The sequence below is a fragment of the Exiguobacterium algae genome (assembly GCF_018617875.1).
GTDB classification, from domain to species: domain Bacteria; phylum Bacillota; class Bacilli; order Exiguobacteriales; family Exiguobacteriaceae; genus Exiguobacterium; species Exiguobacterium algae.
Genome location: NZ_JACSKZ010000003.1, coordinates 227,421 through 282,874, shown reverse-complemented (window position 1 = coordinate 282,874; position 55,454 = coordinate 227,421). Strand labels below are relative to the sequence as shown.

Annotated in this window: 52 protein-coding genes (1 of these 52 only partly in view); 41 read left to right on the top strand and 11 right to left on the bottom strand. The window is 46.6% G+C overall.

Annotation, left to right across the window (positions count from 1 at the left end):
• Positions 1 to 220 precede the first annotated feature (220 nt).
• From KNP03_RS10110 to dnaA, 7 genes are all read right to left on the bottom strand, one after another.
• Positions 221 to 1,210 (bottom strand): HD-GYP domain-containing protein, encoded by a 990-nt coding sequence (locus KNP03_RS10110; RefSeq protein WP_214828954.1) that lies wholly within the window; start codon positions 1,208 to 1,210, stop codon positions 221 to 223.
• Positions 1,211 to 1,268: 58 nt separating this feature from the next.
• Positions 1,269 to 3,839, bottom strand: coding sequence for a DNA gyrase subunit A (gene gyrA / locus KNP03_RS10105; RefSeq protein WP_214828952.1), 2,571 nt, complete (start codon positions 3,837 to 3,839; stop codon positions 1,269 to 1,271).
• 23 nt (positions 3,840 to 3,862) lie between these two features.
• Positions 3,863 to 5,791 carry a DNA topoisomerase (ATP-hydrolyzing) subunit B gene (gene gyrB / locus KNP03_RS10100; RefSeq protein ID WP_214828950.1) on the bottom strand — a complete coding sequence of 643 codons (1,929 nt, stop codon included), beginning with the start codon at positions 5,789 to 5,791 and terminating at the stop codon, positions 3,863 to 3,865.
• Positions 5,792 to 5,840: 49 nt separating this feature from the next.
• On the bottom strand, positions 5,841 to 6,959 hold the full coding sequence (recF, locus tag KNP03_RS10095; RefSeq protein WP_214828948.1) for a DNA replication/repair protein RecF: 1,119 nt from the start codon (positions 6,957 to 6,959) through the stop codon (positions 5,841 to 5,843).
• A 1-nt stretch (position 6,960) separates the two neighbouring features.
• Complete coding sequence (yaaA, locus tag KNP03_RS10090; protein ID WP_214828946.1) at positions 6,961 to 7,176, bottom strand: S4 domain-containing protein YaaA; 216 nt, start codon at positions 7,174 to 7,176, stop codon at positions 6,961 to 6,963.
• Between the two features lie 130 nt (positions 7,177 to 7,306).
• Positions 7,307 to 8,446, bottom strand: a complete 1,140-nt coding sequence (dnaN, locus tag KNP03_RS10085; RefSeq protein ID WP_214828944.1) for a DNA polymerase III subunit beta — start codon at positions 8,444 to 8,446, stop codon at positions 7,307 to 7,309.
• Positions 8,447 to 8,642: 196 nt separating this feature from the next.
• Positions 8,643 to 10,025, bottom strand: coding sequence for a chromosomal replication initiator protein DnaA (gene dnaA / locus KNP03_RS10080; protein ID WP_214828942.1), 1,383 nt, complete (start codon positions 10,023 to 10,025; stop codon positions 8,643 to 8,645).
• Positions 10,026 to 10,798: 773 nt separating this feature from the next.
• Here dnaA and rpmH point away from each other — a divergent pair.
• From rpmH to KNP03_RS10060, 4 genes are all read left to right on the top strand, one after another.
• Entirely contained in the window at positions 10,799 to 10,933 is a 135-nt protein-coding gene (gene rpmH / locus KNP03_RS10075) for a 50S ribosomal protein L34 (RefSeq protein ID WP_015880216.1), read from the top strand.
• Positions 10,934 to 11,087: 154 nt separating this feature from the next.
• The gene (rnpA, locus tag KNP03_RS10070; RefSeq protein ID WP_214828940.1) at positions 11,088 to 11,432 is read left to right on the top strand and encodes a ribonuclease P protein component; all 345 of its coding nucleotides are present in this window, start codon (positions 11,088 to 11,090) and stop codon (positions 11,430 to 11,432) included.
• A 106-nt stretch (positions 11,433 to 11,538) separates the two neighbouring features.
• Positions 11,539 to 12,399, top strand: a complete 861-nt coding sequence (yidC, locus tag KNP03_RS10065; protein WP_214828938.1) for a membrane protein insertase YidC — start codon at positions 11,539 to 11,541, stop codon at positions 12,397 to 12,399.
• Between the two features lie 100 nt (positions 12,400 to 12,499).
• Positions 12,500 to 13,042, top strand: a complete 543-nt coding sequence (locus KNP03_RS10060; RefSeq protein ID WP_214828935.1) for an HdeD family acid-resistance protein — start codon at positions 12,500 to 12,502, stop codon at positions 13,040 to 13,042.
• Positions 13,043 to 13,057: 15 nt separating this feature from the next.
• Here KNP03_RS10060 and KNP03_RS10055 read toward each other — a convergent pair whose 3' ends face one another.
• A complete protein-coding gene (locus KNP03_RS10055; RefSeq protein ID WP_214828933.1) occupies positions 13,058 to 13,816 on the bottom strand; it encodes a nucleotidyltransferase domain-containing protein in 759 nt (252 codons plus the stop codon).
• A 169-nt stretch (positions 13,817 to 13,985) separates the two neighbouring features.
• Here KNP03_RS10055 and mnmE point away from each other — a divergent pair, with 169 nt between their 5' ends.
• The 5 genes from mnmE (at position 13,986) to KNP03_RS10030 (ending at position 19,775) form a co-directional block, all read left to right on the top strand.
• Positions 13,986 to 15,365 carry a tRNA uridine-5-carboxymethylaminomethyl(34) synthesis GTPase MnmE gene (mnmE, locus tag KNP03_RS10050; protein ID WP_214828931.1) on the top strand — a complete coding sequence of 460 codons (1,380 nt, stop codon included), beginning with the start codon at positions 13,986 to 13,988 and terminating at the stop codon, positions 15,363 to 15,365.
• Positions 15,366 to 15,380: 15 nt separating this feature from the next.
• Positions 15,381 to 17,267, top strand: coding sequence for a tRNA uridine-5-carboxymethylaminomethyl(34) synthesis enzyme MnmG (gene mnmG, locus KNP03_RS10045; protein ID WP_214828929.1), 1,887 nt, complete (start codon positions 15,381 to 15,383; stop codon positions 17,265 to 17,267).
• Positions 17,268 to 17,271: 4 nt separating this feature from the next.
• Positions 17,272 to 17,988, top strand: a complete 717-nt coding sequence (gene rsmG, locus KNP03_RS10040; RefSeq protein WP_214828927.1) for a 16S rRNA (guanine(527)-N(7))-methyltransferase RsmG — start codon at positions 17,272 to 17,274, stop codon at positions 17,986 to 17,988.
• 79 nt (positions 17,989 to 18,067) lie between these two features.
• A complete protein-coding gene (noc, locus tag KNP03_RS10035; protein ID WP_214828925.1) occupies positions 18,068 to 18,952 on the top strand; it encodes a nucleoid occlusion protein in 885 nt (294 codons plus the stop codon).
• Between the two features lie 40 nt (positions 18,953 to 18,992).
• A complete protein-coding gene (locus tag KNP03_RS10030; protein ID WP_214828923.1) occupies positions 18,993 to 19,775 on the top strand; it encodes a ParB/RepB/Spo0J family partition protein in 783 nt (260 codons plus the stop codon).
• Here KNP03_RS10030 and yyaC read toward each other — a convergent pair.
• On the bottom strand, positions 19,748 to 20,374 hold the full coding sequence (gene yyaC, locus KNP03_RS10025) for a spore protease YyaC (RefSeq protein WP_214828921.1): 627 nt from the start codon (positions 20,372 to 20,374) through the stop codon (positions 19,748 to 19,750). The genes KNP03_RS10030 and yyaC overlap by 28 nt on opposite strands.
• A gap of 166 nt (positions 20,375 to 20,540) precedes the next feature.
• Between yyaC and KNP03_RS10020 the strand changes: the two genes are divergently transcribed.
• The 20 genes from KNP03_RS10020 (at position 20,541) to KNP03_RS09925 (ending at position 39,905) form a co-directional block, all read left to right on the top strand.
• Positions 20,541 to 21,482 (top strand): mechanosensitive ion channel family protein, encoded by a 942-nt coding sequence (locus KNP03_RS10020; protein ID WP_214828920.1) that lies wholly within the window; start codon positions 20,541 to 20,543, stop codon positions 21,480 to 21,482.
• Positions 21,472 to 21,675, top strand: a complete 204-nt coding sequence (locus KNP03_RS10015; protein ID WP_214828919.1) for a DUF951 domain-containing protein — start codon at positions 21,472 to 21,474, stop codon at positions 21,673 to 21,675. Before KNP03_RS10020 ends, KNP03_RS10015 begins: the two co-directional genes overlap by 11 nt.
• Positions 21,676 to 21,828: 153 nt before the next feature.
• On the top strand, positions 21,829 to 22,929 hold the full coding sequence (ychF, locus tag KNP03_RS10010; protein WP_214828918.1) for a redox-regulated ATPase YchF: 1,101 nt from the start codon (positions 21,829 to 21,831) through the stop codon (positions 22,927 to 22,929).
• Between the two features lie 130 nt (positions 22,930 to 23,059).
• Positions 23,060 to 23,347 (top strand): 30S ribosomal protein S6, encoded by a 288-nt coding sequence (gene rpsF / locus KNP03_RS10005; protein ID WP_214828917.1) that lies wholly within the window; start codon positions 23,060 to 23,062, stop codon positions 23,345 to 23,347.
• Positions 23,348 to 23,384: 37 nt separating this feature from the next.
• Complete coding sequence (gene ssb / locus KNP03_RS10000; protein WP_214828916.1) at positions 23,385 to 23,888, top strand: single-stranded DNA-binding protein; 504 nt, start codon at positions 23,385 to 23,387, stop codon at positions 23,886 to 23,888.
• 41 nt (positions 23,889 to 23,929) lie between these two features.
• Positions 23,930 to 24,160 carry a 30S ribosomal protein S18 gene (gene rpsR, locus KNP03_RS09995; protein WP_015880232.1) on the top strand — a complete coding sequence of 77 codons (231 nt, stop codon included), beginning with the start codon at positions 23,930 to 23,932 and terminating at the stop codon, positions 24,158 to 24,160.
• A 141-nt stretch (positions 24,161 to 24,301) separates the two neighbouring features.
• Positions 24,302 to 26,293, top strand: a complete 1,992-nt coding sequence (locus tag KNP03_RS09990) for a DHH family phosphoesterase (RefSeq protein WP_214828915.1) — start codon at positions 24,302 to 24,304, stop codon at positions 26,291 to 26,293.
• Positions 26,290 to 26,733, top strand: a complete 444-nt coding sequence (rplI, locus tag KNP03_RS09985; protein ID WP_214828914.1) for a 50S ribosomal protein L9 — start codon at positions 26,290 to 26,292, stop codon at positions 26,731 to 26,733. The genes KNP03_RS09990 and rplI overlap by 4 nt, the downstream gene beginning before the upstream one ends.
• Positions 26,734 to 26,750: 17 nt before the next feature.
• Complete coding sequence (dnaB, locus tag KNP03_RS09980; protein WP_214828912.1) at positions 26,751 to 28,103, top strand: replicative DNA helicase; 1,353 nt, start codon at positions 26,751 to 26,753, stop codon at positions 28,101 to 28,103.
• A gap of 151 nt (positions 28,104 to 28,254) precedes the next feature.
• Complete coding sequence (locus tag KNP03_RS09975; RefSeq protein ID WP_214828910.1) at positions 28,255 to 29,544, top strand: adenylosuccinate synthase; 1,290 nt, start codon at positions 28,255 to 28,257, stop codon at positions 29,542 to 29,544.
• Between the two features lie 125 nt (positions 29,545 to 29,669).
• Positions 29,670 to 30,380, top strand: a complete 711-nt coding sequence (yycF, locus tag KNP03_RS09970) for a response regulator YycF (protein ID WP_214828908.1) — start codon at positions 29,670 to 29,672, stop codon at positions 30,378 to 30,380.
• 3 nt (positions 30,381 to 30,383) lie between these two features.
• The gene (gene walK, locus KNP03_RS09965; RefSeq protein ID WP_214828906.1) at positions 30,384 to 32,225 is read left to right on the top strand and encodes a cell wall metabolism sensor histidine kinase WalK; all 1,842 of its coding nucleotides are present in this window, start codon (positions 30,384 to 30,386) and stop codon (positions 32,223 to 32,225) included.
• Positions 32,225 to 33,607, top strand: a complete 1,383-nt coding sequence (gene yycH / locus KNP03_RS09960; protein ID WP_214828904.1) for a two-component system activity regulator YycH — start codon at positions 32,225 to 32,227, stop codon at positions 33,605 to 33,607. Before walK ends, yycH begins: the two co-directional genes overlap by 1 nt.
• Entirely contained in the window at positions 33,594 to 34,418 is an 825-nt protein-coding gene (locus KNP03_RS09955) for a two-component system regulatory protein YycI (protein WP_214828902.1), read from the top strand. Before yycH ends, KNP03_RS09955 begins: the two co-directional genes overlap by 14 nt.
• 13 nt (positions 34,419 to 34,431) lie before the next feature.
• Positions 34,432 to 35,223, top strand: a complete 792-nt coding sequence (locus KNP03_RS09950; protein WP_214828900.1) for an MBL fold metallo-hydrolase — start codon at positions 34,432 to 34,434, stop codon at positions 35,221 to 35,223.
• Between the two features lie 51 nt (positions 35,224 to 35,274).
• Positions 35,275 to 36,543, top strand: coding sequence for a S1C family serine protease (locus KNP03_RS09945; protein ID WP_214828898.1), 1,269 nt, complete (start codon positions 35,275 to 35,277; stop codon positions 36,541 to 36,543).
• 37 nt (positions 36,544 to 36,580) lie between these two features.
• The gene (locus KNP03_RS09940; RefSeq protein ID WP_214828896.1) at positions 36,581 to 36,742 is read left to right on the top strand and encodes a CxxH/CxxC protein; all 162 of its coding nucleotides are present in this window, start codon (positions 36,581 to 36,583) and stop codon (positions 36,740 to 36,742) included.
• A gap of 83 nt (positions 36,743 to 36,825) precedes the next feature.
• Positions 36,826 to 37,305: a 23S rRNA (pseudouridine(1915)-N(3))-methyltransferase RlmH gene (gene rlmH / locus KNP03_RS09935; protein WP_214828894.1), complete on the top strand. Its 480-nt coding sequence runs from the start codon at positions 36,826 to 36,828 to the stop codon at positions 37,303 to 37,305.
• 147 nt (positions 37,306 to 37,452) lie between these two features.
• Positions 37,453 to 37,647 (top strand): hypothetical protein, encoded by a 195-nt coding sequence (locus tag KNP03_RS09930; RefSeq protein ID WP_214828892.1) that lies wholly within the window; start codon positions 37,453 to 37,455, stop codon positions 37,645 to 37,647.
• A gap of 485 nt (positions 37,648 to 38,132) precedes the next feature.
• Complete coding sequence (locus KNP03_RS09925; RefSeq protein ID WP_214828890.1) at positions 38,133 to 39,905, top strand: SIR2 family protein; 1,773 nt, start codon at positions 38,133 to 38,135, stop codon at positions 39,903 to 39,905.
• Between the two features lie 152 nt (positions 39,906 to 40,057).
• On the opposite strand, the gene KNP03_RS09920 is transcribed toward KNP03_RS09925, so the two are convergent.
• The gene (locus tag KNP03_RS09920) at positions 40,058 to 40,864 is read right to left on the bottom strand and encodes a hypothetical protein (RefSeq protein WP_214828888.1); all 807 of its coding nucleotides are present in this window, start codon (positions 40,862 to 40,864) and stop codon (positions 40,058 to 40,060) included.
• A 430-nt stretch (positions 40,865 to 41,294) separates the two neighbouring features.
• On the opposite strand from KNP03_RS09920, the gene KNP03_RS09915 reads away from it, so the two are divergent.
• From KNP03_RS09915 to KNP03_RS09870, 10 genes are all read left to right on the top strand, one after another.
• Positions 41,295 to 41,987 carry a hypothetical protein gene (locus KNP03_RS09915; RefSeq protein ID WP_214828886.1) on the top strand — a complete coding sequence of 231 codons (693 nt, stop codon included), beginning with the start codon at positions 41,295 to 41,297 and terminating at the stop codon, positions 41,985 to 41,987.
• 336 nt (positions 41,988 to 42,323) lie between these two features.
• Positions 42,324 to 42,881, top strand: coding sequence for a GNAT family N-acetyltransferase (locus KNP03_RS09910; protein WP_214828884.1), 558 nt, complete (start codon positions 42,324 to 42,326; stop codon positions 42,879 to 42,881).
• Complete coding sequence (locus KNP03_RS09905; RefSeq protein WP_214828882.1) at positions 42,878 to 43,810, top strand: aldo/keto reductase; 933 nt, start codon at positions 42,878 to 42,880, stop codon at positions 43,808 to 43,810. The genes KNP03_RS09910 and KNP03_RS09905 overlap by 4 nt, the downstream gene beginning before the upstream one ends.
• Before the next feature lie 212 nt (positions 43,811 to 44,022).
• The gene (locus KNP03_RS09900; RefSeq protein ID WP_214828880.1) at positions 44,023 to 44,268 is read left to right on the top strand and encodes an acyl carrier protein; all 246 of its coding nucleotides are present in this window, start codon (positions 44,023 to 44,025) and stop codon (positions 44,266 to 44,268) included.
• Positions 44,265 to 45,671, top strand: coding sequence for an AMP-binding protein (locus KNP03_RS09895; protein ID WP_214828878.1), 1,407 nt, complete (start codon positions 44,265 to 44,267; stop codon positions 45,669 to 45,671). Before KNP03_RS09900 ends, KNP03_RS09895 begins: the two co-directional genes overlap by 4 nt.
• 65 nt (positions 45,672 to 45,736) lie before the next feature.
• Positions 45,737 to 47,188 carry an MBOAT family O-acyltransferase gene (locus tag KNP03_RS09890; protein WP_214828876.1) on the top strand — a complete coding sequence of 484 codons (1,452 nt, stop codon included), beginning with the start codon at positions 45,737 to 45,739 and terminating at the stop codon, positions 47,186 to 47,188.
• Between the two features lie 21 nt (positions 47,189 to 47,209).
• Positions 47,210 to 48,145 (top strand): hypothetical protein, encoded by a 936-nt coding sequence (locus KNP03_RS09885; protein WP_214828875.1) that lies wholly within the window; start codon positions 47,210 to 47,212, stop codon positions 48,143 to 48,145.
• Between the two features lie 5 nt (positions 48,146 to 48,150).
• Entirely contained in the window at positions 48,151 to 48,636 is a 486-nt protein-coding gene (locus KNP03_RS09880; protein WP_214828968.1) for a peptide-methionine (S)-S-oxide reductase, read from the top strand.
• 77 nt (positions 48,637 to 48,713) lie between these two features.
• Positions 48,714 to 49,907 (top strand): DUF4317 domain-containing protein, encoded by a 1,194-nt coding sequence (locus tag KNP03_RS09875; RefSeq protein ID WP_214828874.1) that lies wholly within the window; start codon positions 48,714 to 48,716, stop codon positions 49,905 to 49,907.
• A gap of 321 nt (positions 49,908 to 50,228) precedes the next feature.
• A complete protein-coding gene (locus KNP03_RS09870) occupies positions 50,229 to 51,311 on the top strand; it encodes a prenyltransferase/squalene oxidase repeat-containing protein (protein WP_214828873.1) in 1,083 nt (360 codons plus the stop codon).
• A gap of 58 nt (positions 51,312 to 51,369) precedes the next feature.
• On the opposite strand, the gene KNP03_RS09865 is transcribed toward KNP03_RS09870, so the two are convergent.
• Positions 51,370 to 52,815: a DEAD/DEAH box helicase gene (locus KNP03_RS09865; protein ID WP_214828872.1), complete on the bottom strand. Its 1,446-nt coding sequence runs from the start codon at positions 52,813 to 52,815 to the stop codon at positions 51,370 to 51,372.
• A gap of 145 nt (positions 52,816 to 52,960) precedes the next feature.
• Here KNP03_RS09865 and KNP03_RS09860 point away from each other — a divergent pair, with 145 nt between their 5' ends.
• Positions 52,961 to 54,043: an alpha/beta hydrolase gene (locus KNP03_RS09860; protein WP_214828871.1), complete on the top strand. Its 1,083-nt coding sequence runs from the start codon at positions 52,961 to 52,963 to the stop codon at positions 54,041 to 54,043.
• Positions 54,040 to 55,454 carry the 5' portion of a glycoside hydrolase family 3 protein gene (locus KNP03_RS09855; protein WP_214828869.1) on the top strand. Its footprint extends 1,360 nt past the window's final position, so 1,415 of the gene's 2,775 nt are visible here — the first part of the coding sequence; its start codon is at positions 54,040 to 54,042; the stop codon falls past the right edge of the window. Before KNP03_RS09860 ends, KNP03_RS09855 begins: the two co-directional genes overlap by 4 nt.

Below are 55,454 nucleotides of genomic sequence, written 5' to 3'. Positions count from 1 at the left end.
TGATATAGCTCTTAAATTGACGAAGCTTGCGCTTCATTCAAAAATTGTAAAACTTTTTTTGCCTCATCGTTCAGTTTTCAAAGTTCGTCTGCCGCTCTTAGCGACTCATTAATAATAGCACCTGACTTTATATTCGTCAACTATAAAAATAAAGTTTTTTAAAAGAATATAAAAAAGCGATCCTAACGGAAAAAGAACCGAAAGACTCGCTAAGGGTTACTTATTGAAAAGCCACAATTTTTACTTCTTCTAAACGCATCAGATCATAGCTTTGTTGATTCGCTTCTGCAATGACAATAGGTTGCTCTACCTTCGGAGTATACGCTTGAATTTTACCCTTCACTCCACTGCTAAGTAATACGTTTCTCCCTACTTCATAAAAACCTAACAATGTTGCGAGTAGCGTGAGTGCTTCTTCATCATATGCTTTGTTTTGCCACATATAGAAGTAAGCTTCCTCTGGTGTTAAGGCTTTCCGAAACGTTCGTGGTGCAGTCAATTGACAAAAACGATCTGCAACGATGAATAAAGGCGTCGCCGGATTTAAGTCTCGTTCTAGCAACCGGTTTGGAAAACCTGATCCATCTAAACGTTCATGATGTTCTAGCACTAATTTGGAGACGCGACCGCGCAAAGTTCGGTTGCTCGGTAACATAGAGGCCGATACGATCGGGTGTTGATATAAAAGTTCCCGTTCCATCTTTGTAAAATAGCGCATATGTGACCATTTTCTTATTTTCGCATAGCTTGCGTCTGCAAAATATGATGCTATTCCATAGTCAAATTGGAGTTGATGTTCATCTCCCCGGTATTTCGATAATGTTCTAGCGACCAGCGCACGATAAATCGCATGATAGATGACATGGTTTTTTCGCAATGGTTGATTAGTAAAGAATTGAACAATGGCCGCTAGCGGAAAGTCATATCGAAACAGTTGATGAATAAATTCCAGTGCTTCATATGGATTCGGCGAAATTCGTTCTTCCCATTGATTGTAATGTTTTTCGTATTGAAACACCTTCTCACATAACGCATGCTCTTCTTTTAAAGTGAGTGTTCGTCGATCAACCGGTGCTACATCTACTTCTTTTACTTTCAAAAAGCGGAGTAAGCGTAAATGCTCATTCGTTAAGCGTATCCCTGCCTCTAATGAAGAAACTGGCGATAATAGTGTCATCCCTACATGCACAGTCGACAAATCCAAGCGCATACGAATCCCTCCTAAATATGAAAAGGTCGAACGGGAGCCCCCATTCGACCTTTTCGCCTTATTCGGTCACATCAGACGATTGATCGGATTCAGGTGCTTCACCTTCAAACCCATTCTCCACATCAATTACTGATTCCTCTTCAATTTCATCTTTTTTCAATTTAGCAATCGTCGCTAAACGATCGCCCTCTTCGATATTCATCACTTTGACACCACGAGTACTTCGGCCCATTTGGGAAATCGTCTGTGAATCAATTCGAATCGCGACGCCGAGCTCAGTCATCAACATGATGTCATCATCTTCATCGACAATTCGCATGCCCACAACCGCACCACGGTCGGTCTTGATTCCGATAATTCCGGAACCGCCACGACCTTGTAAACGGAACTGATCCATCGCTGTACGCTTTCCGTATCCTTTTTCAGTGATAATCAAGACATCTTGTGTCGGACGAACAATTTCCATAGAAACTACTCGGTCATCATCTTTCTTAAGTCGAATGGCACGAACACCGCGAGCCGTCCGTCCCATAGATCGGACTTCTCCTTCTAATGGGAAGCGGATTGACATTCCCTGTCGTGTCACAATCAACATCTCGTCATCACTCTTCGCCAGACGAACCGTTACCAATTCATCCGTTTCATTCAAGCTAATTGCACGAAGTCCATTTTTGTTAATTCGGGCATAAGCGGAGAGTGGAGAGCGCTTAACCAATCCTTCTTTCGTGATAAAGACGAGTGAGAGTTGTTCATCTGCTACTTCCTCTTCTGACTCACCCTGTGACTCTTCATTCACGTTTTTGTCTGCTAAATAACTATTGAAATCGACTGGAATCATCGTTTCAACTTTTTCACCTTTGTCAATTTGCAACAAGTTGATGATTGGCATTCCTTTGGCAGTACGACTCATCTCCGGAATTTCATATCCTTTTAAGCGGAATACGCGTCCGAAGTTAGTGAAGAACAGGATTGTGTCGTGAGTTGACGCCGACAATAGCCGAAGAACGAAGTCTTCGTCATTTGTCCCCATTCCTTGTTTACCTCGACCGCCTCGACGTTGCGCGCGGTATGAGTCTGTCGGAATCGATTTGATGTATCCTTCGCTCGTCAACGTGATCATCATATCGCGAACCGGAATTAAATCTTCGTCTTCAAGTTCGACAATATCGGTACGAATCACTGTGCGACGTGCATCACCATAACGTTCTTTAATTTCAATCAATTCGTTGCGGATGATTTGAAGAAGAAGTTCCTCGTCACCGAGAATTGCACGAAGCTCATCGATCAACGCTTTCACTTCGCGATATTCGCCTTCAATCTTCTCGCGTTCCAAACCAGTCAATCGTTGGAGACGCATATCTAAAATCGCTTGCGTTTGTTCAGTAGAAAGTCCGAAGCGGGCAATCAACTTTTCACGTGCCTCGTCACCTGTGCGCGTGCTTCGGATGATGGCGATGACTTCGTCCAAGTGATCAAGGGCAACACGAAGCCCCTCTAAAATGTGGGCCCGTGCTTCCGCTTTATCTAAGTCGAACTGCGTACGACGACGCACGACTTCTTTTTGGTGTTCGATGTAGTAATAAATCGCTTGTTTGATGTTCAACGTTTTCGGGCGTCCGCCAACAAGTGCAAGCATGTTGACCCCGAACGTCGTTTGCATCGGTGTCTGCTTATACAAGTTGTTTAAGATGACACTCGCATTCGCGTCCCGACGAACCTCGATGACAACCCGCATCCCGTTACGGTCCGATTCATCTCGCAAGTCTGTGATTCCCTCGATTTTTTTATCGCGGACCAAGTCGGCAATCTTCTCGACGAGGCGCGCTTTGTTGACCTGATATGGAATCTCATGAACGAGAATGCGCTCACGACCGTTTTTCAATGTCTCGATTTCGGCTTTCGCGCGCATCGTGATTGATCCACGTCCAGTCTCATAGGCACGGCGAATTCCGCTGCGACCTAAGATTTCTCCGGCTGTCGGGAAGTCAGGACCCGGGATGTGTTGCATCAATTCAGCAATCGTAATGTCCGGGTTATGAGAAAGTGCCAACACCCCATCGATTACTTCGTTCAAGTTATGCGGAGGAACGTTGGTTGCCATCCCAACCGCAATCCCGCTCGTTCCGTTCACGAGGAAGTTCGGGAAGCGAGCTGGAAGAACGACCGGTTCTTTTTCTTCACCATCGAAGTTCGGCTGGTAATCGATTGTATTTTTTCCGATGTCTCGTACGAGTTCCATCGCAATTTTAGACATACGCGCCTCGGTGTAACGCATCGCAGCGGCCGAGTCGCCATCGACTGAACCGAAGTTCCCGTGACCGTCGACTAATTCGTAGCGATAACTGAAGTCTTGAGCCATACGAACCATTGTCTCGTAAACGGCTGAGTCACCGTGTGGGTGGTACTTACCGATGACGTCCCCGACAACACGCGCGGACTTCTTATGCGGTTTATCCGCACGAATCCCAAGCTCGTTCATCGCGTACAGAATACGGCGGTGAACCGGCTTCAATCCATCTCGCACGTCCGGAAGGGCACGTGATACGATGACGCTCATCGCATAGTCCATGAACGACGTTCGCATCTCCTGGCTAATATTTATATCCCTGATATTTTCTTGTTCTGCCATTCGTTATTGCCTACCCTTCTTTATTAAATATCGAGGTTCTTCACGTAATGTGCGTGAGATTGAATAAAGTCACGGCGCGGCTCAACGTTATCGCCCATCAATGTTTCGAAAATCTCGTCCGCTTCAATTGCATCTTGAAGGTCAACACGTAGCATCGAACGGGTTTCCGGGTTCATTGTTGTGTTCCATAACTGTTCAGGATCCATCTCTCCTAAACCTTTGTAACGCTGTACACTGTAGCGCGCGTTTTCAGGAAGTTGTTTGATTGCCTCCTGCAGCTCCCGTTCGTTTTGAACGTAAACTGTTTCCTTACCGTGTTTGACACCATAGAGTGGCGGTTGAGCGATATAAACATATCCACTTTCGACAAGTGGGCGCATATAACGATAGAAGAACGTCAAGAGCAGCGTACGAATGTGCGCACCATCGACGTCGGCATCGGTCATGATGATGAGTTTATGGTAACGCGCTTTCGATAAATCAAACTCGTCTGCGATCCCTGTTCCGAGCGCCGTGATGATGGTCCGAACTTCTTGGTTGGCCAAAATCTTATCAAGACGTGCTTTCTCGACGTTGATGATTTTCCCTCGAATCGGCAAGATTGCCTGGAAGTGACGATCACGGCCAGATTTCGCCGAACCACCCGCTGAGTCACCCTCAACGATGTAGAGTTCAGATTGCGAAGCGTCTTTCGACGAACAGTCGGCCAATTTCCCTGGTAATGAGCTGACTTCGAGAACACCTTTACGACGTGTCATCTCACGGGCACGTTTCGCAGCAAGGCGTGCGCGTGCTGCCATCAAGCCTTTGTCGACAATGAGACGGCCGACTGATGGGTTTTCTAGAAGGAATTGTTCGAATGTGTCACTGAATAACGTATCTGTCGCTGTCCGCGCATCTGCGTTCCCGAGTTTCGTCTTCGTTTGTCCTTCGAATTGCGGTGCCGGGTGTTTCACCGAGACAATCGCGGTTAGTCCTTCACGGACGTCATCACCTGACAAACTGCCATCCGCTTCTTTCATCAAACCAAAACGCTTCGCATAGTCATTGATCGAACGTGTGAGCGCTGTCTTAAATCCAGTCTCGTGTGTCCCACCTTCATGCGTCGGGATGTTGTTCGTGAATGAGTAGATGTTGCTTGCGAAACCTTCGTTGTACTGAAGGGCAATCTCTACCTCAATTCCGTCTTTCGTTCCGTGCACATACACAGGTTCTTCATGAATCGACGCCTTCGAACGGTTCAAATGCTCCACATAAGACTTGATTCCGCCCTCGTAGTGATAATTGCGTTCAATTGTCTCATCACTACGATCATCTTTCGCAATGATCCGTAGACCTTTGTTCAGGAATGCGAGCTCACGAAGACGAGTCGCGAGCAAATCGAAGTCATACTCAAGCGTTTCCTGGAAGATCTCACCGTCCGGGAAGAAACGGACAGTTGTTCCTGTCGTATCTGTCGTTCCGACGATTTCGAGCTCTCCTTGAGGAACGCCACGTTTAAACGATTGGTAATAAACGTTGCCATCGCGACGTACAAACACTTCAAGTTTTGTCGATAAGGCGTTAACAACTGACGCCCCGACTCCATGAAGACCACCTGATACTTTGTATCCGCCTCCGCCGAATTTACCGCCGGCGTGTAACACCGTAAAGATAACTTCAACGGCAGGACGACCTGTTTTCTTTTGAACATCTACCGGAATCCCACGTCCGTTATCTTCAACGACGATTGAGTTCCCTGGTTCAACGGTTACCGTGATGGTGTCACAATACCCAGCAAGCGCTTCGTCGATCGAGTTATCGACGATTTCCCACACTAGATGGTGGAGACCGCGCGAACTTGTAGAACCGATATACATTCCGGGACGCTTACGAACCGCTTCTAATCCTTCAAGGACTTGAATCTGGTCGGCGCCGTACGCTTGCAATTCTTTTTCATTTTCATTACTCATCGGTTTTCTTCACCTACTATGCATAATTTGGTGTTCATGATCGACTTCATTACACAGATTCCGTTTCGACCTCTCCGTGTTTCACGTGAAACACTTTTGCTTGTTGAATCGTTTCATGTGCAATCCCATCAATATTTGTCGTCGTCAAAATCGTTTGTACTTTCTTCCCCATCGTATCCAGAAGATGGGTTTGGCGATGATCATCAAGCTCCGATAAGACGTCGTCTAGCAATAAAAGAGGATATTCGCCGACTTCTTCATGAATCAATTCGATTTCAGCCAATTTCAATGACAAGGCCGCCGTACGTTGCTGACCTTGTGAACCGAACGTTTGAACATTTCGATCATTTACATACAATTCGAAATCATCGCGATGTGGACCAAACAGGGTTACACCTCTTCGTCGTTCGTTCTCTCTTATTTTATCAAACTTTTGACGATACGTTTCAAACATCTGTTCTTTTGGGTAACGTTCTTTTTGGAACGTGTCAGAAACATATTGAATATTCAACGTCTCAAGCTCGCGTGTGATGCCTGCATGGATTGGGTTGGCCCACTTTTCAAGCTGGTCGATAAAGTGATAGCGTCTCGTCACAATCTTCACTGCAAGATCAATCAGTTGGTCAGTCAACACCTCAAGTAGGGTTTCGTCCCCACCTTTTGTGGATAACTGCTTTAACAGCGCATTTCTCTGTTTTAATGTTTTCAAATACTGATTCAGTTCGTGTAAGTACACGGGGCTGACTTGTCCGATTTCCATATCTAAAAATCGGCGTCGTCCCTGAGGACTCCCCTTCACAATCGCTAAGTCTTCCGGGGCGAATAAGACAACGTTAAAAGCACCGACATAGTCGCTCAGACGACGTTGTTCCAAGTGATTCAATTTCGCTTTTTTGCCTTTTGACGAAAACGAAAGCGATTGTACTGACTCCCCGGTTCTTTTTTGGATGCGTCCTTCAATGCTCGCATTTTCTGCTTCCCACCCAATCAACTCTCGGTCTTGTGTCGTCCGATGTGATTTTGCGAGCGCAAGTACATAAATCGATTCGAGTAGATTCGTTTTCCCTTGTGCATTCTCTCCAATAAGAACATTCGTCTGTTCTGAGAAATCTAACTCGAGAGATTCGTAATTGCGATAATTTTTTAATCGGATCGACTTTAAATGCACGTCAGTTTCCCTCGATTTGGTATTCGCCGAAGCCTTCGACTTCGATCGTATCTCCGTCTCTCAATTTGCGGCCGCGGCGCTGATCTTGTTCGCCGTTCACTTTGATCGCAACGTCCTCTAAAAAGAACTTCGCCTGCCCACCGCTAGAAATGATATCAGCTAACTTTAAAAATTGTCCGAGTGTCACATACTCGGTTGTAATCGACACTTTTTCCATGTCGTCACTCCTTTTCCTACATACTTATCTGAAAAAATCGCCATACTAACTAGTTTATCGAAAATCGTCGAATAAGGCAAAAAGAGGGATGACAAGGTAAGACACCTCATCATCCCTACCCGCTGCTTCCTCACGAAGTGCGGACTGGTAAAATCAGTTGAAGAACGCTATCTTGTTCGACCGGACGTAGAATGAACGGGCGCATCGAACCAGTAAATTGGATTTCAATCTCGGACGCATCAAGTGCACGAAGAGCATCCATCACAAATTTCGAGTTGAAAGAAATTTTCAATTCTTCCCCTTCTAACGACAAAATACTGACGCGTTCCGATACTTTTCCGACTTCTGGTGAGTGCGATGATACCTCTACAGCTGTCGTTTCTTCCGCTACAAATTTAATGACATTGTTGCGGTCGGCTCGCGCAAGAAGCGAAGCCCGGTCAATGGCTTGTAAAAATTCTTTTGCGTTCATCCGCACCGCTGTACGATATTCTTCCGGAATGAGACGAGACGTATCTGGATATGCCCCATCGAGTAAGCGTGAGAAGAACGAAAGGTTTTTCATACGGAACAAGATTTGTTGGTCCGTCAACACAATTTCGACCGGTAACTCTTCGCGGTCCAACAGCTTCGCCAATTCGTTAAGGGAACGTCCTGGTACGACAACATTTTGGAACGATAAATCATTATCCGTTTCAAAACGAGCACGGCGCAGCGCCAAACGGTGACTATCTGTGGCCACACACGTTAGGAATCCTTTCTCGGCTGAGAAGTTAACCCCTGTTAAAACCGGACGTGTTTCTTGAGCAGATACAGCGAAGCTTGTTTGACGAATGATTGTTTTAAGCAAATCAGCCGGCAAATAGAATCGGCGATCACTTGATAGTTCAGGAAGACGCGGATATTCGTCCGGGTCGAGACCGTTCAAATGGAATTCTGCCTGGCCAGACTCGATGCGTGTCATGAAGTTCGGTGAAACTTCAAGTGTCACTTCGTTTGTCGGTAACTTTTTAACGATTTCTCCAAGGAAACGGGCATTTAAGACGACGCTTCCGCCCCGTTGAATTTGAATGAGTTCAATCCCGCCTTCTTCAATCGGAATCAAGCGTTCGATTGAAATCTCTGTGTCGCTTCCTGTAAGTGTGAGTCCATCAGCATGGGCATCTAGTTTTAAGCCCGTTAGAATTGGAATCGTTGTGCGTGACGCCACAGCTTTTGATACGTCTTGTACAGCTTGCATGAATACATCTCGTTGAATCGTTAAATGCATGTGGATAGTTCCTCCTCAGGTAAAATGAGTCCATTTATAGTAAATATAATAGTATTAATTAAGTCATAATAGTAATAAGGCCTGTGGATACTGGGGATAACTCCCTTTAAGCACTCGTATAAAGCCATTCTGCCTGTGAATAACTTGTGGATAACTGGGCTTACTTATCCACAGGATATCCACAAAGGAAATTCATTCAGTTCGAAAGTGCCTTCTTCAATGTTTGAATGGTCTCTTGCATCTCCACGTCGTTCTTTAAAAGCGTACTAATCTTTTCATGAGCGTGGATGACCGTAGTATGATCGCGTCCCCCAAACTCTTCCCCGATTTTCGGCAGAGAGCTTTCTGTCATCTCCCGAGATAGATACATGGCGATTTGACGCGGGAAAGCCAATGTTTTCGTTCGTTTCTTTGAATTTAACTCTTCCACTTCGATGTTGAAGTGTTGACCGACGACTTCTTGAATGTCGCGAATCACGATTTTTTTCGCTTCTTGAACCGGCATGATATTGTGGAGCGCTTCTGCTGCTACGTCCGGGTCGATTGGTCTACCTACCAATTTCGCGTAAGCCACTACTCTCGTTAAGGCCCCTTCAAGTTCTCGAATGTTCGTATCGATTTGATTTGCGATGTAAAGCATAACGTCGTTCGAGATATCTAAGCCTTCCGCAGTCGCCTTTTTACGCAAAATCGCAATTCGGGTCTCAAGGTCAGGAGGTGTGATATCTGTAATGAGTCCCCACTCGAACCGTGAACGTAACCGATCCTCTAATGTAGGGATTTCTTTTGGTGGACGATCGCTGGAAATCACAATTTGTTTTTGGTCATTGTGTAACGCATTAAAAGTATGGAAAAACTCTTCTTGCGTCTGTTCTTTTCCTGCTAAAAATTGAATATCGTCAATCAACAGGACGTCGATGTTGCGATAGCGATTGCGGAACTCCCCTGTTTTGTTATCACGAATCGAGTTGATGAATTCGTTCGTGAATTTTTCAGAGGATACATACGCGATGCGAGCGCCAGGCTTTTGCCCTTTGACATAATGTCCGATCGCATGCATCAGGTGTGTCTTTCCTAATCCAACTCCCCCATAGATAAATAATGGGTTGTACGCTTTAGCCGGTGCTTCTGCGACAGCTAATGAGGCGGCGTGAGCAAAACGGTTTCCAGATCCGATGACAAATGTTTCGAAAATGTATTTGTCATTTAACTGGCCTAAGTCCCCTTCCTCTTTTGAAGGGAGCGGAAGCGGTTGTTCCTTCGTTTCTGTGACAGCAACCGAGTCTTCAGTCGATAACCCTTCGGCTGGTGCATACTTGTGTGCTTGAGATTCTTCAATAAAGTGAATTTCGAGCTTGTTGTTCGTTACTTCTTCAACAGTTTCTTGCAATAAGGACAAGTACTGACGTTCTAACCAGGTCACGATAAAACTAGCTGGAGCTGAGACAACGAGTGTTGTCCCCATCAATGAAACACCTTCTGTAGATTTTAACCACATATCAAAACTGGCTTTTGGTGTTCGTTCTTCCTCTTCGATCAAGGACAAGACATTTCTCCAAATTTCGCGAGCATTCTTCAATGAAAGACCTCCTTTACTCACATTTTCGGTAAAACTTATTCACACGATATACACATACACTATTCTATAGTAGAAACTAGGGTTATCCCCAGAGAACAAAAACTGTGGATAAAGTTATCCACACGTCACTTCATATGGGGATAACAGTTATCCACAGCCTGTGTATATCTCGGAATCACAAAAAGTTCATCCACAAGTTTGTGCACATTCAGTTTAGCAAAATAAAATAGACGTGGCAACGGTTTTTGATATTTATCCACAGATAGATAAAATAATCCACAGGCACTTATCCACATGCTGTGTTTTCTGTGGATAACCTGTGGATATGTTGTGTATAAAATCAAAGAGTCGTGAAAGAAATGAAAAAGTTATACACAAAAGAGGAAGAAGAGGAGTGGCCGAAATATTTTTTTAAAAGAGGAAAATGAAATGAGAAGGTGTCGAAACTCAAATGAAGCGAGTTATTCACAAAAGAATGTGGATAACTTTATATGAATGTGGATAAAATGGCTCAACAATGCTATTTGTAAAGACCGTTTAAAAAATCGCATAAGGTTTTGTTGATTTCCTCCCCTCCATCCTTCCGATACGACTTCCCTACCCGATCTTTTGTTTTATTTCTGTCGTTCACTCGCCGGATCGAACCTAGTGTAACGAAAACTGAAAGAAAAGACATTGACATTTCTCTGCCCCATTTATATAATCTTAAAGACTGCCTTAAATGAAACTATAACTTGCTAATAGAGCGTTAATCTTGAGGAGGTGCTGTAACCATGAAACCAACTTTCAACCCGAACAACCGTAAGCGTAAGAAAGTTCACGGATTCCGTGCTCGCATGGCGACTAAAAACGGTCGCAACATTCTTGCTGCTCGTCGTCGTAAAGGCCGTAAAGCCTTGACTGTATAATAAGAATGATCAATTGCCCGGGGATCCGTCCCCGGGCAATTTTTTTAGTTTGTCACACATTCGAAGCATTTCCGCGATTCTCTCTCGTTGAAATGTCAAGGATATGATATGATGTTAGTTGACGATTTTTGAAGCGAAGGATGGAGTGAGAATTTTGAAAAAAGAATACCGCCTGCAAAAGAATGAAGAGTTCCAAGCGGTGTTTCGTGAAGGACGCTCCGTGGCCAATCGTCAGTTTGTCGTCTACACGCTCAAAGCGGATCAAGCGCATTTCAGAGTTGGTCTTTCCGTCAGCAAAAAGCTTGGTAATGCTGTGGAACGGAACCGCATGAAACGATTGATGCGTGAGTCGCTTCGCTTGCTCGAACCGAACGTTGCACCGAATGATTACGTCATCATCGCTCGGAAGCCCGCAACTGCATTGACGCAGTCGGAAGTGACTGAGAGTCTGAAACATGTATTCAAACGTGCAAAAGTTTGGCAAAAGCAAGGCCGGTGACCATGACAATCTGAATTTGTTCTCTCATATAAGTTAGAGTCTTATAAGATTGCCCGATAGACGTGTGCGTTAATAATGAATTGATAAAGAAAGTGTAGGAGGAACTATGAGCAAAAAGCTAAAATTAGGATTACTCGCTGCCATGACCGCAGTCATCATGCTGATGGCAGGCTGTGTGGATCCATCTACCATCCAATCCGAACCAATCACAGCTGACACAGAAGGTTTCTGGGCGAAATACTTTGTCTGGCCGCTCGCATGGCTTTTGAAAGAAGTCGCATACTTAGTTGGCGGACAGTGGCAATACGGGATTTCAATCATCATCGCGACAATCATTGTCCGTTTGTTGATTCTCCCGCTTATGATCAAGCAGACGAAGAGCATGGGTGCGATGCAAGTCTTGCAACCGGAAATGTTGAAGCTTCGTGAGAAGTACAGCTCAAAAGACCAAGAAACACAACGTAAACTCCAAGAAGAGATGATGAAGCTTTACCAAGAGTACCAAATCAACCCGCTCGCAGGTTGTTTGCCAATCTTGATTCAAATGCCGATTCTCTTTGCTTTCTATGATGCGATTCGTCGTACGCCTGAAATCTTTGAAGCAGATTTCTTATGGTTCGACCTTGGCGCACCGGATCCGACATTCGTCTTGCCAATCCTTGCGGCCATTCTTACTTTTGCCCAGCAGAAGATTTCGATGGCAGGTCAAGACCAGAACCCACAATTGAAGATGATGCTTTATATCTTCCCGGTCATGATCTTTATCATGTCAATCAACCTCCCGGCAGCACTTTCTCTTTACTGGGTCGTCGGTTACATCATCTCAATCATCGTTACGATGGCCATCATGCTCCCGATGCGTGAGAAAATGAAGGCTGAAGCAGAAGCGAAGATTGCTGCGAAAGAAGCTGAACGTACAGCGCTCGCGGAAGAAGAGAAGAAAAACAAGAAGAAAAAACGTAAATAAGATCGGCAGCTGAGAGTACATGTGCTCTCGGCTTTTTTTATGGATTGCGAACAAGAGAGGGGGGAATAATAAATATGAACGGATCGAAGGGAGGCACGAAATGGAAGCGTTTATTGGACGATTGGAACGTTCTACATTGCTACAGGCTGGAGTGTATTTGCTGCTTGGTGTCTTGATTTTACTGTATCCACGTTTCTTCTTTGATGTCATGGTCTATTTGATTGCCGGTTATTTGGCTCTGATGGGGCTGTGGATGATTTTCCAAGGTTTACGACAACGTCAAAACGGCATGCCCCCGGGATTTTTTATGGGAATCATTTATGTGATTTTGGCGCTCGTTGTCTTTTTCTTTGCAGAGACCCTCGCGAGCTTGTTACCGATTTTGATTGGTGCACTGTTTTTGTTCGGTGGAGTCATTCGCTTAATCCAGGCGTTCGGATATCGAACCTCGATGTCGAGCCGGTGGATGTGGTTTTTAATCGGCAGTCTGCTTTGGATCGGGGTCGGACTTCTCATGTTGCTGAACCCTTTCGACAGTCTATTAATTCTATTCCAACTGTTCGGCGGCATTCTCATTGCAATCGGCATTCTCGAGCTCATACTCTATTTCACGATCCGTTCTGTAAAAGGACAAGCACGCTGACACGACCGGAACCGCTCAATCAGTTGAGCGGTTCCTTTCATGGTCCAGCAAGCTATTCAGAAAAATCCGGAAGTTTTCAGAACCGGGAATGGTCAATAAGAAAGGGCGTTCCCGACTCAAGTACCGACTGTAGACTCGAGCTGCTTCAGGGTGGCGAGAGGGAGTCAAATCTTCATAGAAAGCAGTGAGTCCCATTTCGTTTCGTCGAGAAAGATCTTTCAAGCCGAGCGAGGTTCTTTGTGGAAAGTAGTGTGCTGCCAGAACATAAGCAAAATGCACCATGCCTTGCCGGGGCATCTCGGTGGCCCAAATCGCATTTCCACGATCCCGTGCTTTTGTATATTTGAAAAAGAACCAAATGGCGTCGAAAGCATGATTGTACAACGCATCATCCTCTAAACGAAGGGTACTTTCATAGTTTCGTAATCGATGGTTCGGGTCGTAAAGTACGTGAATGCTGTCATAGTGGTTCAAAGTACTTTCTGTGACCGTAAACAAATCAACATGTAAAAAGTCGTCATACACCACAATCAGCTGCGGAGCGATGAGGTCGATTTCGTCTTTCACCAGGATGGGGCGATAGGCTCGAGCATGATGTTCACGCCTTGTCAGGAAACCCGGTAATTGTTCGGGTTCGACGATGACATATATGTCGATATCGGCATATGGATCTTCCTCACCACGACCGAAAGAGCCCTTCAAAAAGATGGATTGGACTGCTGGGTCTTTGCGTAAGCTGTTTGTCAGTAGTTGAATGGCCTTATTTTGTAGCATCTCTCACACTCCTCAATCACTGTAAATATCTTCCTCTATTGTACGAAAACAAAGAGCGGGCAAGCAACGGTTTGTTCCATGACCGAACGCTTTCGTTCAAGTCGAATATCGTGTATAGTAGGTTCGTTATGCATAGGATAGAAGAGGTTTCAGGTTTGGAGGGAGAAAGATGTTAGAGTTTGACACGATTACAGCGATTTCGACGCCGATGGGTGAAGGTGCCATCGGAATCGTCCGCTTGTCAGGAGATTTGGCAGTCGAGACGGTAGCCAACGTATTTTCTGGGAAAGATTTAATGACGGTTGATTCACATACGATTCATTATGGAACGTTGAAACGTCCGGATACAGAAGAAACAGTAGATGAGGTCATGGTTAGCATTATGCGTGCTCCGAAGACCTTCACGCGAGAAGATGTCGTTGAAATCAACTGCCATGGAGGCGTTGTCGCGGTCAATCGTGTGCTCGAGCTCATTCTTGAACAACCAAACGTTCGGTTGGCTGAGCCTGGGGAGTTCACAAAACGTGCTTTCTTAAATGGACGAATTGATCTATCGCAGGCCGAAGCGGTCATGGATTTGATTCGAGCGAAGACAGATCGCGCAATGAATGTGGCGATGTCTCAAATGGAGGGTCGTCTGTCGCGCCTCGTTCGTGATTTACGTCAAAAGTTACTTGAGACGATTGCGGCAGTCGAGGTCAATATCGACTATCCGGAATACGACGCGGAAGAGATGACGCAGGCCATCGTCGAAGAGAAGGCAGGCGAGGTGAAACAGATTCTCGAGCAATTGCTTGAAACGGCCCGCCAAGGAAAAATCTTGCGAGAGGGACTGGCAACCGCCATCATCGGTCGACCGAACGTAGGGAAGTCGTCTCTTATGAATACCCTTGTCCAGGAAACGAAAGCCATCGTCACAGAGATTGCCGGAACGACACGCGATACAATCGAAGAATACGTGAACGTCAAAGGTGTACCGCTTAAACTGATCGACACAGCCGGAATTCGTGAAACGGAAGACATCGTGGAACGAATCGGGGTCGAAAAGTCGCGGAAAGCACTTACAGCAGCAGATTTAGTACTCCTTGTCTTGAATGGACATGAGGGTCTGACGGCTGAAGACGAAGCGTTGTTTGAAGCGATTCAAGGGATGAACGCAATTATCATCATTAATAAGACGGACTTGCCACAAAACATGGATTCTTCTAAGCTAGAGAAACTAGCGGCAGGTCGTCCGATTGTTGCGACGTCGCTCTTGCTTGAAGAGGGAATCGATGCGCTTGAAGCGGCAATTGCGAACCTGTTCTTTGCAAAAGGTGTGGAGTCGCAGGATATGACCTATATCTCGAATGCGCGACACATTCAACTCATTAAACGAACGATTGAGCAAATTGATGAAGCACTCGGTAGTGCGGTCATGAATTTACCGATCGATATGGTCCAAATTGATTTACGACGGGCGTGGGATACGCTTGGAGAGATCAATGGAGACACGGTACAAGAGAGCTTAATCGATCAGCTCTTCTCACAGTTTTGTCTTGGTAAATAATAAGGAGGAACCAATATGGCTTATACGGCAGGCGAATTTGACGTAATCGTCATCGGTGCCGGTCACGCAGGCATTGAGGCAGCGCTCGCTTCAGCACGAATGGGTGCGAAGACGGCGATGCTTACAATGAATCCGGATATGGTTGGGTTTATGTACTGTAACCCCTCAATCGGTGGCCCGGCAAAAGGAATTGTAGTTCGTGAAATCGATGCGCTCGGTGGTGAAATGGGCCGTGCGATTGACGCGACATATATCCAAATGAAGATGCTCAACACATCAAAAGGTCCGGCGGTGCGGGCATTGCGTGCACAAGCGGACAAATTCCAATATCAAAATCATATGAAGAAAGTACTTGAAGATGAACCGAACCTGTTGCTTCGTCAAGCGCTCGTTGAACGGTTATTGATTGAAGAGGGAGAAGTACGCGGCGTGGTAACGAACACGGGTTCAGAGTATCGCGCAAAAGCGGTCATCGTGACGACAGGAACGTTCATGCGTGGTCAAATCATCATCGGCGAATTGGCTTACGAGAGCGGTCCGAATAACCAAATGCCGTCTGTTGAACTTTCGAAGCATTTAGAAGAGCTTGGACTTGACCTCGTTCGCTTCAAAACAGGTACGCCACCGCGAATCGACGGGAAAACCATTGATTATTCGAAAACGGAAATCCAACCGGGAGATGACAATCCGTCATTCTTCTCTTACACTTCAACGGATTTGGATCCAATCGAACAGATTCCTTGTTGGTTGACCTATACTTCTGAACGTACGCATCAGTTGATTGACGAGAACCTGCATCGTTCCCCGATGTATTCGGGTGCAATCAAAGGAACAGGCCCACGTTATTGCCCATCGATCGAGGATAAAGTCGTCCGTTTCAACGACAAGCCGCGTCACCAGATCTTCCTTGAACCGGAAGGCCGTGACACGGAAGAAATCTATGTACAAGGCTTCTCGACAAGCATGCCGGAAGACGTGCAGCATCAAATGCTTCGCACTATCCCGGGTCTTGAACAGTCAGAAATGATGCGCCCAGGTTATGCGATTGAGTATGATGCGGTCGTACCGACGCAACTCTGGCCGACACTCGAGACAAAAGCAGTGCCTGGACTCTTTACAGCGGGTCAAATCAACGGAACGAGTGGATACGAAGAAGCGGCTGGTCAAGGCATCATGGCAGGGATTAACGCCGCATGTAAAGTGCTCGGCAAAGATCCGGTCATTTTAGATCGTTCGCAGGCGTATATCGGTGTTTTAATCGATGACCTCGTGACAAAAGGAACGAACGAACCGTATCGTTTGCTCACATCACGCGCAGAATATCGCCTCTTGCTCCGACATGACAATGCGGACTTACGATTGAGTGATATCGGCTATGACATCGGATTGCTCTCAGAAGAACGCCACGCACATCTCAACGAGAAGCGTGAAGCGATTGAAAAAGAAGTGAAGCGACTTGCGTCACTCGTGATCAAGCCGACTCCTGAAGTAAATGCGATGTTGGAGTCAGTTGGTGCTCATCCTCTTAAAGAAGCGACGCACGCCAACATTTTGTTGAAACGTCCTGAAGTGACTTATGAAGCGTTGATGACAGTCGCACCGGCTCCGACCGAGTTGTCGTTCGAAGTAAAAGAACAAGTCGAGATTCAAGTGAAGTATGAAGGCTATATTTCGAAACAGCTTGAGCAAGTGGAAAAAATGCGTCGTATGGAAGCAAAACGTATTCCGGAAAACTTAGACTACGATGCAATCGGTGGTCTTGCTACCGAAGCAAAACAAAAACTAAAACAAGTACGCCCGCTCTCGATTGGACAGGCATCTCGTATTTCCGGGGTAAACCCGGCGGATGTTTCAATCTTGTTAGTGTATATTGAGCAGGGTCAGTACGCGACGGTGGAGTGAAACGATGAACGAATCCCAATTTGTTGAAGCGTTACAGGAGAAAGGGTTTGAATTGAGCGAGAAGCAACTGGCTCAATTCAAACGATACTTTGAGATGCTCGTTGAATGGAATGAGAAAATGAATCTCACAGCCATTACCGATCAGGAAGAAGTGTATTTAAAACACTTTTACGATTCATTGAGTGCTGCTTTCCACTTTGATTTCACACAGGTGGAAACCGTATGTGATGTCGGAGCAGGAGCAGGGTTTCCGAGTCTTCCTTTAAAAATCCTCTTCCCGCATCTCCATGTCACGATAATCGATTCCTTGAATAAACGAATCACATTCTTAAATGAACTTGCCCTTGCACTGGAGTTGGAAGGTGTCGCCTTCCATCATGGACGTGCCGAAGAGTTTGGGAAAAATAAAAAATTCCGCGAACAGTTTGATGTTGTCACGGCACGAGCGGTGGCCCGGATGACTGTGCTTGCAGAGTATTGTTTGCCTCTTACAAAAGTTGGCGGTAACTTTGTCGCGCTCAAAGCGGCAAAAGTATCGGACGAGATGGCAGACGCAAAAAATGCATTGGCTGTACTAGGTGGAAAAGAAAAAGCAACACACCAGTTCCTATTGCCAGGAGAGATGAGTGAGCGTAATATCGTAATTGTAGATAAATTACGAAAAACACCCGGGAAATATCCGCGGAAAGCGGGTACACCGGCGAAAGAGCCACTAATCTGAGCAATATCGTTTCACGTGAAACAAAAGCAGATTCCGGTGGTGGAATCTGCTTATTTTTTTACATAAAGGGGTGCCGACGTTGAAGAATAGATTTGCGAAACTGTTCGGAGTGAATCGGAAAGATGAAGTTGCAGTGACAGAAATCGAGGCGGTTCGACCGGATGATACGGTACAGGAATTGACGTTATCACGTCTGCGACCGAACCGGTATCAGCCGCGAAAAGTGTTCGAACCAGCTAAAATCGAAGAACTTGCAGCTACCATTTCTGAGCATGGATTACTCCAGCCGATTGTGGTCAGGAAAGCAGACGGGGACTGCTATGAAATCATTGCTGGAGAAAGACGATTCCGAGCGGTCAAGTCTTTAGGGTGGTCTGCAATCCCGGCAATCGTCCGTGAGATGGATGATGATACGACGGCAGCACTCGCACTCATCGAAAACTTACAACGTGAACAGTTGAGTCCGATTGAAGAGGCCGAAGCTTATGACCGTTTGCTGACGATGAAAGCTTTGACGCAAGATGCTTTAGCCAAGAGCCTTGGGAAAAGTCAGTCGACGATTGCGAATAAATTACGTCTTCTGAAATTACCGGATGATGTGAAGCAGTGTTTGCGCGATCGTCGCATTAACGAACGTCAAGCACGCGCTTTGTTGCCATTGAAAGAAGAAGGGCTGCAACTTCAAGTTCTCGTGGAGATTTTAGAAGAAGATTACAACGTAAAAGAAACTGAAGAACGCGTCGCCTTTTTGACGACTCCGATTGAGGAAGAAAAGCGTAAACCGAAAAAACAACGTCGTCGGACAAAGAGCTTTGCGCGAGACACGCGAATTGCGCTCAACACGATCCGTGATTCGATCGATTTAATCGGGAAGACAGGAATCGACGTCCAAACTGAAGAAGTAGACGAAGAGGAGTTTGTTGAAATACGAATTCGAATCCCGAAAGCGCGGCCACAAAAGTGAGTCCGTGCTTTTTTTATAAAAAGATAGAGGGGGAGACACGTTGGAGAGATTAGCCTTAAAATTTATTCGCCCGAATCCGAACCAGCCGCGAAAACAATTCGAAGCGGAAAAGTTGGAAGAATTACGACAGTCGATTGAACGATACGGTGTCTTGCAGCCGATCGTCGTCCGAAAGTCGACGGGCTATTATGAAATCATCGCAGGAGAACGCCGCTATCAGGCAGCCAAATTAGCCGGGAAAGAAGACATTCCGGCTTTGGTCGTCACGGCTGATTCGGATCGTGTCATGGAATTGGCACTCATCGAAAATATCCAACGGGCAGATTTGAACGCAATCGAAGAGGCGCTCGCTTATGAGCAATTGATGCAAACGCTCGGCCTGACACAACAGCAGTTGGCGGACCGTGTCGGGAAAAGCCGCAGTCACGTGACGAACAGCTTACGCTTGCTACGATTACCGAGTGCTGTCCAGCATGCCGTCATGGTCGGCGATTTGACGATGGGTCACGCCCGTGCCATCACAGGGATGAAGTCGGAACAGGCGATGGAGCAGATTGCACGCCGTGTCATTGCGGAACATTGGACAGTCCGCCGTCTGGAGCGGTACTTACAAAAAGAGCGGACAGAAAAAAAGACGCTCAAGCGATCGAACGCGGATATTGAGGCGGTCGAGGCGGTGCTTGCAGAGCGTCTTCAAATGGACGTATCGATTCGTCCCCGACGAAAAGGTGGCGTTTTGGAACTGAAGTATTTCTCTCAAGACGACTTGGAGCAACTGCTTGCCCTCTTATCACCTCAAGATTTTGATTCGTTTCGTGATTGACGAAGCCGGGTGATGGCAGCCTCTTCCTGATGAAGTCTTCCGATGCGTGAGTCGAAATCGACAAACCCGTCTGTGATGAAGCGTGCCAGTTCATAGACGAGATGCAGTCGTGTGTTTTGTAGAATCATCATTTCCATAAAGCCGCTGACATTGACGACGGCTTTAATGTTGTAGGCACCGACTGCAGGCAGTTCCTTCTGGACACCCGCTCCAGGTGCGAGTGGTCCCTCGGAGAAGAAGACATACCCGACACTTGAGAGACGACCGAGACAAGCATCGATCGCAATGATCATCGGGTGATGAAAACGCGTTTGGATTTCATGGAGTGTCTCCACCAGATTTAAGGCATGGACGGGCTTCGTGAGCGTCCCATACACGTGTAGATTACGAATCGATCGTTCTTCAAGAAAAGTTCCGACAAGCGGTCCAAGCGAATCTCCCGTAGAACGGTCAGAACCGATACAAACGAGCACGATGGGGCGATGGAGTTCATTCTCCAATTGCTCGTGAAGTTGGTCTGCGAAGAGCTTGGATCCACTCCGCTCAGTGTGTTCGATGAAGAATGAGTAGGGTTTATGGTGTTTTAAGCGAAACGGCATGAATCTCATCCTCTCTTCTAAGGTGCAAGTCAAAGGTGTGTTACGGATTGGTCTCGTATTAACCCATTCCCAAAATGATAAAACTTCTAACGTTCAGATACTTCGTTTGAGAAAAGTCGAAAAATATGTTTTGATGATTTAGAATCTACGACTTTGGGGTGAATATATGGCTTCGCAAAATACAGAAAAAGATTTAAGCACCGTGGCGGACGAAACGATGGATAGCGTCAATCAATTCGTCGCCTATTTCCAAGATACAGATATGTGGATTGGGCTTGGGATCAAGTTACTCGGTGTGGCGTTTATCATTGTTGCGTTATATGTGGCATCACGCATTTTGACGTCGATGGTCCAACGTGTCTTCGCGATACGGAAGTTGAAAGAAGAAAGCATTGTCGCGCAACGTCAAAATGAGACGTTATCCAAACTGGCGCAAAATACGATTCGCTACGTCATCGGCTTGATCATGGTACTTACCGTACTTGGTCAGTTCGGCGTCAATATTGCCGGTTTGATTGCCTCTGCCGGGGTCGCCGGTCTCGCGATTTCGTTCGGGGCGCAAAGTTTGGTGAAAGATGTCATCACCGGCGCCTTCATCATTTTTGAGAATCAATACAAAAATGGAGACTACGTCAAATTGAACCAAGAGGTTGAAGGGATTGTCATCGAAGTGGGCATCCGGACGACGAAATTGAAAGGTTTGAATGGTCAAGTGTCCATCATTCCAAACGGTCAAATCATGCAGGTGACGAACTATTCACTTGAAAACAGCGTCGCTGTCGTCGATGTGGGTGTCGCCTATGAAGAAGATATGGACCATGTGGAAGATGCCATTCAGGAAATTGCGAAAGAAGTTGAAGCGAAGTACCATGACATGTTCGTGGAACCGATCATGTTGGCTGGTGTCCAATCCCTTGGTGCTTCGGAAGTGGTCTATCGTTTAATGGCAGAAGTGCCGCCGACACAGCATTTCGCTGCCGGACGGATCTTGCATAAAGAGCTGAAAGCAGGGTTTGATAAGCGTGGTATCGAAATTCCATATCCACGTACCGTCATGCTTCCACCAAATTCTTCTTCTGAAGGAGGAACGACAGAACATGCCAAGTAAAACTTATGCGTTGAACGATGTTGTGGAAATGAAAAAACCACATGCCTGCAAGACGAATCGCTGGCAAATCACACGTGTAGGAATGGATATTCGAATCAAATGTCAAGGTTGCGGGGCAAGTGTCCTGATGCAACGACGGGATTTTGACAAACGATTTAAGAAAGTGCTTGAGCAAGGGAACGCCGCTGAATAAGTGGCGTTTTTCTATGTCTTTTCAACGTGAGTTGCGGATTAACCGTGGACTAACTATAATTGTGAAGGATGTGACGGTGTGGTGTACTGAATGTACCCACTCCACAGACGGTTTAATATTTCCCGGGAAACACCGGATGAGGAGGAACTACTAGTGGGATTAACAGCAGGAATTGTCGGATTGCCGAACGTAGGGAAGTCGACTTTATTTAATGCAATTACGCAAGCGGGTGTAGAAGCCGCTAACTATCCATTCGCGACCATCGACCCGAACGTCGGTGTCGTAGAAGTGCCGGATGCACGCTTGGACCGGTTGACAGAACTCGTCAAACCGAAAAAGACGGTACCGACTGCATTTGAATTCACAGACATCGCAGGAATCGTAAAAGGGGCATCTAAAGGAGAAGGGCTCGGAAACAAATTCTTGGCCAACATCCGTGAAGTGGATGCGATTTGTCAGGTCGTCCGTTGTTTTGAAGATGAGAATATCACGCACGTTGCAGGCCGCGTCTCGCCAATCGATGACATCACGACAATTAGCCTTGAGCTCATCCTAGCTGACCTCGAACAAGTCGATAAGCGGATTGCTCGTGTGCAGAAAATGGTGAAGGCGAAAGACAAAGGAGCGGTTCAGGAACTAGAAGCACTTGAAATCGTGAAGGAAGTCCTCGAATCGGAGCGTCCGGCTCGTGTGGCGGAGCTCTCAGACGATCAACTCGCCATCGTCAAACACTTCCAATTGCTCACGATGAAGCCGATGCTTTATGTGGCGAACGTCAGTGAAGACGAAGTGGCGGATGCAGACTCAAACGAGTACGTCCAAGCTGTGCGCGAACATGCGGCGACAGAAGGTTCGCAAGTCATCGTCATCTGTGCACGCATCGAAGAAGAAATTTCAGAGCTCGAACCGGAAGAACGCCTCGAGTTTTTACAAGATCTCGGCATTGAAGAGTCAGGACTCGATCAATTGATCCGTGCGGCGTATTCAACACTCGGTCTTGCTACGTACTTCACTGCAGGTGAGAAGGAAGTTCGCGCATGGACGTTCAAGCAAGGAATGAAAGCACCACAATGTGCCGGTGTCATTCACTCGGACTTTGAGCGTGGATTCATCCGTGCGGAAGTCGTCTCATACGATGATCTTTCAGCTGCCGGAAACATGGCGACGGTGAAAGAACAAGGTAAACTTCGTTCAGAAGGAAAAGAGTATGTCTTCCAAGATGGCGACGTTGTCACGTTCCGCTTCAATGTATAAGCGGATTTACTGAAACGTGTTGTAAAAATCGAGGAAGTTTGATAGTATATTATGACGTGAGTAAAACAATTGTTTGCTCCTTGCTCCTACAACCGGTAGGGGCCGTTAGTCCAAGAGGAGGTGAAAGATAATGCGTAAATACGAACTTCTTTACATTATCCGTCCATCAGTTGATGAGGAAGCGAAGAAAGCTTTGATCGAGCGCTTCAACAACGTCATCACTGAAAACGGTGGTACTGTTGAAAAAACAACAGACATGGGTAAACGTCGTTTCGCTTATGAAATCAACAAGATGCGCGAAGGATACTACGTTCTTCTCAACATCACTGCTGAACCTAAAGCGATTCAAGAAGCAGAGCGTCTCATGAAGATCTCTGACGACGTTGTCCGTCAAATGACAACAAAAGACGAGCGTTAATTCTTAACGCTTCGTATCGTGAAAGGGGAGCATTGAGATGATTAACCGAGTTGTGTTAGTTGGTCGATTGACACGTGATCCGGAGATGCGTTACACGCAAAGCGGAATCGCCGTAACACGCTTTACTCTCGCTTGCGATCGTCCATTTTCTGGACAAGATGGGAAGCGCGAGACGGACTTTATTGATTGTGTCGTTTGGCGCAAACAAGCAGAGAACGTAGCACAATACTTGAAAAAAGGCAGCATGGCCGGCGTTGACGGTCGCCTTCAAATCAGTAGTTACGAGGGGCAAGATGGCCAACGTCGTTACCGGGCAGAAGTAGTCGCCGACAGCGTACGCTTCCTTGAACCGCGCGGAGCCTCAGGGCAACGTGAACAAGCACCGTCTGGAGATGTCTTCAGCGGCGGCGAATCAAGTGGATCAGGATGGGGCGCAGCAGCCTCTTCGACTTCATCTCAGTCCTCGAATAAAGGTTTTGAAGCCGATCCGTTCTCGGGTGGCGGAAAAATCGACTTATCGGATGACGATCTACCATTCTGATCGCGTTCGATTCAACATTAAATGATAAAGGAGGTCTTCACATGGCACGTCGTCCAGGAGGTCGTCGTCGTCGTAAAGTATGTTTCTTTACGTCGAACAACATCACTCATATCGATTATAAAGACGTAGAATTGCTCAAACGCTTCGTTTCGGAGCGTGGTAAAATTCTTCCACGTCGTGTGACTGGTACTTCAGCGAAATACCAACGTCCACTTACTGTCGCTATCAAGCGTTCACGTCAAATGGCTTTGCTTCCATACGTTGCAGAGTAATCTTTGACGAACGGCTTATCCTTATGGATAAGTCGTTTTTTTGTTATGGTAAGAGTGTAAGCGAAAGCGGCGAATATGGTATGATAGAGCAGAAACCTTTACGATTCCATGAGTGACAATTACTCATTTTAGGAGGCATACATGCACAGTGGTGAAGCAATAACATCCGTGAAGAACCAATACGCACGACAGTCGATTCCTTTTATCATTGGGATCCTTGTTTCGTTAGGATTGGCGTTCTACAACATTGTAGCGGCAATCACCCTGTTCGTGGGGACGCTGATTTTTTTCATCTATCAGCAGGTCATCATGCGCCGGGAACGGAAAAATTGGGAACAATATATTCTGTCGTTATCCCATCAAATCGAGGAAGTCGGCAAAGAAGCGCTAACGAGCATGCCGATTGGGATTCTCGTATTTGATGAGGAACGCCGAATCAGCTGGTACAACGAACAATCCCGTTTGATTTTTGAGTTGGATATGGCGATCGGCGTTCCGCTGGATGCGCTCCATTCTGCCTTTATCGAACTGATTGAAGAAGAAGAGGACGAGGCGACGATTGAAGTCGGAGATCGTGTCTATCGTGTGCTGTACAAGCAGACGTATCAAGCGATTTATTTGTTTGATATGACGGAAGAGGCGGAAATTGAGCAAAAGTATGCGGAAGCACAGACCGTCATCGGGATCCTTTATTTAGACAACTACGATGAAATGTCGACGGCTGTGGATGAACAGGTCCGTAGCGAAGTAAACCGTCGTGTCACCGTCTTACTGAATCAATGGGCGCAAAACTACAACGTCTACATGCGCCGGACGGCTGCCGACCGCTTCTTCCTCGTCATGAACGAGCGGACGCTGTCTGAACTCGAGAACAATCGATTCTCCATCTTAGATGAGGTCCGTGAAGCGACGAAAGATCAAAAGATCCCGCTCACGTTATCGATTGGAGTAGGTTGTGGAGACACGACCTTGACCGAACTCGGTAACTTATCGCAGTCGAGTCTTGACCTCAGTTTAGGACGCGGAGGCGACCAGGTCGTTGTGAAGCGCCATAACGGAAAGGTCCGCTTCTTCGGTGGGAAAACGAACCCGACCGAGAAACGAACGCGTGTCCGGGCCCGTGTCATTTCAAACTCGATGCGGGATTTGATCAAAGAATCGAGCCGTGTCCTCATCATGGGGCATAAAAATCCGGATATGGACTCTCTCGGGGCTTCAATCGGGATTATGAAACTTGCGGAATTCGTTGGACGTGAAGCGTACGTCATCGTACCGTCTGGAGAAACGAGCATCGGGATCCAGCGCCTCGTCCATGAAGTGGAGAATGATGAAGACCTGCGCCGTCAGTTTCTGACGGAATATGAGGCGCAGCCGCTCATCGATGAACAAACCTTGCTTGTCATTGTCGATACACACCGTCCTTCCCTCGTCATTTCGCGAGATATATTGGATCGAACGGAACGCGTTGTCGTCATCGACCATCACCGACGCGGGGAAGAGTTTATTGAGGACCCGGTTCTCGTTTACATGGAACCGTACGCCTCTTCGACGTGTGAGCTGGTGACGGAGTTGATCGAATATCAGGCAGGAAGCCGAAAACTATCGATTCTAGAAGCGACGTCGCTTCTGGCAGGAATCATGGTCGATACGAAAGGGTTCACCTTGCGGACCGGATCACGTACGTTTGATGCGGCCTCATTCTTGAGAATTCAGGGCGCGGATACCGTACTCGTTCAACATTTCATGCGTCAGGATCTGGACTCGTATATCGAACAGTCGCATATTTTAGAGAACACCGAGATTTATGCGGATGGGATGGCGATTGCCGTCGCGTCTGATGATGAAGCACATCATCAAGTGTTGATTGCACAATCGGCAGATCAACTGCTCAATATGGAAGGTGTGAAAGCCTCGTTTGTTATCGCCGTCTTACCAGATGGGCGCACGGGAATCAGTGCCCGCTCATTAGGGGATGTCAATGTCCAGGTCATCATGGAAATGTTAGATGGGGGAGGACATTTGACAAACGCGGCCACTCAATTAGAGATGACTCGTGAACAAGCGAAAATCTTGTTGAAAGAAGCGGTTGATCACTATTTGACAGATGAGATAGAAGGAGAGGAATTAGAATGAAAGTCATTTTGAAAGTTGATGTAAAAGGACAAGGAAAAGCAGGAGAAGTGAAAAACGTAGCGGATGCCTACGCAAAAAACGTCTTGTTTAAGAAAAACTTGGCTGTTGAAGCGACACCAGGCAACTTAAAAGCGTTCGAAGCGAAGGAACGTCGCGCCGAAGAAGCAGCAGCTGAAGAGTTGAAAGAAGCGCAGCAGTTGAAAGAAAAACTTGAAAAAGAGACGATCGTCGTCAAAACAAAATCAGGTGAAGGCGGCCGTGTATTCGGTTCAGTTACGAGCAAGCAGATTGCCGAAGCGTTAAAAACGATGGGATACAAAATCGATAAACGCAAAATCGAGCTCGAACACCCGATTAAAGCACTCGGTTTCACGAAAGTGCCAGTGAAGTTGCACCATGACGTCATTGCGACGTTGAATGTTCATGTACAAGAAGCTTGAAGGTGAGGTAGAGACGGATGAGTGATGCGATACAAGTCAACACACCGCCACATAGCGTTGAGGCGGAACAAGCCGTCCTAGGGGCGATTATTCTCGACTCCGACCGTTTGATCACGGCTTCGGAACGGGTGGACCCGGACGACTTTTATCGTGTCAGCCACCAACGCATCTTTGAAGCGATGTTAAAAATAAACGACCGGGGAGAATTGGTCGACCTGGTCACGCTCAGTTCAGAACTTCAAGCGCAAGGTATTTTAGAAGAGGTCGGTGGCCTCAACTATTTAGCGGAAGTCGCTGAATCGGTCCCGGCCATCGGAAATATCGGCTACTACTTGAACGTTGTCGACCAAAAGGCTGCGTTGCGGCGATTAATTCGAACAGCGACGAATATCGTCTCAGACGGCTACGAACGGCAAGACGAGGTCGACTCGGTCCTGTCGGACGCAGAGCGAAATATCTTAAAAGTTTCACAGCGGAAAGGACAGTCGAGCTTCCATCCAATCGGTTCGGTGCTTTCGGATGCGTATTCGACGATTGAAAAGCTGCATCAATCGAGCGGTGAGATTACCGGGATTGCGACCGGGTTCACCGATTTAGATAAGATGACGGCCGGATTCCAACGAAATGACCTGATTATCGTGGCGGCCCGTCCTTCGGTCGGGAAGACCGCCTTCGCACTGAACATTTCACAAAACGTTGCCGTCCGGACAGGAGAAAACGTCGCCATCTTCAGTTTGGAGATGGGAGCGGAGCAGCTCGTTATGCGTATGTTGTGTGCGGAAGGCAACATCGATGCCCAACGCCTCCGGACAGGTCGTCTTGAAGCGGAGGACTGGGGCCGTCTGTCCCTCGCCATGTCATCGCTCTCCCAAGCGGGGATTTACATCGATGATACGCCGGGTCTCCGCGTCAACGAGATTCGGGCAAAGTGTCGTCGGTTGAAGCAAGAACACGGTCTCGGCATGATCATGATTGACTACTTGCAGCTCATCGTCGGGAACGGCAAGCCTGGCGAGAACCGTCAACAGGAAGTATCGGAAATCTCGCGTACGCTAAAAGCCATCGCCCGTGAACTCCAAGTTCCGGTCATCGCCTTGTCTCAGCTCTCACGTGGTGTTGAGAGCCGTCAAGACAAGCGTCCGATGATGTCGGACATTCGTGAATCGGGAGCGATTGAGCAGGATGCCGATATCGTGGCCTTCCTTTATCGTGATGACTATTACGATAAAGAGAGTGAGGATGCCAACACGATTGAAATCATCATTGCGAAACAACGTAACGGTCCGACCGGTACGGTCAAACTCTCCTTCCGGAAAGAGTACAACAAGTTCGTCAATATGGAGACGCAAGCCTTTGCACCACCGATGTGAGTCGGTGGTGTTTTTTGTAATCATAATCAAAATAACGAACGAAAGGTTACAGACCATATAAAACGTTCGGTATTCGATTGACTTTCTTGCTTTTCAAGTGTACACTTACGAATGGTTTGAACAGAACGTTGATCAATAAGGAGGATTCATTATGTCATCAGTAGTCGTAGTGGGAACGCAGTGGGGCGATGAAGGGAAAGGGAAAATCACCGATTTCTTATCGAAACAAGCCGAAGTCGTCGCGCGTTATCAAGGGGGAGACAACGCTGGTCATACGATCGTCTTCAATGATACGAAATATAAGCTTCACCTCATTCCGTCTGGTATCTTCTATTCGGATAAGACGTGTGTCATCGGGAACGGGATGGTCGTCAACCCGAAATCACTCGTGACAGAACTCGCATACTTACACGAACGTGGTGTCAGCACGGATAACCTTCGCATCTCGAACCGCGCGCACATCATCCTGCCGTATCACCAGCTTCAAGACAAGCTCGAAGAAGAAGCAAAAGGGGATGCAAAAGTCGGGACGACGTTGAAAGGAATCGGTCCAGCCTACATGGACAAGGCGGCACGAATCGGGATCCGGATTGCTGACCTTCTCGATAAAGAAGTGTTTGCAGAGAAGTTAAAGACAGTCCTTGAATTGAAAAACCGCATGTTCGTGAAGATGTACGAGGTCGACCCGGTTGAGTTTGACGACATCTTCGAAGAATATTATGCGTATGGCCAGGAGTTCGCCAAATACGTATGTGATACATCGGTCGTTCTGAACGATGCGCTCGACGAAGAGAAAAAAGTGTTGTTTGAAGGTGCGCAAGGTGTTCTTCTCGACATCGACCACGGAACGTACCCGTTCGTCACATCGTCGAACGCCGCGTCTGGTGGCGTATCGAGTGGTGCCGGAATCGGTCCTTCTAAAATTCATCACGTCGTCGGCGTCTGTAAGGCATACACGTCGCGTGTCGGGGATGGTCCGTTCCCGACGCAGCTCGATGACGAAGTCGGTCATACGATCCGCGAAGTCGGGAAAGAATACGGTACAACGACAGGTCGTCCGCGCCGTGTCGGATGGTTTGACTCGGTCGTCGTTCGTCACTCACGTCGCGTCAGCGGGATCACAGACCTTTGCCTCAACTCGATTGACGTGTTGACGGGTCTTGAGACGCTCAAAATTTGTACATCGTATGAGTATGAAGGGAAGCATCTTGACGAGTATCCGCCGAACTTCCGCGTCCTCGAGAAATGTGTACCGGTATACGAAGAACTTCCGGGCTGGACAGAAGATATTACGGGTGTCCGTAACTTCGATGATCTGCCGGAAAACGCACAACGCTATGTACGTCGAATCGAAGAGTTGACAGGCGTGGAACTTTTAACGTTCTCCGTCGGACCGGCTCGCGAGCAGACCGTCATCTTGCGTGACATTTACGAAGCATAAGACAGGGAGCCTGCGGGCTCTCTTTTTTGTTCCATTTCCAAGGCAATGGCCCGTGCTTTCTAACCTTCATAAAAAGAGTTACAATGTAGACATGTACGTTTAATGACAAGAGGAGGACTCACTGAATGGATCGTACGATTTTAGTGGTAGACGATGAACAACCGATTGCAGATATATTGAAGTTTAAATTGGAGAAAGAAGGATACCAGGTCCACGTCGCTTATGACGGGGAAGAAGCGCTCGAAAAAGTAGAGGAGCTTCATCCGGACCTCATCCTGCTCGACATCATGCTTCCGCTCAAAGACGGGATGGAAGTCTGTCGTGAGGTTCGTAAAAAATATGACATGCCGATCATCATGTTGACGGCGAAGGACTCTGAGATCGATAAAGTCCTTGGGCTCGAGCTCGGTGCGGACGACTACGTCACGAAACCGTTCAGTTCACGAGAGCTTCTCGCACGCGTCAAGGCGAACATGCGTCGTCATGCGACAGCACCTGCGCAAGAGACGAAGGGTGCGAACGTGAATGACATCGTGATTGGTGATTTGACGATTCACCCGGACTCTTACATGGTGACGAAGCGTGATGAGAAAATCGAATTGACGCACCGTGAATTCGAACTCATTCATTATCTTGCCCAAAACATTGGTCAAGTCATGACACGTGAGCACTTGTTACAGACGGTATGGGGTTACGATTACTTCGGTGACGTGCGTACGGTCGATGTGACAGTACGTCGTTTACGCGAGAAAGTAGAAGATAACCCATCGACACCGTCATATATTATTACGCGTCGTGGTGTCGGGTATTATTTGAAGGCAGGAGAAGAAGATTAAGCGATGAAACGGACGAACTTCTTTAAATCAATCCAGTGGAAGCTCGTCGTCATCTATGCGCTGCTCATTCTTGTTGCGATGCAAGTCATCGGGGTGTACTTCGTACGCTCCCTTGAACGGCAATACATCAACAACTTTTCGCAGTCGCTCGTCGACCGGGCTAACCTACTGAGTTATAACGTCAGTGAGGGCATCGCGGCGAACGAGAGCGACTCGACCTCGGACCAGCAGTTGAACCAGTTACTGGATCAGCTGCTGTCTGAGTTTACAGAGAGTACAACGCTAGCTGACGACATTCGAGAGGTCCAAATTATCGATACGAACAATGTCGTACGGGCGACCTCGAACCCAAACAACCAAAGTCTCGTCGGTCAACGGACCGCGAGTACGTTCATACAAAAATCGTTTGCGACGAACGGGGCACAGGAGACGCTCGTTTATGAAGACTCGAATGATCGGATGCGTGTCGTCGCGGTGCCAATCAAGTCTGAAGTCGATGGTACGACGACCGGTATGATCTATATCGAGGCGTCGATGCAGTCGATTTACAATCAGATGGAGCAAGTGACGCGCATTCTGGCGACCGGTACGCTGATCGCGTTGATCATCACGTCGATTCTCGGAATCCTGCTGTCGCGGACGATCACCCGACCGATTGCCGATATGCGCCGACAAGCGGTCGAGATGCGAAAAGGGAACTTCTCCCGAAAAGTTAAAGTGTATTCGGACGATGAAGTCGGGCAACTCGCTTACGCGTTCAACGAACTGACGGATGAGTTGATGGAGGCGAATGCGACAACGGAAGCGGAACGTCGCCGATTGACGAGTGTCCTCGAAAACATGTCAGATGGCGTGGTGGCGACCGATCGTTCACTGCGCGTCATCTTGATGAACGACCAGGCCCGCGACATGATCGGCGTGGCGGAAGAAGAGGCGATGGGGATGAACCTGCAGAGCCTGCTTGCGTTCGAAGAGGAGATTGTCATTCCGGAAGACGGAACGATGCCGACGAAGCTGATTGACCTGAGTACGGATGAAGAGTTATTCCTCGTTCGTGCGTATTTCTCGCCGATTCAAAAGCATAGCGGACCGATTACCGGCTTGATTGTCGTCCTCCACGACGTCACCGAGCAGGAGCAGGTCGAGCAGGACCGCCGTGAGTTCGTTGCGAACGTCAGTCACGAGCTCCGTACGCCACTCACGACGATGCGAAGCTATCTCGAAGTACTCGCTGAAGGGGCCTATCAGGATGATGAATTGGCACCCCGTTTCTTAGAGACGACGCAAAACGAGACGGAGCGGATGATTCGACTCGTCAACGACTTATTGCAGCTGTCGAAGATGGACAGTAAAGAGTACAAGATGGAAAAAGTGAAGTTTGACTTTATCCAGTTCTTTAACGACATCATTGACCGTCATGAGATGACAAAGGGCGATGCCATCCAATTCCGCCGGAAACTCATGAAGCGTCGTGTCTACGTCCACGCGGATCAGGACAAGATGACCCAGGTCATCGACAACATCATCACGAACGCGATCAAATTCTCGCCGGAAGGTGGGACGATTACGTTCCGAACGATGTTGCGGGCGAAACGTCTCGTCATCGGAATTAAAGATGAAGGGGTCGGGATCCCGAAATCCAACTTGAAGAAAATTTTCGAGCGTTTCTATCGGGTCGATAAGGCGCGGGCTCGAAATATCGGTGGAACCGGACTCGGTCTATCCATCGCCAAAGAAGTGGTTTCCGCACACGGCGGCGACATCTGGGCAGAAAGTGAGTTCGGGCGCGGAACGACGATTTACTTCACGATCCCATTCGATACGATTGTGGAGGTGAATGATTGATGAAACGATTGAAGGTTGCAAAGCCGGAACTGTTGAAGTCGTTCGTTTTGCTCACGTTAATCGTCTCATCGATTGTCCAAACGATTATTCTTTGGGACTACCACCCAAAATATCAGGCTGTCCAATCGGAAACGCAATTGACAGCGGTCGACCCTTCATTGCAACGACGAGCCAATCAAGTCATCGTGCCTGTCCAGGCCGTCGTGCATGAAAACAATGCCGTGTTTGCTTCAAAAAATACGCCGAAACAATTGATGCGTATCATTCGGGAGACGTTTGAAGCGAGTGATTTCAAGCCGCTTGCTTCCAAGAATGTTCCGAGTTTCTATACAGGGATCAATGAGGCGTTGGAATTGATCATGCCGGAAGCGTATTACGCGGACACGCTCAGCTATATGCTGCCGGGGTCTTACAGCTTATCCGGGAAAGTACCACAACGAATTCTCGTCCACATGGAAGAGAAGGCTTTCCGTGTGCGTGTAATCATGAGCGACCAGTCCATTTGGGAAGGGCGTTTGACGAAAGTCGGCACGGGCGATATAAACAGCCTCTTCTTGAAAAATTCAAGCAATGCGATGCGTCGCGTGACGTATACGGACGATCGGGTGAACTACATTCCGGTCATCGGTCCTGAAATGAACGAACTGTTTGCGTATGATGTTTCTTCCATTCAAATCGATACGCGGCTTGATTGGATGCGGGACACTTATTTCCCGGGAGACCCGAACGTGCAGGAAGTCGATCCTACAAGCTCGGTAGGGGCGTTGACGAACGGAATCAGCGTCGCCGAATACGATGCGAAGTTGAATGCGAGCCGCTACCGGAACTTGTCCCGAAACAGTACGGATCGTAAATCTGCCCTAGGATTGGACTCAATCATCGAGTTCGTGAACTTCCACGGGGGATGGGTCGATGAGTCTTCAGAAAGCCAAGGGTTATCGCTCCGTTTCGATGCGATCACACCAGCAAACAAAGGCTTTGAGACGACCGTCTTCCGCTTTCACGTGAAAGGATATCCGGTATTTAGCCAACGCGAAGCATTTATCAATAACGACGCAATCGACTTATCCACAGTCCGAGTCGAAAATGACGGGACGCAAGTCCGATCCATCACGCGGCACCATCTTGAAGTCGACCGACTCATCTCCGTCGGGACGAAGCAGCTGGCCAATGCTCAGGACGTGATCAACACGTTAGTCGAATCCGGACGTTTCGAGAACGTGACAGAGATTCGCATCGGCTACGAGATTGATTACAATGAGGACGCGAGTCGTTACGTGACGTTTTCACCGAATTGGTTCGTTCGTGAAGCCGGTCGGTGGGTCCCATACAACAAACCAGGAGATTGGACAGAAAGGATGATGTACCGTGGATTGGAGTAAAGCGAAAACCATTTTAATCTTCGCCTTCCTCGCGCTGAACATCTACTTGCTGTACCAACTGTTGACGGAGACATGGGCCACTGAAATCGTTTCAAACGACAATACGTCGATTGCACAAATTTTAGACCAGCGGGATGTCGACCCATCGAAATTACCACGAATGAGTCGTGACATCGGGTATTTGACCGGTTCATCGGAACAGATGACGGCTGCGATGATCACGAAAAACCGGGACGCGCAATTGGCGACGACGTTAGAAAACATGCAACTCGAGGTGGAACTGAAGCAACCGGTCCCTCTCGATGCGAAAGAACTACGGAACACCGCGACGACCTTTGTGGGCGAATACGTTCCTTTTGGAGCCGAGTATTCCTACTGGCGTTATGATCAGCAATCGAAACAGATCGCCTTCGTCCAAACGTACGAAGGGCACCGGATTTTCTCGACACCGGAAGTCGAAGGGGACAGCGAGACCTATATCGGGCCTTCACTTCTGCTGCTCCAATTGAACGATGCATTCGAAGTGACCGATTATAAACAGCGCCATTTGACGAACTTATCATCAAAAACACAGGATGACCTCGTCTTGACTGCGAGCGAGGCAATCTCGCAGCTTGCCGGTCGGAAGTACTTCCAACCGAATCAGGAGATGCGAGCCATCAATGCCGGATTTTATAGCCTCCCGCTCGATAGTTCAGGCAGCCTGATCATCATGCCGCCGCTATGGGCCATCACGATTGACAACCAGGTTTATTTCGTCAATGCCATCGATGGCACCGTCGAGCGTGTAGAGTTTGATATTGAAACATGAAAGGAGTGATCGAGTGACTTTACAATACAGTGTGTTAGCGAGCGGTTCGACGGGAAACGCCCTCTATATCGAGACGGCACGGACAAAATTACTTGTCGATGCCGGATTGACCGGGAAGGCGATGCAGCAACGAATCGATGCGATCGGACGCTCATTTGACGGAATCGATGCACTGCTCGTCACCCATGAGCACTCCGACCATATTAAAGGAGTCGGGATCTTAGCACGAAAATTCAACATCCCGATTTATGCGAACGCGAAGACGTGGGAAGCCATGGAAGCCCACATCGGAAAGATCGACCCGGCGCTGAAGTTTCACATGGAAGTCGGCGACGTCAAACAGTTCGGCGACATTGAGATCGAATCGTTCAATGTGAGTCACGATGCGGCGGACCCGATGTTTTATCAATTCGCCCATGACGGCAAACGCTTGGCCCACATCACCGATACCGGATACGTCTCCGACCGGATGAAAGGTGTGATTCGCGGAGCGGACGACTTCATCTTCGAATCGAACCACGACGTCTCGATGCTCCAGATGGGGCGTTATCCGTGGAGTGTCAAACGACGGATCCTTGGAGACTATGGTCACGTATCGAACGAGGACGCCGCCATCGCGATGAGCGAAGTCATCGGTGATCGGACGAAACGGATTTACCTGGCGCATTTGAGCAAAGACAACAATATGAAAGAGCTTGCTCAAATGAGTGTGTCGCAAACACTGGGAACACGGGACATCGATTTGCAACGTGTCAAATTGTGCGACACGGACCCAACAATCCCAACTTCACTCGTTTCTTTATAAGAAAACTTGGGAAAAGACAGTTATCACACTGTCTTGAAGGGGGGACGCGTCGTGAACGAAGAGAGACACCATGAGTATGAACCTCAAGACGTCGTACCTTTAACGCACGAAGCAGACGAAACAGAAACACAATCAACGTACCCATCTCGGAGCGAATGGCGACCGAAGCAAGAAGCTCAACACGTGCGTCACAAGCCGAGACCGAATATAAAACCTTTACTACTTGGAGGGGTCGGTGGATTCTTAGGAGCGGCTTTGTTCTTTCTCACAATCATGCTCTGGGATTCACCGACCTCTCGTTTTGTCACAAACGAGTTGATTCGGACGGAGCAGGCCGTTACGGTCACGGAGTCGGATATTACAACCGCCGTCCTGAGTGCGAAAACGTCCGTCGTCAGCATCACAAACATCCAGAAGGCCTTCACCTCCGACTCACAATGGGAAGCGGGAGCCGGATCCGGAGTGATTTATAAGGTGGACGGGAACAAAGCGTATATCGTCACGAATTTTCACGTGATCGAAGAAGCCGATGAAATCAACGTCGCTTTTTCGGACGGACAGGTGGCGACCGCGACCATCCTAGGGGAAGACCCGCTCAATGATTTGGCTGTGGCCGAGGTCGAGCTGCCGGACAAAATTGACGCGAAACCGATCGTGTTGGGAGATTCGACCGTGTTACAAGCGGGAGAGACGGTCATGGCAATCGGGAATCCGCTCGGCGTCTTCTCAAACTCGGTCACACGTGGTATCGTCAGTGGTGTCGAACGGACCGTACCGGTCGATACGAACAGCGATGGACTGATGGATTACAATGCCGAAGTCATCCAGACGGATGCGGCCATCAATCCGGGGAATTCCGGTGGCGCCTTAATCAACATCCGAGGCGAACTCGTCGGCATTAACTCAATGAAAATCGCTGAGGCGAGCGTGGAAGGGGTCGGCTTTTCGATTCCCGTCAACGTGGCGCTGCCGGTCATTGACATGCTAGAACATGATGGGAAGGTGACACGGGCACAGCTTGGGGTCACAATCCAGGAAGTGATTGCCGTGCCTGGGAATGTCCGTGAAGAATACGGGATCCCTTTCGATAATGAGGACGGTGTCTTCATCGAAGAAGTGACGCCGGGAAGCCCGGCTGAAGAAGCGGGACTCCGAGTCGGAGACGTCATTACGAAAATTGGCGACCGGGAGATCAAGCGCTATGTCGATTTACGGGATGCCTTATATCGGGACGCGACGGTCGGGGACACGGTATCGATTGAATTTAAACGCCGAGGGAAAGTAAAAGAAACCGAAGCGACACTAATTGAAGCAACGTAAAGAAGCGGCGACGCTTCTTTTTTAAGGAGGAAAAACTGTGGAAAAAAAAGTATGCAAGGAACATGTTGAATTGGCTCTAGACATCATCGTTGATGAAACGGGTGAGTACCCAGTGCTCGAAGAATTGTCCACAAGTGGACAAGTGACCTGTGAGTTCTGTGAGGCCGACGCAACATATGTTGTGTCAAGCAAAAAGTGATCATCAACATGTGGATTTGTGGATAACTCTGTGGATAACCCTATGGATAACTCCAAAAAAACTGTGGAAAAAGGAAGAATTGGATGAATATTTCAATTATCACGGTCGGAAAATTAAAAGAAAAATATTTGAAGCAAGGAATTGCAGAGTATACGAAACGGCTCTCTGCCTACGCGAAAGTGCAGGAAATCGAGGTTCCAGACGAAAAAGCACCCGAGCATTTGAGTGAGGCAGATATGTTACTAGTAAAACAAAAGGAAGGCGAGCGGATTTTGGCGAAGTTATCCCCAGATACGCATGTCATCGCGCTTGCCATTCAGGGAAAGCAGCGGACGAGCGAGGAGTTCGCCCGTGAGCTCGATCAACTCGCCACGTACGGGAAAAGTAAAATCGCCTTCGTCATCGGGGGATCGCTCGGTTTGTCTGACGATGTGATGAAACGGGCAAACGATACGATCTCATTTTCGAAGATGACGTTCCCGCATCAGCTGATGAAGCTTGTTTTGTGTGAGCAGATTTATCGGGCGTATCGGATCAATCGGAATGAACCGTACCATAAATAAATGAGGTTATTATAAAAAACAGCGTTATTCCAAAGCATTTTTGTCGTCTAATCCTATTATTCATGCTATTTATATCTAATTTTTTAAGAATAGATTAGTGTAAATGTATTATGATATTAAAAACTTAAACAAAGAGGTTGATAAGGTATGTTTAAAATTTTTATACCTGATGACGAACTAATGATTGTTAGAGCGAGAGCGGATTTCAAAGTAAATGGATATGAAGTGAGGCAAGGGGAACTATTTAATGCTTCTGATAAAGAAGGAGTAATTGTAAATGGTAGTTTTGCTTGTCAATTAGGAAGTCCCAATTTCGAAGCTTGGTTTGAAATAATCGCCTAAGCTATTGTATTTAAAAAATCAAATTATCATATTTATCTCCATTATGATGAACCGTACGATAAGTAAATAAGCTTTAATTTCTTTCAACTATAGTATTTTATTCTTCCTGTAAATATTCCGAGTTATTAAACGCAGAAAATGATAAAACGAAGACGTTATTCGATTTTTTGGACAAAAGCGGAGATGATCCTGAGGGGTCACCTCCGCTTTTTTGTTTTTAGTGAATATTGCTTTATATTCAGGATGGCTCATCGAACTAAGATAAATCGATTCTACACGTCCGAATAGACATTTAAAACAGCTTTTATCCATGATACGACTAAATGGACTTCTATATCAACGAAAGTCGCGTATATCGCCTATTAAGCGGCTTTTACTGTAGGACCCGGAAACAAGGTTTATTTTTAATAATAGAGAAGGAGAGCAAGGTCAAATAAACTAATTGTTTATAGTGAGGAAGTCTTGAAACGTCGAGGAGGATGGCAATGGACGATAAAATGGTATCTCTATCGTTTTCTATGGAATCAAATAAAGGGGTGTATGCACTATTACTTGGGTCTGGAGTTTCTTATTCAGCAGGCATACCAACAGGGTGGCACATACTGGAGACGCTATGCGGGAGATTAATGAAAGTACAAGGAAGTGATAAAGCGAATGCAATAGAATGGTACGAGGAAAAGTACGGAAAGCAACCTGCTTACGATGAAGTTATCGAGTTGCTAGCGAAGACTTCTTCGGATCGAAATGGCTTGTTAAGAGAGTTTTTTGAACCTTCAAAAGACGATCAAGAACATGGACTTAAAGTCCCTACTCAAGCTCATAAAGCTATTGCTGAGTTAGTACATGACGGCTTTATTAAAGTAATTGTAACGACAAACTTTGACCGTCTAATGGAACAAGCGTTAGATGCCTTGAATGTACAATATCAAACGCTTTATCATGATTCAGATATCGAAGGAATGAGACCACTTACACACGCGGAATGTACAATCATTAAAGTACATGGCGATTATCGTGATATGCGTTTTAAAAATATTACGGATGAGCTGAAGGAATACTCCCCGGAACTTAAAGGGTTACTGAAGCAAGTTTTTAATGACTATGGAATGATTGTTTCGGGTTGGTCTGCAGAGTGGGATACGGCGCTCAAACATACTATTCGGAGTGTGGTAGGAAGAAGATATTCTTGGTATTGGCATAACTTTAATGAGCATCTTAACCCGGCGGCACATGAAGTAGTTGAATTTAGAGATGCACATGTAATTGTAGATAACAGAGGCGCAGACATTTTCTTTTACCAATTAAAAGAAAATGTTTTAAGCATAAATCAAAATAAAAAGTTGAATCCTGATACGCTTGCAATGAAAATTAGTAGACTTAAAAAACTTTTAACTCAAAACCGAACTATTGAAATTAATGATTTTATAACAAGTGAAACAGAAGTTCTTATCGAGAATATGAAAAGTTTTAATGCCAATGAAAAAAGAAAATCTAGCGATGAATTGGTGAAAGAATGGGTTCCAAAAGTAGAAGAACAATCAAGAGAGTTAGTTTGTCTACTAACTGTAATTGCATATTACCAAGCGGATTCCTATAAAGACTTATTGATTAGCTCATTGGAGCGGTTAACAATTCTTTCTTCAGGGGATGGTAACACCATATTATTGAAAGTTAAAGAACTACCTCTTCAATACGTTTTTCATAGCATATGTATGTCGTTGATTAAAAGCAAAAATTACCTGGTTTTAAAACAAGTGATCACTAAACCTAAAATTAGGAATAGAAGTTATCAGTCACAAAATTTTGAATGGTATATGTCCCCAAATCGTGGATTTGATGATATGGCAAGATATTTAGAAGTTAATAGTAATTATTATTTGCCGTTCGAAACAATTGTCATGGGTCCTTTTCTGTTAAAAAACTTACTAGGTATAGGAATTTGGATTGATGAACATGAGATAAATGCCACTTACGATGTTTTAGGTTTACTGCGTGCGACTCATCAACAGTTTCGAGAGACAGTGAAAAACTATCATTACGGTCGATTTGCATATAAGCAGGATAATAGTGCAATAAAAGATTTTTTAAGTGACGGTAGAGAAGAAGGGGACGAATGGGAGGTGTTAGTACTATTTGATGGTGATAGAAATGAGTTTAAAACTGCGCTTAAGAATATTGTGGAATATATAAGAACATTGATGATTGGACCTGCTTTCATGTCAGCACACATAATTGAATCTTATATAAATCTAGAATAATTATTAATGAATAACCTCATTTAGATGCGATACGGAGAACCGTATCATAAGTAAATGAGATTTCCATGCACAAAAAATCCTACTCAATATTTTCTTGAGTAGGATTTTTCTTGAGTTATAAATTAATCAAAATGTGATTTTAATAATATTCATTAGATGTGTGTATAAGAATTTTGCTGTTTTTTAATCTGTTCTATTTCTCCTGAAGATTTACAAACTATCAAATAGGTATCATACCTGTCATAAAGAACTACACTGTATTTACCATCTTCACGTAATTTAAATTCGCTTATCTTTAAGCTAGTGCGATTAGTGTCTATTACCTCAGTAACACTATCTAATAATGTTTGCACATCCAAACCTTCACTTGTATAGGGTGATTCAAGCACTTTTGTAATAATGGACTTCACTAGATTTTTAGATAAATCATATGTTACCCCACTACAAATGACACCAATAATAAATTCTTCCCACCAACCACCTGCGCCTTGCTCTTGTCTATGAATAGATTTATTTAATTTTACTACGTCAATGTCATATTTACTTAACTCTTGTTTTAGTTCTGCGAATTTTTCCTCTGATAACTCATGAGTGTAAATCAACATATCTGGGTCGATGCATTCATTGATTTGTTCCTCTACGTTCTGCATATTTAAGTTTTCAAAGTAACTCAAGATATGTTCATAACTTTCACTTTCGTTTTGATTATTGTAATTTTCATCAAGATGTTCGTAGATATTAATTTCAATGATCACTTGAATGTCATTAAGACTTTTATTAACTCTTATATAAAAACCATCTTGTCTTTTAACACAAATTAAATTGTTCAAATCATTGTAAAGCTTGTCTGCATCAATATTAATATCATAGGTATTTCTAAATTTCACAATTGAATTTGAAGAATCATTTACTAATTGTTCAACATCATATTCTAGATACCTAATTTCTAAATATATCATCTATATCCTCCATTTTCCTTAATGAATTTAATTAAATTATTCCATATAATTAGAAAAAGGTGGATGTATTTTTCTGATAATTTTTGTATTATCGGAGTGCTGTGTAATCAACGCTGTTGACAGTGCTGTTCTGATTCTTCGGCAATAGTATAAAATCGTATCGAGAAAAAACTGTCAATTTTATTCTAGCGTTCACATATGCTTAACTTTATGTGCCACAGTAGCATCATCTTTTGAAAATCTTTTAGCTAAATAAGATGATCCATTTGGTAACCATCGATGCAAGAAATGCGACAGTAGAAACTTTGGAGTATATAGTCCTGATGGAGAACAGAAGGATACGGAAGAATTGTTAATTGTTTGTGAGATTTGTAGGTGTGATCAATTAGTTTCAATAGACCAGAAAGATAAATATTAAAGAGGTGCTTTCATGGTAAGGAAATATCCTGAGCGTATTACTGCACGAATGACACGAATAATTAATCAAGATGAGGTTCTACTCATTCGTCAAAATACAAAGATTAAGTTTGGTTCATCTGATGCTATAATAGGTACTGTTTTTATGACTAATCCTGGTTCATTTGATTTTAAGCACACCGAGGGTTGGGCAGATTTCAAAAGTGGAAAAGGTCTCCTGAATGTGTTAGAGACTGAAGATTATGCTGACCTTACAATGCAGAACCTTATTGAAGTAGTTCGGGAAGGCTACAAGCAGGCTAACCTAGGATCTCCTGATGGAATCGTGCAGATTTTTAACATCTCCAATATTGTTCAGAAAAAGGGAAAGAAAGCAGAAGAATACCATAAAAAAGTGAAAGATGTCATAGAAAAAAGTAATAGTGTCGACCTAAGCATTTTACACGATCCTGCTACTAACAATGAACAAGCCTTTTTAGAAGCTTGTAAGTCATCAAATTTTATTATTATGGGCTTTGTAAATAATGTTTTTTCTGAAAATGTCTCAGACTTAATAAGTTGGTCACAAGTAATTGCCGATAGATTAATAGTAGCAATAGACGAGAAAAAACGCTTTTCACACCCTCGTCGCTGGAGGACAGAAATACATTTAAAAGAACTTGCTATTAGTGAAATGTGTAAGGTACTTAAAAACTCAAATCGATAATACTCAAAGTGTTTAATGATATAGTTATGAAGGTAATATTTTCTTAGACTACTCTTCTCAGCAAATTATTGATGATATCAATAAAGAAAAAGAGCGCATAGAGAAACAAAAAATTGATCAAGGTTTCTTGGACGAAGCAGATAAGAGAATTCAAGAACTCTTAACCACCTTCTTAAAGACAAATGGATACGAAAATGTGACGATTGAGTTCTTTTAAACGGATTGGATGCTGGCGGTCATTCTCGGATGGTCGTCTTTTTCTTTATGCCGTTATTTCATGTCAACGGTCACTTTCATTGCCTAACATTGCATAATAGGGATAAAGGAGTGACCCATATGACGAATTACACCATCAAAACCCTGACTCAAACAATCAATCCCGATTTTCTAAACACATTCGAACGTTTCCAGGAAACAACCCGTATCTATTACGTAGACGCGTCAGGTGAATTGCAGCAAAAAGACGAGCATTATATTGATGAGTGGGATGACGAGAAGAAGCAGCAAGTCATCGACATCCTCAACTACTATATCGACCTTGGTGGTGTCGTCATCGCAATCCAGTCTGATGAGACGTTGCTTGGCTTCGCCGGATTGAACGGCAAGCCGCTCGGAAGCCGCGGTCAGTATGTGAACCTCGGCTTTATCCATGTCGGCCGACCACACCGGGGCAAAGGTCTCGGGAAGGTGTTGTTTGATCAGGTTTGCCGTGAAGCGACTTTACGGGATGCGGAAAAACTATATATCGGAGCGAATCCGGCCATCGATACGTATCACTTTTATGACGCGATGGGTTGTGTTTTGGCTGAAGAAATCGTGGAAGACGTATACGAGCATGAACCACTCGATTTACAATTGGAATATGATCTCGGAAAGGGTGAACGCAACGCATGAACCAACGTAAATTAGGACAGACAGGCATCGAAGTATCCGAAATTGGATTTGGCGCCTGGCAGTTAGGTAACGAGAAGGACTGGGGCCAGATGACAGATGCGGAAGCGATTCAACTCGTACAAACCGCCATGGCGAAAGGGTGTAATTTCTTTGACACGGCTCCGAACTATGGGGGTGGAAAAAGTGAAACGCTCATCGGACGGGCGATTCAAGGAAAACGCGATCAAGTCGTCATCAGCAGTAAGTGCGGACATCATGCAGACGGGGGATTGAATTTTGAGCCGGATGCGTTACGTGCCTCTGTAGAAGGAAGCTTGCAACGTCTGCAGACGGATTATCTGGACTGCTTATTACTACATAATCCTCCTTTTGAAACGCTGAGCCATTCTCCACAGTTTGAGTTGCTCGAACAGCTTAAAGCAGAAGGAAAGATTCGTGCGTACGGCGCCTCGGTCGATTCGGGAAGAGAAGTCGAGGCGTTGCTGAACGAGACGGATAGTCAGGTCATTGAAGTCATGTTCAACGTACTACATCAGGAACCGCTCGAAGCCATTCGGAGAGCCCACAAAAAAGGTGTCGGCATTATCGCGAAAATCCCGCTCGACTCCGGGTGGTTGACCGGGAAATATGATGGACACAGCACGTTCACCGGTATCCGGGGCAGATGGACGGAAGAACAAATTCAACAACGTGCGAATTTAGTCGAAAGCATCCGTCATCTAATTGGAGAAGACCGCTCGATGGTCCAGGCGGCGTTACAATATATCCTTGCCTATGAAGAAGTCTCGACGACAATCCCAGGGGCAAGACATGTGGAACAACTGCGTCATAACCTGGCCGCGTTAGAAGGAACACTATCGAAAGACGAGTTGAAAGCGCTCCGTGCTTTATGGGAAGCAAAAATCAAGACATTATCCTTGCCGTGGTAAGGAGCAAAAACACAGCACTTACAACGTCATCGAATTTTTAGACTGCAGACAGGGTTCTGCAGTTTTTTTATGCAGTCCGTTGCTACATGCAGGAGGTGAGATTGACCGTTTGAAAAGGGCTGTGATAAAATCACGAAGGTAAATGATTATCATTATCAATGAATGAAATAGATAGATTAGGATGTACACGATAGATTGAGGGGATGGATACGATGACGAATATTGAGAAATACAAATTGGCGTTTATGAACGGACTGGAATTAGACGAGTCGGTAGTCTACGAAAACCTGGAACTCGGCATGACGAAAGAATGGGACTCCATCGGACATATGACGTTGATCGCAGAGCTTGAGGATGCTTTTGACGTGTATATCGACTCGGATGAAATGACGGAGTTCACTTCATATCAAACTGGAATGGAGTTATTGACACGGCTCGGGGTGGACTTTCGTTCATGATGCTTTTCGAAGATTTAGAGAAGTATGCAGATCGGCCTGCCGTTTATACGAATCGACAGTATACGTACTCTGAAATGCTGGAAACCGCGGATTCGATTGGTCGTGCAGTCGGCGAACGAACCCTCATTTTTAGTTTATGCACCAACAACGAAGAGTCATTGTTCGGGTATGTCGGGTTTCTTCGCGGGCAGGTCGTCCCGGTTTTGTTGGACGCGGCGATTCCGAGCGCACAATTAGAGAAATTGATCGAGCTTTATGAACCGACGCACATTTGGGCCAGTGCCGAGCGTGAGGATTTGGTAGAAAACATGGATGTGTTATTCACCTTCGGGGATTATGCGTTATTTGAACGCGGGACGAACGTACAGCACGACCTTCATGAAGAATTGGCCCTCCTGTTGACGACATCCGGGAGCACGGGCAGTCCGAAGCTCGTGCGTTTAACGTATCAGAACCTATCATCGAACGCTGTCTCGATTGCGCAGTACCTCGATATCCAAGGGGACGATAAGCCGATCACGACGCTCCCGATGAATTATTCCTATGGACTTTCAATCCTGAACAGCCATCTCATTCAGGGAGCGAGTGTGATTTTGACAGACCGCTCGATCGTTCAAAAAGAATTTTGGGAGCTGTGCCGAACGCATGAGGCGACGACGTTTGGTGGGGTGCCCTTCCATTATGAGATGTTAAAGCGCTTGAAGTTTGAGACGTATGACATCCCGAGCTTGAAGAAATTGACGCAGGCAGGCGGAAAATTGAGCCCCAAGCTAGCGCGGCATTTTGCGACCGTTTGCGAGCGGAAAGGCATTCAGTTCTTCATGATGTACGGTCAGACGGAAGCGACCGCCCGCATGTCTTATTTACCGCATGAGATGAATCTGGAGAAAGCGGGAAGCATCGGCATCCCGATTCCCGGAGGAAGCTTATCCTTACAAGATGAAGCCGGAAACGAGATTGTCGATTCGAACGTGACCGGAGAATTGATCTACCGGGGGGACAACGTATCGTTCGGGTATGCGCACTCGTTGACCGATCTCGCCAACGGAGACGAACATCATGGGGTACTCCGTACGGGTGACATGGCCTATATGGACGATGACGGTTACTTCTTTATTGCTGGTCGTATGAAACGCATGATCAAAATGTATGGTAGTCGAATCAGTTTGGATGAGGTCGAGTCGTTGCTCGAGTCGTACGGTCATGACTGTATTTGTGCAGGCGAGGACGATCAACTGATCATCTACACGCTGCAAGATGAAACCTCAGAAATAAAAAAAATCGTGAAAGCACAATTAAACGTGAAAGGCGTCAACGTGATGCAGATTGAGCAAGTTCCTCGGAATCGATTTGGAAAAATTCTGTACGCCGAATTACCGAAGCGAGAATTGGCGACTACCTGATTTCAGCTATTGGGACATCGACACGCTCATCGCATTCGTTCGTTTAAATGAGTCAGGTGATAAACATGAGCTTTATTTCAATTGAATTTCTCTTATTTTTAACAATGATTGTAGCCATCTACTATGCGATCCCACACCGATTCAGATGGCTTCTGTTACTTTTTGCAGGATATGTGTTTTATGCCGCGCTCAGTGTTCAATTTATCCCGTTGTTGTTGACTAGTACGGCATTCACATACGTCATCGGGATTCTGATTGAGCGACAGGAAAGAAAGCAGCAGAAAAAACGACTCATGTGGGTCGGCGTGTCGGTACTCGTCTTATTCCTCGGGTGGTTCAAATATTTTAATTTCGTCAACGACTCGCTCCGGGCATTTGCTGACTGGAGCGGGTTCAACTATGACGTTCCATACAAAGAAATCATCCTGCCGTTGGCCATTTCGTTTTATACATTCCAAGCAATCAGCTATGTGGTCGACATTTACCGGGGAAAACAAAAGGCAGAGCGTCATTACGGGTATTTCTCGGTATATTTCGCCTTCTTTCCGCAACTTGTGGCGGGTCCGATCGAGCGTGCGAAAAAGCTGCTGCCTCAATTAAAAACAGAACAGCATCTCGATTATGACAATGTTCGTTATGGAATTCAGCGCATCATCTGGGGCTTCTTCAAAAAGACTTTGATTGCAGATCGCTTGGCACCCATCGTCTCCAGTGTGTTTAATAGTCCGGACCCGACAGGATCAGAAATTGTCCTGGCGACCATGCTCTTCTCGATTCAATTGTTCGCTGATTTTTCAGCGTGTAGTGATATCGCCATTGGTTCCGCGCGGCTGTTCGGAATCAAGCTGACGGAAAACTTCAAACAACCGCACTTCGCGGTGTCGATTGCAGACTTTTGGAACAGGTGGCACATCACGCTGTCGACGTGGCTCCGGGACTATATCTTTATGCCGTTAGCCAAAGGAAAGAAAAAGCGGCAACAGATTTACGTGGCTATCATCATGACGTTTTTAGTGAGCGGCATTTGGCACGGAGCGGCATGGAACTTTGTGCTCTGGGGACTCATTCATGGGATTTACCGCGTGTTTGGGGACCATACGAGACAGCAACGTGAAAAAATGGCCGCTTGGGTTGGCATAAATCGCATACCGACGTTACACCATTGGTGGAAAATCGCCGTGACGTTCCAGTTGGTCTGTTTCTCAAGAGTCTTCTTTCAATCGCATTCGATGGGAGAAGCGTTCTCACATGCCAAATTGTATGTGACCCCAGCCTCATGGGCACCGTCAGGCATGATGCAGGCGATTCAGATGTTTTCATTACTCGATTTAATCATCTTTTTGGTCGTATTTCTCACCGTCCATCTGTTCCAGCATGTTGAACGGACAAAAGGGTCGGCATGGGATTGGATGGCACGTCAGTCTCCTGTGACGAGTGTGGCCATCAACTTGTTCTTGATTGTCTCGGCTTTCTTGTTTGGCGTGTCGAGCCAAGGATTTGTATACGGTGGGTTTTAAGATGGATGGAAAGGAATTAGCATGAAGCGTTTAGGAATCAAAATCGTCGTCGTGTTACTCGTCATGATTGTAATCTTCATTCCCGTCAACGAGTTCGTGAAAGAGTCGTGGGCATATAACAATAATCGTGCCATATTGGCGTTTAAAGAATCGCCATATCCCGTTGACATTATTAACTTGGGGACATCGCATGCGATGTTCGGTTATTATTTTAAACCTTCCGGCTTGTCCCATCTCGATTTAGCGTTACCGAGCCAGACGATTGAATATGACTTGAAGATGCTGAAAGAATTTGATGAACAGCTCAAACCAGGTGGGGTCGTCATCGTTTCGCTCTCTCAAATCACCTTCAGCAACAAGGAAGTCAGTCACAAGGAAAACTATTATCATGTATTGGACCGTGAGGACATTGAGCCGGTCAGTTGGTTCGATTACTACACGTATTCCGCCCTTCCGGCGTTAAATAGCGGGAGTGCATACGCTGCTATTTCCCGGGAAATTCGAGACTTTAGATGGGACGTTCACAAGCCTTGGGTGAATAACGGTCTCAACTATTCGCAACGAAAGTATGAGTCGGTTGCGGCTCAATACGAAGAGGCGGTCAAGCATCGTGACATTGAACAAAACATGGCTCACCTGCAAGATATCGTCGAGTACTGTAAAGAGCGTGGATACCATGTCGTCTTGGCGATGGAGCCCGTCCACGCCTCGTATCAAAGCTATTTTGACGATGCGGTGATGGAACAGATGGTGTTTCAACATCTGGAAGAGTTGAATCTCGATGTACCGTTTTTGAATTACATGAACGATGAGCGGTTTGCCCACAAAAGAGCGTATTTTCACAACCCGGACCATTTGAACGGAAAAGGCCGGAAGTTGCTGTCTACGCTCGTTTACGAGGACTTGAAGCGACTTGGGTATATTCCGGATCATGTGGCGCATAAGGGACAGGAGTGATTTGAATCGAAACGATCTATTTAGCCGGCGGATGCCTATGGGGTGTCCAGGAATTTGTGAAGACGTTACCCGGTGTCCTCTCAACAGAAGCGGGCCGTGCGAACGGGACGACCGATACGCTTGAGGGCGATTATGACGGCTATGCGGAGTGCGTCAAGACGACGTTCGACCCGACCATCGTTACGGTTGAACGGTTGATGCGCTACTTGTTCGAAATCATTGATCCTTACAGCGTCAATCAACAAGGCATCGATATTGGGGAGAAGTATCGGACCGGTGTATACAGTGAAGTCCCTCACCATTTAGTAGAGGCCCGAGCGTTTATTGATGGCCGGTCGGATGCAGGACGAATCGCGGTTGAAGTCAAACCTCTCACAAACTACGTACGAAGCGCAGATGAGCATCAGGATCGACTGACAAGATGCCCAGATGATTATTGTCATATTCCGAAAACGTTGCTCGAGAAATACAAGGTTGGTTCTAACAGATAAAGAATTGGTATAATCAAAGTCGAATCGCCATCGTTGCGGTTCGGCTTTTTTATTGTGGAGCGAAGGAGTGGAAACAAATGAACAAAAAAGACATCGCGGCGCTTCGGCGACAGTTCAAGATCAATGCGACCAAGCTGAAGATTGCTGATATTTATACGATCTACATCCGGCAAGAGACGAATGAAATTTACTATGAGGAGCTACGTCCGTTCCCGTTCCTTGAAGAAGAGCAACAGGAACTCTTCTTGACGAACTTCAAAAAAGTACTCGGCGGAAAGCTGGATGAGAAGTTGTTCGAAGTGAAGTTTCAGTATCCGGAGGAAGGTCAGGTTGATCACACGCAAGGTTTACTATATGAAGGACTCCGAACAGAGGAAACAGAAGAGTGGACGGACTATATGCAACGGATTGCCTTGAAGATGGTGAAAGAAGTACCGTTTGAGCAGGATATGGTCGTCACGTTCATTCGGGGGAATTATTACAAACCGACGAACCGTCATTCGGAAGAGTCGGAGATTCATGCGAACGACGAAGTATATACGACGAAATTCATCCTCGGGAGTCTCAGCCCGACCGAGCTTCCGAAAAAATCACTCGTCTTTGACTTCATCGAGCGTGAATTCAAGGCGAGCCTGTTCATGAATCCGGTCATCAAGCTCGAATCACCGGTCGGTGGCTTTTTGTTCCCTTGCTTCACAGACAACGCGGCCGACGTCAACCACGTCTTGTATGCGTCACCGAAGGCGCATCAGCCCGACATGCATTTCATCGAGAACGTATTGAACGGGTCGGAAATCGTGACAGCTGTCGAAGAGAAGGCGGTCTTTGAAGAAGTTGTCAAAGCGGTGATTGGAGAAGAAGTGGACGCCCGGACGCTTGCGACCGTTTACGATGAAATCAATCAGATGATCGTTGCAGAGGAAGAAAGCGAACAAGAAGAAGAGACAATCCCGACAATGGACGCGCGCGCGGTCGAAGTCGTGCTCAGAGCAAGCGGTGTCGAGGACGTCACGACAGAGAAAGTCGAACAGGCCTTTAAACAAGTCGTCGATGATGAGAAGTACGAGATGAAAGCAACCAGTGTCGTCCCGAAATACACGTCAAAATCGATTAAAATCAACACGAAAGTAGCGAATATCGCAATCAGCCCACAAGACTTGAAGTACGTGAAACAAGTGAATTATAAAGGGAAACGGTGCTTATTGATTGAGGTAGAGGAAGACATGGAAATCGAAGGATTCAAGTTGATTTCTGAAGAATCACTCGACTAATCAAGTCAGGGAAGAGGTTGCATGCACCCGACTGAATTGCTGGAAATGAATACAGCGTATATGTAACTTGTTGACCGCGACCAATCGATTCATCAGACGAATTACGATTCGACAAGGAACGACAACGTATCAGGAAGATTGAGCTCAAGGCACCCCTTGAGCTTTTTTTAACAATAAGGTGACGAAGGTTGAATTCTCTATCGCTAACAGTTATGATGCTAATGAAAACGTTTTCTAATCGTTTTTTTATAAATAGGGACCAAGTATTTTTTTTGCGGTTTATCGAAAGCGCTTTCGGAAACTCACATTAGGAGGTCTACCATGCTCAAGTTGAAGAACGTCTTGCTCGCTTTACTTAGCTTTGTCGTGATTTTTGCTGCCCCGTCGTCATCGTTTGCTGTGACCAATACCGCAACTGCCTCAGATAACGCCTACAATTGGTTGAAGAGTCAGCAATGCACCACGGGTCTTGTCGATAGTTTTTCGGACGCGCAACAGATTTCGTATACATACGATCAAGCGGTTGCTGCGATTGCTTTCTTGTTAAAAGGTGATACGGCGAGTGCTAAATCCGTTTTGGACGCCTTAAAAGGTTTACAGACGGCTGAAGGATCTTGGTATACAGCTTACTACTGCAACAGTTTGTCGGTGCAAGAGTTCAACCAACATGTCGGTCCTGTACTTTGGGTGGTCATGGCAATCGCGAAATATGAAGTCGACACAGGCGATACGGTAACGTACCGCGATATGGCGACACGTGCGATTGATTGGTCGCTTCAATTCCAACAAGCGGACGGCGGGATCAACGGTGGATTGGATACGACAGGAAGTGTGCTCACTTGGGCATCGACTGAGCATAACCAGGATGCGTACGCGATGCTATCTCATTACGGATACACGCAAGAAGCAGCTGAAGTCAAAACGTTCCTAGACACAGAAGCATGGCAAGACACAGAAGGGTTCTTCTGGGCAGGTCGCAATGACCCGAACAATCCGATGGATACGAATGCATGGGGAGTACAAGCGCTTGGTACGACTGGCACCCACGATTATAACCGCGGTTTGACGTACGTCATGAATACCCATCGCAATACACAAACGAAGCGAGTGAAAGGCAGCACGATCACAATCGAAGGATTCGACTTCAATGGTGATACGAACGACATTTGGTTTGAGGGACAAGGTCAAATGGTTGTCTCGCTCAAAATGGATGGTAGAACGGCTGATGCGGACTACTTCCTCAATGAAATCATCAAAATTCAAGACTTCTACGGAACGGGTGGCGTTCCTTACTCATTACTCGGTACGAACAATGGATATTGGACAATGAAGAGTGTCGAATCTGTCTCTGGGACAGGTTGGTTGATTTATGCGATTGAAGGTTTTAACCCGTTCCAACCATAAGCAAGTAGGAATGAAAAGGACCTCAAAGACGAATTGGCTTTGAGGTCCTTGCTGATTATTATTTACGCGCTTTACTCACTTTTAATTTCTTGCCTTTGACCGGTGTCGTTTCCATCGCTTGAAGGACAATCGATCCTTTTCCGTTGAGGATATCGACGTACGTCATCTGGTCATTGATCGTGATGATCCCGATGTCGTCAGCCGATACACCAGGAATTTTGGCAATCGTTCCGACGAAGTCGACAGCGCGAAGTTTTTTCTTCTTCCCACCGCTGAAGTGAAGCTTCATGATGTCCTGATTGATGCGAGCCGTCTTGTTGTTTCGAACGACGCGTCGTCCGCTCAACTTTTGCTCAAAGGCCTCTTGGTTAGCGGCTACTTCCGCTTCAGTCGGGGCATCCATCATCGGAATCTCGAATTGAACATATGATTCGATTGCTCCGATGAGGCGTTCTTCCTGACGCGTCATGAGCGTGATGGCCGTCCCTTGTTTGCCGGCACGTCCGGTACGACCTGTCCGGTGCACATAGCTTTCTTTTTCGACAGGAACGTCATAGTTGATGACGAGCTCGACGTTATCGACATCGATTCCGCGCGCTGCGACGTCTGTCGCCACGAGATAGCGGAAGTTCCCCATCTTGAAGCCGTTCATGACGGCGAAACGGTCTTCCTGTTCGAGTCCACCGTGAAGACGTTCAGCCGAATAGCCGGCTTTGTCGAGCTCAGCGTACACCGTATCGACGTTCTCTTTTGTCCGACAGAAGATGATGCAGCTGTCCGGGTTCTCAACGACCGTGATGTCTTGGAGGACAGCAAGTTTCTCGTTCCGATGAACAGGGAGCAAGCGGTGCTCGATTGTTGACGCGGTCATGCCTTTCGATTCGATGGCGACACGTGCTGGAGCATTCATATGTTTCTGACAGAGACGTTCGATATCTTGAGGGAACGTCGCAGAGAAGACCATCGTGACACGCTCTTTTGGCAACTGTTGAAGGATCTTCTCAACGTCAGCGTGGAAGCCGCGATTGAGCATCTCGTCCGCTTCATCGATGATCAAGTACTCGACTTTGTCGAGGGAGAGCGTCTCGCGCTCGATGTGGTCCATGACGCGACCCGGTGTCCCGACAACGATATGTGTCTTTTGTTTCAATTCTTCACGCTGTTTCGAGAACGGTTCTTTCCCGTAAACGGCTGTCGCTTTGATTCGTTTGAAACGCCCGATGTTTGTCATGTCTTCCCGGACTTGAACGGCAAGTTCGCGTGTCGGCGTCAAGACGAGGACCTGTGGTTTGTTTTCGGCCCAGTCGATGAGTTCGATGACCGGAATCCCGAAAGCAGCAGTTTTCCCGCTCCCAGTCTGCGCTTTGACGATCAAGTCTTCGCGTTCGAGCGCACGCGGGATGACCTGCTGTTGCACCTCGGTCGGTGATTCGTATTTCATAATGCCTAACGCGCGAGTGATCTCGTCGCTTAGGCGGTAATCAGTGAATTGTTGTTTATTCATTCGTGTACCTCATTCTTTCATAAACCTTTTTCAAGGAAAAATATTCAATCGCAATTTCGAATACAGTTCATTATGACTGATTTGATTCCATAAAGCGAATAAAGCAACGGAAATGTTGCAGAAGAAGAGAGGGAAGAAAGTGAAAATGCAAAAAATACAATATACATCTCTGGTCCATCAGCTAGAAAAGGCGACGGGTTCGATGGAAGATGGCGTGGACGTCATTATGAAACCGATTCCGGATTCTGACGTCTCCGGAGACCTCGACCCACGTGTGCTCGACGTCGTGTCTGCCTATGATTTCTCGGGAAATCAGGATGAAGAACCACCGCCGTTTGATTTAGAAGAAGTCCGTGCCAGCATGGGCTGGCCGAACCATGATGTCACAACGACGAACGTGACGACCGAACGACATGTGATTTCGCATCTTGAAGCGGATATCCCGGTCCGATTATATCGTCCGGACTCCACTGAAGCATTGCCGGCCATTTTGTTCTTCCACGGTGGCGGCTTCTTCGGCGGGTCACTCGACACGGTCGAAAACCCGTGCAAGATTCTCGCAGAAAGAGCGAATGCCGTCGTCATCTCGGTCGATTACCGCCTCGCGCCCGAGCACCCGTTCCCAGCAGGTTTACATGACTGTTTCCGGGCGGTTGAATGGGCGCATAAGCAGGCAGAGGCACTCCATATTTTGAAAGACCGGATTGGCGTAGCCGGAGACAGCGCCGGAGGAAATTTGGCTACCGCCTGTTGCTTGATGGACCGGGCGCAAGGGACGAATTGGATTCATTACCAGGCGCTCGTCTATCCGGTCGTCAATCTTGGTTCGATTCCGACGGAGGATTTTGAGTGGGACATCGAAAAGTATGAGATTCGTCACCATCACGATTTGATTCAATCGATCGTGTTATCACTTGCGGACTCGGACGGGTTACTAAACGACCTGTATCTGCAAGGACAAGCCGATGTCACCCATCCGCTTGTCTCGCCGCTGCTGGCGGATGATTTATCCGGACTACCACCCGCTCTCATCGTCACTGCCGAATATGATTACTTACGGCTGGAAGGTGAGGCGTACGCTCGAAAATTGGCAAGGGACGGCGTAGCAACCCGATTGATTCAATATCGGGGCATGGACCATGCGTTCATGGACAAACTGGGGGACTATCCTCAGGCAGAAGATTGTATGAACGAAATCGCTAAAGGACTAAAGGAGATCGTAAAATGAAAACGTACACGTTAGATTGGAATCGTTATGAAGAGTTGGCACGTCAGGCTGTCGCGGAAGGCGTTGTATTGGTCAAAAACGAAGAAGCGACGCTTCCATTACAGACAGGCACGAAGCTGGCTGTATTTGGGCGCAGCCAATTCCATTACTATAAGAGCGGCACAGGTTCAGGCGGGATGGTCAACGTTGGACATGTCACGACACCGCTCGAAGCGTTACAAGGTCAAGCAGGCATTCAGATTAATGAATCCCTTTTCGAGACGTACGAAGCATGGGTGAACGAGAACCCGTTCGATCAGGGTGTAGGCTGGGCAGGCGAGCCATGGTCACAACAGGAAATGGAAGTCTCGGAAGAACTCGTCGAGCAGGCTGCGAACGAATCAGATGTCGCCCTCATCATCATCGGGCGTACGGCGGGTGAAGACCGTGATAACACGGCCGACCCGGGCAGCTATTTGCTCACAGACATCGAATCAGCCATGATTGAACGCGTCTCAAAACGATTCAAGAAGACGGTCGTTGTCTTGAACGTCGGGAACATTATCGATATGAAATGGGCCGATCAACCGACTGCGATACTGTATGCATGGCAAGGTGGAATCGAGGGTGGTAAAGGGCTTGTCGACGTATTGGTCGGGGACGTCAGCCCGTCTGGGAAATTGACGGACACGATTGCACGCTCGATTGAAGATTATCCGTCTACGAAGAACTTCGGACATGCTGACAAAGGGATTTATCAGGAAGACATTTATGTCGGATATCGTTATTTTGAAACGTTCGCCAAGGATGAAGTGCTCTATCCGTTCGGCTTCGGTTTATCGTATACATCGTTTGAAACAGATGTAGTCGAAGCGACTGAGCGTGACGGCGTCATCTCTGTACAGATTGCAGTCAAGAACACAGGAGCGTGTGACGGGAAAGAAGTCGTTCAATTGTATGTCGAGAAACCACAAGGACGTCTCGGAAATCCGTCACGCGCGTTGATCGCATTCGAGAAGACGTTATTACTCGAACCGGGTGAACAACAGACGCTTGACTTCCATGTACCGGTAACCGACTTTGCGAGTTATGATGACTCAGGTGTGACGGGGCACGAATCAAGTTTCGTTCTCGAAGCAGGGACGTATCGAATTTATGCTGGAACCGATGTCCGCGTTGCTTCCGCCGTCCTGGATTATGAACTTGAAGACTTACAGGTCGTTGAAACGTTGAGCGAGAACATGGCTCCAGTCCTTCCGTTCGAACGGATGAAGCCTGTCCAGGAAGGAGAAGACTTCACTGTCGGGTATGAAGCGACACCGCTTCGTTCAGTTGATATCGAGACGCGTTACCTGGAAGAACGTCCTGCTGAACGTGCGTATTCTGGTGACAACGGTCACAAACTGAGTGACGTCCATCATGGGAAGGTTGC

Excerpts from the sequence above, each read along its gene's own strand:
- yyaC (WP_214828921.1), bottom strand. The coding sequence starts at position 20,374 with ATGCCGTTTCGCTTAAAACACCATAAACCCTACTCATTCTTCATCGAA.
- yaaA (WP_214828946.1), bottom strand. The coding sequence starts at position 7,176 with ATGGAAAAAGTGTCGATTACAACCGAGTATGTGACACTCGGACAATTT.
- KNP03_RS09870 (WP_214828873.1), top strand. The coding sequence starts at position 50,229 with ATGCTCAAGTTGAAGAACGTCTTGCTCGCTTTACTTAGCTTTGTCGTG.
- dnaN (WP_214828944.1), bottom strand. The coding sequence starts at position 8,446 with ATGCATTTAACGATTCAACGAGATGTATTCATGCAAGCTGTACAAGAC.
- KNP03_RS09920 (WP_214828888.1), bottom strand. The coding sequence starts at position 40,864 with ATGATATATTTAGAAATTAGGTATCTAGAATATGATGTTGAACAATTA.
- KNP03_RS09885 (WP_214828875.1), top strand. The coding sequence starts at position 47,210 with ATGAAGCGTTTAGGAATCAAAATCGTCGTCGTGTTACTCGTCATGATT.
- KNP03_RS09865 (WP_214828872.1), bottom strand. The coding sequence starts at position 52,815 with ATGAATAAACAACAATTCACTGATTACCGCCTAAGCGACGAGATCACT.
- rlmH (WP_214828894.1), top strand. The coding sequence starts at position 36,826 with ATGAATATTTCAATTATCACGGTCGGAAAATTAAAAGAAAAATATTTG.
- KNP03_RS09925 (WP_214828890.1), top strand. The coding sequence starts at position 38,133 with ATGGACGATAAAATGGTATCTCTATCGTTTTCTATGGAATCAAATAAA.
- KNP03_RS10110 (WP_214828954.1), bottom strand. The coding sequence starts at position 1,210 with ATGCGCTTGGATTTGTCGACTGTGCATGTAGGGATGACACTATTATCG.
- rpsF (WP_214828917.1), top strand. The coding sequence starts at position 23,060 with ATGCGTAAATACGAACTTCTTTACATTATCCGTCCATCAGTTGATGAG.
- KNP03_RS09915 (WP_214828886.1), top strand. The coding sequence starts at position 41,295 with ATGGTAAGGAAATATCCTGAGCGTATTACTGCACGAATGACACGAATA.
- gyrB (WP_214828950.1), bottom strand. The coding sequence starts at position 5,791 with ATGAGTAATGAAAATGAAAAAGAATTGCAAGCGTACGGCGCCGACCAG.
- KNP03_RS09900 (WP_214828880.1), top strand. The coding sequence starts at position 44,023 with ATGACGAATATTGAGAAATACAAATTGGCGTTTATGAACGGACTGGAA.
- gyrA (WP_214828952.1), bottom strand. The coding sequence starts at position 3,839 with ATGGCAGAACAAGAAAATATCAGGGATATAAATATTAGCCAGGAGATG.
- KNP03_RS09910 (WP_214828884.1), top strand. The coding sequence starts at position 42,324 with ATGACGAATTACACCATCAAAACCCTGACTCAAACAATCAATCCCGAT.
- rsmG (WP_214828927.1), top strand. The coding sequence starts at position 17,272 with ATGAACGAATCCCAATTTGTTGAAGCGTTACAGGAGAAAGGGTTTGAA.
- KNP03_RS09895 (WP_214828878.1), top strand. The coding sequence starts at position 44,265 with ATGATGCTTTTCGAAGATTTAGAGAAGTATGCAGATCGGCCTGCCGTT.
- yycH (WP_214828904.1), top strand. The coding sequence starts at position 32,225 with ATGAAACGATTGAAGGTTGCAAAGCCGGAACTGTTGAAGTCGTTCGTT.
- rpsR (WP_015880232.1), top strand. The coding sequence starts at position 23,930 with ATGGCACGTCGTCCAGGAGGTCGTCGTCGTCGTAAAGTATGTTTCTTT.
- ssb (WP_214828916.1), top strand. The coding sequence starts at position 23,385 with ATGATTAACCGAGTTGTGTTAGTTGGTCGATTGACACGTGATCCGGAG.
- rplI (WP_214828914.1), top strand. The coding sequence starts at position 26,290 with ATGAAAGTCATTTTGAAAGTTGATGTAAAAGGACAAGGAAAAGCAGGA.
- yycF (WP_214828908.1), top strand. The coding sequence starts at position 29,670 with ATGGATCGTACGATTTTAGTGGTAGACGATGAACAACCGATTGCAGAT.
- KNP03_RS09990 (WP_214828915.1), top strand. The coding sequence starts at position 24,302 with ATGCACAGTGGTGAAGCAATAACATCCGTGAAGAACCAATACGCACGA.
- KNP03_RS10015 (WP_214828919.1), top strand. The coding sequence starts at position 21,472 with ATGCCAAGTAAAACTTATGCGTTGAACGATGTTGTGGAAATGAAAAAA.
- KNP03_RS10020 (WP_214828920.1), top strand. The coding sequence starts at position 20,541 with ATGGCTTCGCAAAATACAGAAAAAGATTTAAGCACCGTGGCGGACGAA.
- mnmG (WP_214828929.1), top strand. The coding sequence starts at position 15,381 with ATGGCTTATACGGCAGGCGAATTTGACGTAATCGTCATCGGTGCCGGT.
- KNP03_RS09975 (WP_214828910.1), top strand. The coding sequence starts at position 28,255 with ATGTCATCAGTAGTCGTAGTGGGAACGCAGTGGGGCGATGAAGGGAAA.
- mnmE (WP_214828931.1), top strand. The coding sequence starts at position 13,986 with ATGTTAGAGTTTGACACGATTACAGCGATTTCGACGCCGATGGGTGAA.
- KNP03_RS09860 (WP_214828871.1), top strand. The coding sequence starts at position 52,961 with ATGCAAAAAATACAATATACATCTCTGGTCCATCAGCTAGAAAAGGCG.
- KNP03_RS10055 (WP_214828933.1), bottom strand. The coding sequence starts at position 13,816 with ATGCTACAAAATAAGGCCATTCAACTACTGACAAACAGCTTACGCAAA.
- dnaB (WP_214828912.1), top strand. The coding sequence starts at position 26,751 with ATGAGTGATGCGATACAAGTCAACACACCGCCACATAGCGTTGAGGCG.
- KNP03_RS09905 (WP_214828882.1), top strand. The coding sequence starts at position 42,878 with ATGAACCAACGTAAATTAGGACAGACAGGCATCGAAGTATCCGAAATT.
- KNP03_RS09930 (WP_214828892.1), top strand. The coding sequence starts at position 37,453 with ATGTTTAAAATTTTTATACCTGATGACGAACTAATGATTGTTAGAGCG.
- KNP03_RS09890 (WP_214828876.1), top strand. The coding sequence starts at position 45,737 with ATGAGCTTTATTTCAATTGAATTTCTCTTATTTTTAACAATGATTGTA.
- yidC (WP_214828938.1), top strand. The coding sequence starts at position 11,539 with ATGAGCAAAAAGCTAAAATTAGGATTACTCGCTGCCATGACCGCAGTC.
- walK (WP_214828906.1), top strand. The coding sequence starts at position 30,384 with ATGAAACGGACGAACTTCTTTAAATCAATCCAGTGGAAGCTCGTCGTC.
- KNP03_RS10060 (WP_214828935.1), top strand. The coding sequence starts at position 12,500 with ATGGAAGCGTTTATTGGACGATTGGAACGTTCTACATTGCTACAGGCT.
- rpmH (WP_015880216.1), top strand. The coding sequence starts at position 10,799 with ATGAAACCAACTTTCAACCCGAACAACCGTAAGCGTAAGAAAGTTCAC.
- KNP03_RS09875 (WP_214828874.1), top strand. The coding sequence starts at position 48,714 with ATGAACAAAAAAGACATCGCGGCGCTTCGGCGACAGTTCAAGATCAAT.